Source organism: Escherichia sp. MAL-1, from assembly GCF_052948035.1.
Map to the genome: position 1 here is coordinate 173,014 of NZ_CM129609.1, position 57,671 is coordinate 230,684.

Sequence of the window (57,671 nt, forward strand, 5' to 3'; positions counted from 1 at the left end):
GCTGGAACATAGCGATGTCGTGGTGCTGTGGAGTGCTAATCCACTCAATACGCTGAAAATTGCGTGGAATGCATCCGATGAGCAGGGGCTTTCTTACTTTTCTGCACTGCGTGACAGTGGGAAAAAGCTGATCTGCATTGATCCAATGCGATCGGAAACCGTCGATTTCTTTGGCGATAAAATGGAGTGGGTGGCACCGCACATGGGCACCGATGTTGCGCTGATGCTGGGGATCGCCCATACGCTGGTGGAAAATGGTTGGCACGACGAAGCGTTTCTGGCGCGTTGCACCACAGGTTATGCCGTCTTCGCCTCTTATTTGCTGGGCGAGAGTGACGGAATAGCGAAAACCGCCGAATGGGCAGCAGAGATTTGTGGTGTTGGCGCAGCGAAAATCCGCGAGCTGGCGGCTATTTTCCACCAAAATACCACCATGCTGATGGCAGGCTGGGGAATGCAGCGCCAACAGTTTGGTGAGCAAAAACACTGGATGATCGTCACGCTGGCAGCAATGTTGGGGCAAATCGGCACACCCGGCGGCGGTTTTGGTCTTTCTTACCATTTTGCCAATGGTGGTAACCCCACGCGGCGTTCTGCGGTGCTCTCTTCCATGCAGGGCAGCTTGCCGGGTGGCTGCGATGCGGTAGATAAAATCCCTGTGGCCCGCATTGTTGAAGCACTGGAAAACCCTGGTGGCGCATATCAACACAACGGTATGGACCGACATTTTCCGGATATTCGTTTTATCTGGTGGGCGGGCGGTGCCAACTTTACTCATCATCAGGATACCAACCGCCTGATCCGTGCCTGGCAAAAACCGGAGCTGGTGGTGATCTCCGAATGTTTCTGGACGGCGGCGGCGAAACACGCGGATATCGTTCTGCCTGCGACCACCTCGTTTGAGCGTAATGATCTCACCATGACCGGCGATTACAGTAATCAGCATCTGGTGCCCATGAAGCAAGTGGTGCCGCCACGCTATGAAGCGCGTAATGATTTTGATGTTTTTGCCGAGTTAAGTGAACGCTGGGAGAAGGGCGGTTATGCACGTTTTACGGAAGGAAAAAGTGAGCTGCAATGGCTGGAAACGTTTTATAACGTTGCCCGACAGCGCGGGGCAAGCCAGCAGGTTGAATTGCCGCCATTTGCTGAGTTCTGGCAAGCCAACCAGTTAATTGAGATGCCGGAAAACCCGGACAGCGAGCGGTTTATTCGCTTCGCTGATTTTTGCCGCGATCCGCAGGCGCATCCATTAAAAACCGCCAGCGGTAAGATTGAAATCTTCTCGCAGCGTATTGCCGATTACGCTTATCCGGATTGCCCGGGGCATCCAATGTGGCTGGAGCCGGACGAATGGCAGGGCAATGCCGAACCAGAACAGTTGCAGGTACTTTCTGCCCATCCGGCGCACCGCCTGCACAGCCAGCTGAATTACAGTTCTCTGCGCGAATTGTACGCGGTAGCAAACCGTGAGCCTGTCACCATTCATTCTGACGATGCTCAGGCGCGCGGCATAACCGAAGGGGATATGGTGCGGGTGTGGAACTCCCGTGGGCAGATCCTTGCCGGAGCGGTCATTAGCGAGGGAATTAAACCTGGCGTGATTTGCATTCACGAAGGGGCATGGCCGGATCTGGATTTAACCGCTGACGGTATTTGTAAAAACGGCGCAGTGAACGTGCTGACCAAAGATCTCCCCAGCTCGCGGCTGGGGAATGGCTGTGCGGGTAATACGGCGCTGGCATGGCTGGAAAAATACAACGGTCCGGAACTGACACTTACAGCGTTTGAACCACCGGCCAGCTCATAATCCAGGTGGGTAGTTGGGTTTCATCCTGCCATGCGCAATCGACAATGTGAAAACCCTGCGCACGGTAAAAATCTATCGCCGGTTGATTTTTTTGATAAACCTCCAGCATCAGATGGGGATAGCGCTGCTGCACATACTGCATCAGCGCCTTACCAATACCGCGTCTGACGGCCTTCGGTGCGACAAACATTGCTGCCAGAAATCGGCCTTCCATAATGCTGACAAAACCGAGAAGCTTACCGTCCTCTTCCCAGACCCAGTTTTGCGCATTGGCAAGATAGGCATCCCGCACCAGCGGAATGCAGTCACGCCAGTAATTCGCTTTTATAAAGGGATGCCCCCAGGTTGTACTTTCCAGCCACAGTTCGAGGATCGCGGGGAGTTCTGAACGTTGCGCTTCCCGAATCATGGTTTATTTCCCGGATAGCAACAGCAGCCAACCACATGATCATTCACCAGCCCACATGCCTGCATAAAGGAGTAACAGATTGTGGTGCCGACAAACTTAAAACCACGTTTTTTCAGTACCTTAGATAGGGCGTCGGAGGCGGACGTAGATGTGGGAATTTCGCTCAACGTTGTGGCTTGTGTCACCTGTGGCTGATGATTTACAAACGACCAGACAAAGTCGGCAAACGGTTCGCCGTTCTGTTCCATTTGCAGGTACGCCCGCGCATTACCAATAATTGCCTGAATTTTCCCTCGATGGCGGATAATCCCGGCGTCCTGTACCAGTCTTTCGACATCCTCTTCCTGCATTGCGGCAACCTTCACCGGATCGAACTGATGAAAGCAGGCGCGATAGTTTTCGCGTTTTTTGAGGACGGTGATCCACGATAACCCAGCCTGCTGCCCTTCAAGGCAGATCATTTCGAACAGTTTTTTACTGTCAGTTTCAGGCACGCCCCACTCATTATCATGGTAGGCAATATAAAGCGGGTCCTGACTCACCCAGCCGCAACGTTCCATACTTTCCCTCGCTATGTACCCGATCGTAAAAATTTCAGCCGCTTTTCTTGACGCATCGGTGAAAAAGTCAATATTTAATACAGGGCTACTATGCCCGATATCCTTCATACAATGACAATAATATTGCCGAATTCGGCTCTTCCCTGGAGTCGTGTTAATGATCATAAAAAAAAGCGGTGGTCGCTGGCAGCTAAGCCTGCTGGCGAGCGTGGTAATCAGTGCCTTTTTTCTCAACACAGCTTACGCCTGGCAACAAGAATATATCGTTGATACGCAACCCGGACTTTCCACAGAGCGTTACACCTGGGATAGTGATCATCAACCTGATTACAACGATATTTTGTCGCAACGTATTCAAAGTAGCCAAAGGGCGCTGGGACTGGAAGTCAATCTGGCGGAAGAAACCCCTGTGGATGTGACCAGCAGTATGAGTATGGGCTGGAATTTTCCTTTATATGAACAGGTTACAACCGGCCCGGTCGCGGCATTACATTACGATGGCACAACCACCTCGATGTATAACGAGTTTGGCGACAGTACTACCACGCTGACCGATCCGTTATGGCATGCCAGCGTGAGTACCTTAGGCTGGCGTGTTGACTCCCGGCTTGGCGATCTCCGACCCTGGGCGCAAATCAGCTATAACCAGCAATTTGGCGAGAATATCTGGAAGGCGCAATCAGGCCTGAGCCGGATGACGGCGACAAACCAGAACGGCAACTGGCTGGATGTCACCGTAGGCGCTGATATGTTGCTCAATCAAAATATTGCCGCCTATGCCGCGCTAACTCAGGCAGAAAATACCACTAATAATAGCGACTATCTGTATACGATGGGGGTTAGCGCCAGATTTTAACGTAACAGTCACAATTGAAACCATTAAATAACAATAGTTGTGGCGATAGTGGGTGCTAACTTACCAAATAATAAATTTGGTGAATAATTGTCGCGTCATTCATTCCTGAACTAAGGCATTTCATTCCGTTCTGATGGCATTTCATGCCGTTTTTCCCCAGGCATAAAGTGCACTTCGTTATGGTTGTCGGCAGAGATTTTTCCTTTTTATTACTGCAGGAATACTGCCATGACACCTTCAAATTATCAGCGTACCCGCTGGCTGACACTCATCGGTACTATCATTACCCAGTTTGCGCTGGGGTCGGTTTATACCTGGAGCCTGTTTAATGGCGCGCTTTCCGCCAAGCTGGATGCGCCGGTAAGCCAGGTCGCTTTCTCTTTCGGCTTGTTAAGTCTGGGGCTGGCAATTTCGTCTTCTGTTGCGGGCAAATTACAGGAACGTTTTGGCGTTAAACGCGTCACCATGGCTTCCGGCATTTTGCTGGGATTAGGCTTCTTCCTGACAGCGCATTCTGACAACCTGATGATGCTGTGGTTAAGCGCCGGTGTGCTGGTGGGACTGGCAGATGGCGCGGGTTATCTGCTGACGCTCTCTAACTGTGTGAAGTGGTTCCCGGAGCGTAAAGGTCTGATCTCCGCGTTCGCTATCGGTTCTTATGGTCTGGGTAGCCTGGGTTTCAAATTTATCGACACGCAGCTGCTGGAAACGGTCGGTCTGGAAAAAACCTTTGTGATTTGGGGAGCGATTGCGCTGTTGATGATTGTTTTCGGCGCAACGTTAATGAAAGACGCACCAAAACAGGAAGTGAAAACCAGCAATGGTGTGGTGGAGAAAGATTACACGCTGGCAGAGTCGATGCGTAAACCGCAGTACTGGATGTTAGCGGTAATGTTCCTGACCGCCTGCATGAGCGGCCTGTACGTGATTGGGGTAGCGAAAGATATCGCCCAAAGTCTGGCACACCTTGATGTGGTTTCCGCAGCCAATGCAGTCACTGTTATTTCCATCGCCAACCTTTCAGGTCGTCTGGTGCTGGGTATTCTGTCTGACAAAATCGCCCGTATCCGTGTTATTACCATTGGTCAGGTGATATCGCTGGTGGGTATGGCGGTCCTGCTGTTTGCACCATTGAATGCAGTGACGTTCTTTGCAGCGATTGCCTGCGTGGCATTTAACTTTGGCGGCACTATTACCGTCTTTCCGTCACTGGTCAGTGAGTTCTTTGGCCTCAATAACCTGGCGAAAAACTACGGTGTGATTTATCTCGGTTTCGGTATCGGTAGCATTTGTGGTTCGATTATCGCCTCACTGTTTGGCGGCTTCTATGTGACCTTCTACGTGATTTTCGCCCTGCTGATTCTGTCATTGGCGCTTTCTACGACGATTCGTCAGCCAGAGCAGAAAATGTTGCGTGAGGCGCATGGCTCCCTTTAATGCTCAGCCGCGAGCTACTGGGCTTCAGCTTCCGTGTGCATCAAACGCATCAACGAAATGTATAAACAATGACTCGTAAAATTTGGGCCAATTAACTGGCCCTTTTTACTGCTTTTTGTAACGCTAAAGTCTCTTTTCAAACTTGCATTTTTGTAAATTTGTGCTTCATGCACACTCTTTCCCCACACTTTTTCCCTTTGCTGTGGTCTACTTATTCGCGCGTGTAGATTTTACTTATCTGACTACCTCCGCACTTTTTCCCTGCCGGGCCTGAAAAGCCACTAAGCAGGGTGTTATCACCTGTTTGTCCAGGGTTTGTTTGCATGAGATACATCAAATCGATTACACAGCAGAAGCTGAGCTTTTTGCTTGCAATCTATATTGGCCTTTTTATGAATGGCGCGGTTTTTTACCGCCGCTTCGGCAGCTATGCGCACGATTTTACCGTCTGGAAAGGCATTTCTGCTGTTGTTGAACTGGCCGCCACCGTACTGGTGACCTTCTTTTTACTACGTCTTCTTTCGCTGTTTGGCCGCCGCAGCTGGCGTATTCTGGCATCGCTGGTGGTGCTCTTTTCCGCAGGTGCCAGCTATTACATGACCTTCCTTAATGTGGTCATTGGTTATGGCATCATCGCTTCCGTCATGACCACCGATATCGACCTGTCAAAAGAAGTTGTTGGTCTGAACTTTATTCTCTGGTTAATCGCCGTTAGTGCATTGCCTCTTATCCTTATCTGGAATAACCGCTGTCGCTACACCTTGCTCCGACAACTGCGAACCCCAGGGCAGCGTATTCGCAGCCTGGCGGTCGTCGTACTGGCGGGTATTATGGTTTGGGCACCGATTCGTTTGCTGGATATCCAGCAGAAGAAAGTGGAGAGGGCGACCGGCGTTGATTTGCCGAGTTATGGCGGTGTCGTAGCGAACTCTTATCTGCCATCAAACTGGCTTTCTGCGTTGGGGCTGTATGCCTGGGCGCGGGTCGATGAATCTTCCGATAATAATTCATTGCTTAATCCGGCGAAGAAATTCACTTATCAGGCACCGCAAAACGTTGATGACACTTATGTCGTGTTTATCATCGGTGAAACCACGCGTTGGGACCATATGGGTATTTTCGGCTATGAGCGTAATACCACGCCGAAACTGGCCCAGGAGAAAAATCTGGCGGCGTTCCGTGGTTACTCCTGTGATACCGCAACCAAACTCTCACTGCGTTGCATGTTTGTACGTCAGGGGGGCGCGGAAGATAATCCGCAGCGCACATTAAAAGAACAGAACATTTTCGCGGTTCTGAAGCAGTTAGGATTCAGTTCTGACCTCTACGCTATGCAGAGCGAAATGTGGTTCTACAGCAACACGATGGCGGACAACATTGCTTATCGTGAGCAGATTGGTGCGGAGCCACGTAATCGTGGCAAGCCGGTAGATGATATGTTGCTGGTAGACGAAATGCAGCAATCGCTAGGGCGCAACCCGGATGGTAAGCATCTGATCATTCTGCATACCAAAGGTTCGCATTTTAACTACACCCAGCGTTATCCGCGTAGCTTCGCGCAGTGGAAGCCGGAATGTATTGGTGTTGATAGCGGCTGTACCAAAGCGCAGATGATCAACTCCTATGACAACTCGGTGACCTATGTGGATCACTTTATCTCCAGCGTGATTGATCAGGTTCGCGATAAGAAAGCGATTGTGTTCTACGCAGCTGACCACGGTGAGTCAATTAATGAACGCGAGCACCTGCACGGCACGCCGCGTGAACTGGCACCGCCGGAGCAGTTCCGCGTACCGATGATGGTCTGGATGTCAGATAAATATCTGGAAAATCCGGCCAATGCGCAGGCGTTTGCGCAGCTGAAAAAAGAAGCCGACATGAAAGTGCCACGCCGTCACGTAGAGCTGTACGATACCATCATGGGTTGTCTTGGCTATACTTCACCGGATGGTGGAATTAACGAAAACAACAACTGGTGTCACATCCCGCAGGCAAAAGAGGCAGCGGCTAACTAAGCGGCCTGCTGACTTTCTCGCCGATCAAAAGGCATTTTGCTATTAAGGGATTGACGAGGGCGTATCTGCGCAGTAAGATGCGCCCCGCATTCGGTGATTGGCGCAGCCTGGTAGCGCACTTCGTTCGGGACGAAGGGGTCGGAGGTTCGAATCCTCTATCACCGACCAAATTCGAAAAGCCTGCTCAACGAGCAGGCTTTTTTGCATCTGCAGCTCATGAGGATGAGAACCTCCGGGGGCAGGGAGGTTCGACTCGACGTAGGCCTGATAAGACGCGTCAGCGTCGCATCAGGCAAATGTGCCGGCCATTGTCGGATGCGGCGCGACCGCCTTATTCGACCTACACGACACACATTTCCCTGCCAAATTTGCGCCCCATATCTCACTATCCATTAACGGATTTGTGACAGAAACCATTGTCTTTTTTTATATTTGCTTAAATCTTTTTTTGCGTTACTTATGGCTGGCCCTGGCATTTTCCGCTGTGCGTTTTAGCGTTCATGGTATTAATCGCTCAGATATCCACCTTTTCCTCAGATTTTTTTCATTAAATGCATAAAACTTAATCACCAAATGTTGCTAAATATTAAGCTGATTGTTCTGGTCATGTTGGAGTAGCACAAATTTCTCTGCTGCAAATAGCTGTTTGAAGTTTTTTTAATCTTTGTTTGTGGATTCTCACCGTTGGTGTAAATCCCGGTTGGCTGTATTGACGTTTTCACATTCTGTTGACAGATTGTAGGTCACGAGGGGCATTTTATGGAGGATCCGCACTGTTACACTGATGTTAATTAGTACGGCATCCCCACCTCATAACGTTGACCCGACCGGGCAAAAAACAAAAAAGGTCAGGCAGCGACAACCCACTGCAAAGGGTTAAAACAACAAACATCACAATTGGAGCAGAATAATGCGTATTTCCTTGAAAAAGTCAGGGATGCTGAAGCTTGGTCTCAGCCTGGTGGCTATGACCGTCGCAGCAAGTGTTCAGGCTAAAACTCTGGTTTATTGCTCAGAAGGATCTCCGGAAGGGTTTAACCCGCAGCTGTTTACCTCCGGCACCACCTATGACGCCTCTTCCGTCCCGCTTTATAACCGTCTGGTTGAATTTAAAATCGGCACCACCGAAGTGATCCCGGGCCTCGCTGAAAAGTGGGAAGTCAGCGAAGACGGTAAAACCTATACCTTCCATCTGCGTAAAGGTGTGAAGTGGCACGACAATAAAGAATTCAAACCGACGCGTGAACTGAACGCCGATGATGTGGTGTTCTCGTTCGATCGTCAGAAAAACGCGCAAAACCCGTACCATAAAGTTTCTGGCGGCAGCTACGAATACTTCGAAGGCATGGGCTTGCCAGAGCTGATCAGTGAAGTGAAAAAGGTGGACGACAACACCGTTCAGTTTGTGCTGACTCGCCCGGAAGCGCCGTTCCTCGCTGACCTGGCAATGGACTTCGCCTCTATTCTGTCAAAAGAATATGCTGATGCGATGATGAAAGCCGGTACACCGGAAAAACTGGACCTCAACCCAATCGGAACCGGTCCGTTCCAGTTACAGCAGTATCAAAAAGATTCCCGTATCCGCTACAAAGCGTTTGATGGCTACTGGGGCACCAAACCGCAGATCGATACGCTGGTTTTCTCTATTACCCCTGACGCTTCCGTGCGTTACGCGAAATTGCAGAAGAATGAATGCCAGGTGATGCCGTACCCGAACCCGGCAGATATCGCTCGCATGAAGCAGGATAAATCCATCAATCTGATGGAAATGCCGGGGCTGAACGTCGGTTATCTCTCGTATAACGTGCAGAAAAAACCACTCGATGACGTGAAAGTTCGCCAGGCTCTGACCTACGCGGTGAACAAAGACGCGATCATCAAAGCGGTTTATCAGGGCGCGGGCGTATCAGCGAAAAACCTGATCCCGCCAACCATGTGGGGCTATAACGACGACGTTCAGGACTACACCTACGATCCTGAAAAAGCGAAAGCCTTGCTGAAAGAAGCGGGTCTGGAAAAAGGTTTCTCCATCGACCTGTGGGCGATGCCGGTACAACGTCCGTATAACCCGAACGCTCGCCGCATGGCGGAGATGATTCAGGCAGACTGGGCGAAAGTCGGCGTGCAGGCCAAAATTGTCACCTACGAATGGGGTGAGTACCTCAAGCGTGCGAAAGATGGCGAGCACCAGACGGTAATGATGGGCTGGACTGGCGATAACGGGGATCCGGATAACTTCTTCGCCACCCTGTTCAGCTGCGCCGCCTCTGAACAAGGCTCCAACTACTCAAAATGGTGCTACAAACCGTTTGAAGATCTGATTCAACCGGCGCGTGCTACCGACGACCACAATAAACGCGTTGAACTGTACAAACAAGCGCAGGTGGTGATGCACGATCAGGCTCCGGCACTGATCATCGCTCACTCCACCGTGTTTGAACCGGTACGTAAAGAAGTTAAAGGCTATGTGGTTGATCCATTAGGCAAACATCACTTCGAAAACGTCTCTATCGAATAATTAAAAGCCATACAAGACTGATGGCAAAGGCAAAAATGCCTGATGCGCTCCGCTTATCAGGCCTACGAAAATTCTGCAATGTATTGAATTTGCACGATTTTGTAGGCCGGATAAGGCGTTAACGCCGCATCCGGCATAAACAAAGCGCACTTTGTCAACAATCTGTATACCCGGTGGCGCTGTGCCTCTGCGTGCAGCGCCATCCGGCAGCAATACTTCATTCCCTGTCCGATAAGGGCGGGAATTGATTTGTGAGCAATACAGACACGCAGTTCCAGGCTGCGGGTCACTATAGAGAATCCGGGTTATGTTGCAGTTTATTCTCCGACGTTTGGGACTCGTCATCCCCACGTTTATCGGTATTACCCTTCTCACATTTGCCTTTGTCCACATGATCCCGGGCGATCCGGTGATGATCATGGCGGGCGAACGTGGGATCTCCCCAGAGCGTCACGCGCAGCTGCTGGCTGAACTCGGCTTAGATAAACCGATGTGGCAGCAGTATCTCCATTACATTTGGGGCGTTATGCATGGCGATCTAGGCATTTCAATGAAAAGCCGCATCCCGGTTTGGGAAGAGTTCGTGCCGCGCTTCCAGGCCACGCTGGAACTTGGCGTCTGCGCGATGATTTTTGCTACGGCAGTCGGTATTCCGGTCGGCGTGCTGGCTGCGGTTAAACGCGGTTCCATTTTCGATCACACAGCGGTTGGCCTGGCGCTGACAGGTTATTCAATGCCTATCTTCTGGTGGGGCATGATGCTGATCATGCTGGTTTCGGTGCACTGGAACCTGACGCCCGTCTCCGGTCGCGTGAGCGATATGGTGTTCCTCGATGACTCCAATCCGTTAACCGGTTTTATGCTAATCGACACCGCCATCTGGGGTGAAGACGGCAACTTTATCGATGCCGTCGCCCATATGATCTTGCCTGCCATTGTGCTGGGTACTATTCCGCTGGCGGTCATTGTGCGTATGACACGCTCCTCGATGCTGGAAGTGCTGGGCGAGGATTACATCCGCACCGCGCGCGCCAAAGGGCTAACCCGCATGCGGGTGATTATCGTCCATGCGCTGCGTAACGCGATGCTGCCGGTGGTGACCGTTATCGGCCTGCAGGTGGGAACATTGCTGGCGGGGGCGATTCTGACCGAAACCATCTTCTCGTGGCCCGGTCTGGGACGCTGGTTGATTGACGCACTGCAACGCCGCGACTATCCGGTAGTGCAGGGCGGCGTATTGCTGGTGGCGACGATGATTATCCTCGTCAACTTGCTGGTCGATCTGCTGTACGGCGTGGTGAACCCGCGTATTCGTCATAAGAAGTAAGGGGACATCATGTCACAGGTTACTGAAAATAAAGTGATTAGCGCACCGGTGCCGATGACCCCGTTACAGGAGTTCTGGCACTATTTTAAACGCAACAAAGGCGCGGTCGTCGGGCTGGTTTACGTCGTCATCGTGCTGTTCATCGCGATCTTTGCCAACTGGATTGCACCCTATAACCCGGCGGAACAGTTCCGCGATGCACTGCTCGCCCCGCCAGCCTGGCAGGAAGGCGGCAGCATGGCGCACTTGCTGGGCACCGATGACGTAGGCCGTGATGTGCTGTCGCGCCTGATGTACGGTGCGCGCCTGTCGCTGCTGGTTGGCTGTCTGGTAGTTGTGTTATCGCTGATTATGGGCGTTATTCTCGGCCTGATCGCCGGTTACTTTGGCGGCCTGGTCGATAACATCATTATGCGCGTGGTCGATATCATGCTGGCGCTGCCAAGTCTGCTGCTGGCGCTGGTGCTGGTGGCAATTTTCGGCCCGTCGATTGGTAACGCCGCGCTGGCACTGACCTTCGTTGCCTTGCCGCACTATGTGCGCTTAACCCGCGCCGCCGTGCTGGTGGAAGTTAACCGCGATTACGTCACCGCGTCTCGCGTGGCGGGTGCCGGGGCGATGCGTCAGATGTTTATTAACATCTTCCCGAACTGCCTTGCGCCGCTGATTGTTCAGGCGTCGCTCGGTTTCTCTAACGCCATTCTCGATATGGCTGCTCTTGGTTTCCTCGGCATGGGGGCACAGCCGCCAACGCCTGAGTGGGGCACCATGCTCTCCGACGTGTTGCAGTTCGCGCAAAGCGCCTGGTGGGTCGTGACCTTCCCGGGTCTGGCGATCCTGCTGACGGTGCTGGCATTTAACCTGATGGGTGACGGTCTGCGTGACGCGCTCGATCCCAAACTGAAGCAGTAAGAGGTTCGAGATGGCGTTATTAAATGTAGATAAATTATCGGTGCATTTCGGCGACGAAAGCGCGCCGTTCCGCGCCGTAGACCGCATCAGCTACAGCGTAAAACAGGGCGAAGTGGTCGGGATTGTGGGTGAGTCCGGCTCCGGTAAGTCGGTCAGTTCACTGGCGATTATGGGGCTGATTGATTATCCGGGCCGCGTAATGGCAGAAAAACTGGAGTTTAACGGCCAGGATTTGCAGCGTATCTCAGAAAAAGAGCGCCGCAACCTGGTGGGTGCCGAAGTGGCGATGATCTTCCAGGACCCGATGACCAGCCTTAACCCGTGCTACACCGTGGGTTTCCAGATTATGGAAGCGATTAAGGTGCATCAGGGCGGCAACAAAAGTACCCGCCGTCAGCGAGCGATTGACCTGCTGAATCAGGTCGGTATTCCCGATCCGGCATCGCGTCTGGATGTTTACCCGCATCAGCTTTCCGGCGGCATGAGCCAGCGCGTGATGATCGCCATGGCGATTGCCTGTCGGCCAAAACTGCTGATTGCCGATGAACCGACCACCGCGCTGGACGTGACCATTCAGGCGCAAATCATCGAACTACTGCTGGAGCTACAGCAGAAAGAGAACATGGCGCTGGTGTTAATTACCCATGACCTGGCGCTGGTGGCGGAAGCGGCACATAAAATCATCGTGATGTATGCAGGCCAGGTGGTGGAAACCGGTGATGCGCACGCCATCTTCCATGCGCCGCGTCACCCGTATACTCAGGCATTGCTGCGTGCGCTGCCAGAATTTGCTCAGGACAAAGAACGTCTGGCGTCGTTGCCAGGTGTCGTTCCCGGCAAGTACGACCGCCCGAACGGCTGCCTGCTTAACCCGCGCTGCCCCTATGCCACTGACAGATGTCGCGCTGAAGAACCGGCGCTGAATATGCTCGCTGACGGGCGTCAGTCCAAATGCCATTACCCACTTGATGATGCCGGGAGGCCGACACTATGAGTACGCAAGAGGCCACCCTGCAACAACCGCTGTTGCAGGCTATCGACCTGAAAAAACATTATCCGGTGAAGAAAGGCATGTTCGCGCCGGAACGTCTGGTTAAAGCGCTGGATGGCGTTTCGTTTAACCTTGAACGTGGCAAAACGCTGGCAGTAGTGGGCGAATCTGGCTGCGGTAAATCGACCCTCGGTCGGTTGCTGACGATGATTGAAATGCCCACCGGTGGCGAGCTGTATTACCAGGGGCAGGATCTGCTTAAGCACGATCCGCAGGCGCAGAAGCTGCGTCGGCAGAAAATCCAGATCGTCTTCCAGAACCCTTACGGTTCGCTGAATCCGCGTAAAAAAGTCGGGCAAATTCTTGAAGAGCCGCTGCTGATCAACACCAGCTTAAGCAAAGAACAGCGTCGGGAAAAAGCCCTGTCGATGATGGCGAAAGTCGGCCTGAAAACCGAGCACTATGACCGCTATCCGCATATGTTCTCCGGCGGTCAGCGTCAGCGTATCGCCATCGCCCGTGGTCTGATGCTCGACCCGGATGTGGTGATTGCCGATGAACCGGTTTCCGCGCTGGATGTTTCAGTGCGCGCGCAGGTGCTGAATCTGATGATGGATTTGCAGCAGGAGTTGGGGCTGTCTTATGTCTTTATCTCCCACGACCTGTCGGTGGTGGAGCACATTGCTGATGAAGTGATGGTGATGTACCTGGGCCGCTGCGTGGAGAAGGGAACGAAAGACCAAATCTTCAATAACCCGCGCCATCCGTACACTCAGGCGCTACTTTCCGCGACGCCGCGCCTGAACCCGGACGATCGCCGCGAGCGCATCAAGCTCAGCGGTGAACTACCAAGCCCACTGAATCCACCGCCGGGTTGCGCCTTCAACGCCCGCTGTCGTCGGCGCTTCGGCCCCTGCACCCAGTTGCAGCCGCAGCTAAAAGACTACGGCGGTCAACTGGTAGCTTGTTTTGCGGTTGATCAGGATGAAAATCCGCAGCGTTAACTCACAAAACCGGGGCCATGCGCTCCGGTTTACTCAATCAGCTTCAACAGTGGCGACAAGCATAGCAAAATGCCGTACAGCAGAATCAGCCAGGCTTTAAATCCGCGAAGTTTTTCCAGTTGTGCGACTTTATAGATCAGGAAAAACGGAATGAGGCACGACACAATACCATATAACGGGCTTCCCAACTGAAAGAACACCAGCACCGATACACGAAACGAAACCCAAATCGTCAACGTAATGACGATAAAAGCGCAGATCGCCAGAGTCAGCACGCGTGAGTTAATTTTCTTGGTATCAATAATTCGGCTTAACAGATTGAGAATAATGCCTTTAATGGCCTCGTGGAAACCGAGATAAATGCCAAAGAATGCGGTCAGTACGGCAAAGATATTAAGCACCGTAGAGGTGATATGAATGATATGCCCAGGGATCACCTGCGCGGCCAGCGCCAGTGCTGAGATATTTTGTTCAAAGGCAGAAACGGCTTCTTCGTGGCTAATTGAGAAGGTAAACGAAAAGGCAAAAAACAGGATCACCGCGATGAGCGTGATATAACTAATTCGGTGGGTACGCAGCGCGAGCCGGGTTGCCAGTACTTTATCCGCTTCCCGTTTACGATAGGCAATATTCATTGGGTTAAGTACCTGAATAAATACTGCAGAAAAGAAGCAAAATGGAATGGTAAGCAAGACATCGCGGAAAAAGACGGAGGCTTGCGGGAAGGCGGTTATATTGGCGAAATTCCAGTGCGGGATCATCGCAAAACCGAACACGACAATAATCCCTACTTTGACCACCACCATTGGCCCGGAAATCTTAAACAGTAATCGTTCACCACCAGACGCAATCGCCACCAGTACGGCGAAAATAGCGACTTTATAAAGTAGAGATTGTGAAAGATCGGCATCGGTTAAACCGAAGGTTTTCAGGTACGAGGCGCTGTCGAAAACCACGGAGAGAGAGTAGATAAAAATCCCGTGGATAATCATCAAAAAGTAGATAACCCCGAGGAAAATTCCCCAGTTCTTCCCCAGGTAATGACTGATAATATCGGTGTAGTCATTACAGGAATCGCTTTCAGAAAGGGTTTTTAAATAAATGTCCTGCACTACCCAGGTGGCAGGATAAGCAATGATCGCTGCGGTAATAAATACCCAAATTCCCTTCAAGCCAATTTGTACTGGCATCAGCACGGTTCCGGCACCAATCGCCATGCCTATGCATAATAAAACCCAGCCGAAGTCGTAGCGTGTAAACGGCAATTTCTGATTGTGTTTCGATAGTGTGTTGTGCTGCATAAAGTCCTGTCCAGAAAGAAGTCGGCCTCGCAAAAATGAATAAACCCAGTTTCTCTTGCGCAACAGGTGGAGAAGTCGAATACGCAGTATGTAAAAAATGAGGCAACAGATTCACTGGGGAGGTCGCGAGGAGGCGCAATTCTACAAAATTGCGCATTTCACTACCAGTCTGGAGTCAGCCCGGATATGAACTGCAACTATTGCAAATAAAGAAATTAAGCTGGAAGGCATCGCGCAATGAGGAAGATTGCCGGGTGCTGACAGTAAAAAGCAATCGTAGAATCAGCGGCAAGCCGGAAAGGTTCCGGTGAGGCGCAATGTTGCGGGGGCTTTATCCCTGGTGGCATTGGTTGCTGGAGAGAGAAAACCCCCGCACGTTGCAGGTATGCACCTGACAACATCACGGGGGCTAATCTTGAACCCAAACAACTCAAGAATAGCCGCGAAACGTTGGCATTACAACACAGGCGGCTATATGACGCTCGCAGAACTGGGCATGGCCTTCTGGCATGATTTAGCGGCTCCGGTCATTGCTGGCATTCTTGCCAGTATGATCGTGAACTGGCTGAATAAGCGGAAGTAACGTGTCATGCGGGCGTCAGGCTGCCGTAATGGCAATTTGCGCCCGGACCAGGCCGCAGGGGTGAAACTCTGCGGCCTTTTTCGTAAGAAAAATGCAACGGTTGCAAGCGGATAATATTCTGCGGAATGCGCAGCACAGAGTGAAGATGAGACGGATTCCGGAACAGAAAAACAGTCGTAGAATCAGCGTCAAGCCGGAAGGATTCCGGTGAGGCGCAATGTTGCGGGGGCTTAATCCCTGGTGGCATTGGTTGCTGGAGAGAGAAAACCCCCGCACGTTGCAGGTATGCACCTGACAACACCACGGGGGCCATTCTTGCATCCAAACAATACAAGAATAGCCGCGAAACGTTGTCATTACAATACAGGCGGCTATATGACGCTCGCAGAACTGGGCATGGCCTTCTGGCATGATTTAGCGGCTCCGGTCATTGCTGGTATTCTTGCCAGTATGATCGTGAACTGGCTGAACAAGCGGAAGTAACGTGCCATGCGGGCGTCAGGCTGCCGTAATGGCAATTTGCGCCCGGATCAGGCCGCAGGGGTGAAACTCTGCGGCCTTTTTCGTAAGAAAAATGCAACGGTTGCAAGCGGATAATATTCTGCGGAATGCGCAGCACAGAGTGAAGACGTGACGGATTCCGGAACAGAAAAACAGTCGTAGAATCAGCGTCAAGCCGGAAGGGTTCCGGTGAGGCGCAATGTTGCGGGGGCTTTATCCCTGGTGGCATTGGTTGCTGGAGAGAGAAAACCCCCGCACGTTGCAGGTATGCACCTGACAACATCACGGGGGCCATTCTTGAACCTGAACAACTCAAGAATAGCCGCGAAACGTTGTCATTACAACACAGGCGGCTATATGACGCTCGCAGAACTGGGCATGGCCTTCTGGCATGATTTAGCGGCTCCGGTCATTGCTGGCATTCTTGCCAGTATGATCGTGAACTGGCTGAACAAGCGGAAGTAACGTGTCATGCGGGCGTCAGGCTGCCGTAATGGCAATTTGCGCCCGAACCAGGCCGCAGGGGTGAAACTCTGCGGCCTTTTTCGTAAGAAAAATGCAACGGTTGCAAGCGGATAATATTCTGCGGAATGCGCAGCACAGAGTGAAGACGTGACGGATTCCGGAACAGAAAAACAGTCGTAGAATCAGCGGCAAGCCGGAAAGGTTCCGGTGAGGCGCAATGTTGCGGGGGCTTTATCCCTGGTGGCATTGGTTGCTGGAGAGAGAAAACCCCCGCACGTTGCAGGTATGCACCTGACAACACCACGGGGGCTAATCTTGACTCTAGACCACTCAAGAATAGCCGCGAAACGTTGTCATTACAACACAGGCGGCTATATGACGTTCGCAGAGCTGGGCATGGCCTTCTGGCATGATTTAGCGGCTCCGGTCATTGCTGGCATTCTTGCCAGTATGATCGTGAACTGGCTGAACAAGCGGAAGTAACGTGTCATGCGGGCGTCAGGCTGCCGTAATGGCAATTTGCGCCCGGACCAGGCCGCAGGGGGGAAACTCTGCGGCCTTTTTCGTTCTTACTGCGGGTAAGGCACCCAGTCGCCGCCGTTCAGGCGAACGTACGGTTTATCCTGGTATTGAATAACTACTGCATTTGAGTTCTCGGAGACCGGTGCTGTTTGTGGCAACCCACTGGTGAGTTTTTTCCAGTCAACATTGTCTTCGGTGAAAATCTTGCCATCGAGAACGCGAACCACCAGATCGGAGATAGCCAGGAAGCTGCTCGGTTGTTCGATGACAATCGGTGCCCCCTGATGCGGTGCCTTCATGCCGAAGAATTTCACCCCAACGGGGACGTCGGTGATAGACGGGCTAGGGATATCACGTAGGCCAGATACCTGCATTCTGTCGCCCTTCAGCGCGCCGCCGTGTTCCGGCACCACGACCACCATCACTTTACGACCCGATTTCTCAAGTTCAGTAAAGAAGGCGTCCAGTTCATCAAAGAATTTCTGCGCCCGCGCTTTGTAATCCGCTGTTTTGCTGACCCCCGGATAATGGTTGCCGTCATGCAGTGGAAGCGTGTTGTAGAACGTGGCACTACGGCTGTTTTTATCTTTTTCGGTAACGTCCAGCCAGCGGTTAAGCACAGCGGTATCGTCATAAACCGGCGAACCATCAAAGCCCAGCAAAATAACCGGCAGATTTGTTTGATCCATCAATTCGCTCTGCATGCCGCCATTTTCGCGAACTTCTTTCAAAAAACCGCCGAACTGGCCGTTATGTCCCATCATCAGGTGCTGGGTAAAGCCCAGTTTCGAAAGGTTATCAAACAGATAGCAGTCGTTATTTGCCGGTTGATACAGATTAGTGTGCGAAGTCTGCCCGCAGCTGGCGCGCAGTAAACGGATCGCCGCCGGGCCACTGTAGGAGGTGGCGGAGTTAAAGTTCTTGAACTCAATATCGAAATGCGACCACAGTGGATGCGACATCAACCCGGCGGCTTCTATATCCGACCAGGAAAGCGAACAGATGTTAATCACCAGTAGTTCAAATGGCTGAGCATCAGCGGGCAGCGAAGACGGGAAGGTCGATTTACGTTTCGCCTCCGCGTTATAGAAATTATTCAGCCAGGCGTTAAGGTTCGCCGTTGTTGGCGGTGCAGTTTGTGCGGGCATATCACCCACTACCGGTGCGCCACCCGTCGCCGCAACGGTTGCCGCTGCGTTACCACCCGTCGTTGTTACAGTGGTCGTCGGTTGTCCGGCTGGCCACAAGGAGAAACTTGGTCCCGCCAGGGTAAGTACGTTCAGCCATAGCAGTATGGCAACCACAAAAACGGTAATGCGAATCCATTGTGACAGGAATAACCAGGCCACTAATAAAACAAAAATGGCCCCAATCATCTGCCAGTTAATAAAGCGTGTGACAAGGTCGATTAAATAATCGGTACTGAACCCCGCCACCTGCGAACCCTGGCTCATTATGCTTTCCGGGCCAGGCAACCAGGTGTCATGCCAGAACAAAGCAAAGCCGATCGGCAGGGCAATCCAGTGGCGCAAGCGATGCAGGCTGTAGCGCGGAAGGGGCATCAGCAGAAACGCGGCAAACACCAAATTGAGGAGCGGATGGAAGTTAAGATATCCCGCCCACGGTGATGCTGCCAACTTACTGATTTAGTGTATGATGGTGTTTTTGAGGTGCTCCAGTGGCTTCTGTTTCTATCAGCTGTCCCTCCTGTTCAGCTACTGACGGGGTGGTGCGTAACGGCAAAAGCACCGCCGGACATCAGCGCTATCTCTGCTCTCACTGCCGTAAAACATGGCAACTGCAGTTCACTTACACCGCTTCTCAACCCGGTACGCACCAGAAAATCATTGATATGGCCATGAATGGCGTTGGATGCCGGGCAACAGCCCGCATTATGGGCGTTGGCCTCAACACGATTTTACGTCACTTAAAAAACTCAGGCCGCAGTCGGTAACCTCGCGCATACAGCCGGGCAGTGACGTCATCGTCTGCGCGGAAATGGACGAACAGTGGGGCTATGTCGGGGCTAAATCGCGCCAGCGCTGGCTGTTTTACGCGTATGACAGGCTCCGGAAGACGGTTGTTGCGCACGTATTCGGTGAACGCACTATGGCGACGCTGGGGCGTCTTATGAGCCTGCTGTCACCCTTTGACGTGGTGATATGGATGACGGATGGCTGGCCGCTGTATGAATCCCGCCTGAAGGGAAAGCTGCACGTAATCAGCAAGCGATATACGCAGCGAATTGAGCGGCATAACCTGAATCTGAGGCAGCACCTGGCACGGCTGGGACGGAAGTCGCTGTCGTTCTCAAAATCGGTGGAGCTGCATGACAAAGTCATCGGGCATTATCTGAACATAAAACACTATCAATAAGTTGGAGTCATTACCGACCTTGCGTATGGACAGCGGCAACACTAACGCCGTGCGCGGGCTGGCAAATATTTACCGCCAGCAATCGCCAGAAAAAGCTGAAGCGTTTATCGCCTCGCTCTCTGCCAGTCAGCGGCGTAGCATTGATGATATCGAACGCAGCCTGCAAAACGACCGTCTGGCACAGCAGGCAGAGGCACTGGAAAACCAGGGCAAATGGGCGCAGGCGGCAGCACTTCAGCGGCAACGACTGGCGCTGGACCCCGGCAGTGTATGGATTACTTACCGACTTTCGCAGGATCTCTGGCAGGCCGGACAACGCAGCCAGGCCGATACGTTAATGCGCAATCTGGCGCAGCAGAAGCCGAATGACCCGGAGCAGGTTTACGCTTACGGGCTGTATCTCTCTGGTCATGACCAGGACAGAGCGGCGCTGGCGCATATCAACAGCCTGCCGCGTGCGCAGTGGAACAGCAATATTCAGGAGCTGGTTAATCGACTGCAAAGCGATCAGGTGCTGGAAACCGCTAACCGCCTGCGAGAAAGCGGCAAAGAGGCAGAAGCGGAAGCGATGCTGCGCCAGCAACCACCTTCCACGCGTATTGACCTCACGCTGGCTGACTGGGCGCAACAACGACGTGATTACACCGCCGCCCGCGCTGCATATCAGAATGTCCTGACGCGGGAGCCAGCTAACGCCGACGCCATTCTTGGTCTGACGGAAGTGGATATTGCTGCCGGTGACAAAGCGGCGGCACGTAGCCAGCTGGCGAAACTGCCCGCTACCGATAACGCCTCGCTGAACACACAGCGGCGCGTGGCGCTGGCACAGGCGCAGCTTGGCGATACCGCAGCAGTGCAGCGGACGTTTAATAAGTTGATCCCGCAGGCAAAATCTCAGCCACCGTCGATGGAAAGCGCGATGGTGCTGCGTGATGGTGCGAAGTTTGAAGCGCAGGCGGGCGATCCAACGCAGGCGCTGGAAACCTACAAAGACGCCATGGTCGCATCCGGTGTGACTACGACGCGTCCGCAGGATAACGACACCTTTACCCGACTGACCCGTAACGACGAGAAAGATGACTGGCTGAAACGTGGCGTGCGCAGCGATGCGGCGGACCTCTATCGCCAGCAGGATCTTAACGTCACCCTTGAGCACGATTACTGGGGTTCGAGCGGCACCGGTGGTTACTCCGATCTGAAAGCGCACACTACCATGTTGCAGGTGGATGCGCCGTATTCTGACGGGCGGATGTTCTTTCGCAGTGATTTCGTCAATATGAACGTCGGCAGTTTCTCCACTAATGCCGATGGCAAATGGGATGACAACTGGGGCACCTGTACATTACAGGACTGTAGCGGCAACCGCAGCCAGTCGGACTCCGGTGCCAGCGTGGCGGTCGGCTGGCGAAATGACGTCTGGAGCTGGGATATCGGTACCACGCCGATGGGCTTCAACGTGGTGGATGTGGTCGGCGGCATCAGTTACAGCGATGATATCGGGCCGCTGGGTTACACCGTTAACGCCCACCGTCGGCCCATCTCCAGTTCTTTGCTGGCCTTTGGTGGGCAAAAAGACTCCCCGAGCAATACCGGGAAAAAATGGGGTGGCGTACGTGCCGACGGTGTGGGGCTAAGTCTGAGCTACGATAAAGGTGAAGCAAACGGCGTCTGGGCATCGCTTAGTGGCGACCAGTTAACCGGTAAAAATGTCGAAGATAACTGGCGCGTGCGCTGGATGACGGGCTATTACTATAAGGTCATTAACCAGAACAATCGCCGCGTCACAATCGGCCTGAACAACATGATCTGGCATTACGACAAAGATCTGAGTGGCTACTCACTCGGTCAGGGCGGTTACTACAGTCCGCAGGAATACCTGTCGTTTGCCATACCGGTGATGTGGCGGGAGCGCACGGAAAACTGGTCGTGGGAGCTGGGTGCGTCTGGCTCGTGGTCGCATTCACGCACCAAAACCATGCCGCGTTATCCGCTGATGAATCTGATCCCGACCGACTGGCAGGAAGAAGCTGCGCGGCAATCCAACGATGGCGGCAGCAGTCAGGGCTTCGGCTACACGGCGCGGGCATTACTTGAACGACGTGTTACTTCCAACTGGTTTGTTGGCACGGCAATTGATATCCAGCAGGCGAAAGATTACGCACCCAGCCATTTCCTGCTCTACGTACGTTATTCCGCCGCCGGATGGCAGGGTGACATGGATTTACCGCCGCAGCCGCTGATACCTTACGCCGACTGGTAAGTTTTCAGATAGCGCCTCTCTTAATGCCGCTGCGATCGGGTATACTCGGGCGGCAATCTGGGATTTCCGGGGGGAGACAATTTGCGCGTAAGTCGCTCGTTAACAATCAAGCAGATGGCAATGGTGGCAGCCGTTGTCCTGGTGTTCGTTTTTATTTTTTGCACCGTTTTGCTGTTCCATCTGGTCCAGCAGAATCGCTATAACACGGCTACGCAACTGGAAAGCATTGCTCGCTCTGTCCGCGAACCCTTATCTTCAGCTATTTTGAAAGGCGATATTCCCGAAGCGGAAGCTATTCTTGCCAGCATTAAACCGGCAGGCGTGGTCAGCCGTGCCGATGTAGTGCTGCCTAACCAGTTCCAGGCGCTGCGTAAAAGTTTTATTCCAGAGCGCCCGGTGCCGGTAATGGTTACTCGCCTGTTTGAGCTACCGGTTCAAATCTCGCTGGGCGTTTACTCGCTCGAACGTCCGGCAAACCCGCAGCCAATTGCCTATCTGGTACTACAGGCGGATTCCTTCCGTATGTATAAGTTCGTGATGAGCACCCTCTCAACGTTAGTGACCATTTACTTACTTTTGTCGCTTATCCTGACCGTCGCCATCAGCTGGTGCATTAACCGCCTGATTTTGCATCCGTTACGCAATATTGCTCGCGAACTTAACGCCATCCCAGCCAAGGAGCTTGTTGGTCACCAACTGGCATTACCGCGTCTGCATCAGGACGATGAAATCGGTATGTTGGTGCGCAGTTACAACCTCAACCAGCAATTGCTGCAGCGCCATTATGAAGAACAGAACGAAAATGCGATGCGCTTCCCGGTGTCGGATTTGCCGAACAAAGCCTTGCTGATGGAGATGCTGGAGCAGGTTGTCGCGCGTAAACAAACCACCGCGCTGATGATCATCACCTGTGAAACCCTGCGTGATACTGCGGGCGTGCTGAAAGAGGCGCAACGAGAAATTCTGCTGCTGACGCTGGTGGAAAAACTCAAATCGGTACTGTCGCCACGTATGATCCTCGCGCAGATTAGCGGTTATGACTTTGCTGTCATTGCCAACGGTGTACAGGAACCGTGGCACGCAATCACCTTAGGTCAGCAAGTGCTCACTATCATGAGCGAGCGCCTGCCGATTGAACGTATTCAACTCCGTCCGCACTGTAGCATTGGCGTGGCGATGTTCTACGGCGATCTCACCGCCGAACAGCTTTACAGTCGCGCTATTTCTGCGGCATTTACCGCTCGCCATAAAGGCAAGAATCAGATTCAGTTCTTTGATCCGCAGCAGATGGAAGCCGCCCAGAAGCGGTTGACGGAAGAGAGCGATATCCTTAATGCACTGGAAAATCATCAGTTTGCTATTTGGTTACAGCCACAGGTCGAGATGACCAGCGGTAAACTGGTCAGTGCGGAAGTGTTACTGCGTATCCAGCAACCGGATGGCAGTTGGGACCTGCCGGATGGCTTAATCGATCGCATTGAGTGCTGTGGGCTGATGGTTACCGTCGGTCACTGGGTGCTGGAAGAGTCCTGTCGATTGCTTGCAGCCTGGCAAGAGCGCGGCATTATGCTGCCCTTGTCGGTAAACCTCTCTGCGCTGCAACTGATGCACCCGAATATGGTGGCGGATATGCTGGAACTGTTAACCCGCTATCGCATTCAGCCGGGAACACTGATTCTGGAAGTGACAGAAAGCCGACGTATTGACGACCCTCATGCTGCGGTGGCAATCCTCCGTCCGCTGCGCAATGCCGGAGTTCGGGTGGCGCTGGATGATTTCGGCATGGGCTACGCAGGGCTGCGTCAGCTGCAGCATATGAAATCGTTGCCAATCGACGTACTGAAAATCGACAAAATGTTTGTTGAAGGCTTGCCGGGAGATAGCAGCATGATTGCTGCAATTATCATGCTGGCGCAGAGCCTGAACTTACAAATGATTGCCGAAGGCGTGGAGACTGAAGCACAACGCGACTGGCTGGCAAAAGCGGGCGTTGGTATTGCCCAGGGCTTCCTTTTTGCTCGCCCACTCCCTATTGAAATCTTCGAAGAGAGTTACCTGGAAGAAAAGTAGCTACCCCAAACTGATTACAAAACTTTAAAAAGTGCTGGTTTGTGCGAGCCAGCTCAAACTTTTTAACCTTTTTGTTTCAATTATGATCCAGGTACATTTCTGTGATGTTGTCTGGGTGTTATTTTAAGGCCGCAGGTACCCCATAACCTTACAAGACCTGTGGTTTTACTAAAGGACACCCTATGAAAACCTCTCTGTTTAAAAGCCTTTACTTTCAGGTCCTGACAGCGATAGCCATTGGTATTCTCCTTGGCCATTTCTATCCTGAAATAGGCGAGCAAATGAAACCGCTTGGCGACGGCTTCGTTAAGCTCATTAAGATGATCATCGCTCCTGTCATCTTTTGTACCGTCGTAACGGGCATTGCGGGCATGGAAAGCATGAAGGCGGTCGGTCGTACCGGCGCAGTCGCACTGCTTTACTTTGAAATTGTCAGTACCATCGCGCTGATTATTGGTCTTATCATCGTTAACGTCGTGCAGCCTGGTGCCGGAATGAACGTCGATCCGGCAACGCTTGATGCGAAAGCGGTAGCGGTTTACGCCGATCAGGCGAAAGACCAGGGCATTGTCGCCTTCATTATGGATGTCATCCCGGCGAGCGTCATTGGCGCATTTGCCAGCGGTAACATTCTGCAGGTGCTGCTGTTTGCCGTACTGTTTGGTTTTGCGCTCCACCGTCTGGGCAGCAAAGGCCAACTGATTTTTAACGTCATCGAAAGTTTCTCGCAGGTCATCTTCGGCATCATCAATATGATCATGCGTCTGGCACCTATTGGTGCGTTCGGGGCAATGGCGTTTACCATCGGTAAATACGGCGTCGGCACACTGGTGCAACTGGGGCAGCTGATTATCTGTTTCTACATTACCTGTATCCTGTTTGTGGTGCTGGTATTGGGTTCAATCGCTAAAGCGACTGGTTTCAGTATCTTCAAATTTATCCGCTACATCCGTGAAGAACTGCTGATTGTACTGGGGACTTCATCTTCCGAGTCGGCGCTGCCGCGTATGCTCGACAAGATGGAGAAACTCGGCTGCCGTAAATCGGTGGTGGGGCTGGTCATCCCGACAGGCTACTCGTTTAACCTTGATGGCACATCGATATACCTGACAATGGCGGCGGTGTTTATCGCCCAGGCCACTAACAGTCAGATGGATATCGTCCACCAAATCACGCTGTTAATCGTGTTGCTGCTTTCTTCTAAAGGGGCGGCAGGGGTAACGGGTAGTGGCTTTATCGTGCTGGCGGCGACGCTCTCTGCGGTGGGCCATTTGCCGGTAGCGGGTCTGGCGCTGATCCTCGGTATCGACCGCTTTATGTCAGAAGCTCGTGCGCTGACTAACCTGGTCGGTAACGGCGTAGCGACCATTGTCGTTGCTAAGTGGGTGAAAGAACTGGACCACAAAAAACTGGACGATGTGCTGAATAATCGTGCGACGGATGGCAAAACGCACGAATTATCCTCTTAATCTCATCACTTATGCCCGCACTCCCTTCCCCGAGTGCGGGTGTTTGCGCATAATTGACCCCTGTGCCTGAACTTACCACCTGGGTGAGTTCAGGTTTATTTCACTTCTTCCGTGACATTTTCATGTTCTTGCGGTCTAACACGAAGTGTTTTTAACGTCATTTAGACTGACCGACAACGGGCAGTTTTTTTATTACCAGGATAGTTGATCAGGGGTTCACATGCAGGGCACAAAAATTCGACTTTTAGCGGGCGGTTTGCTGATGATGGCCACTGCTGGCTATGTGCAGGCAGATGCGCTCCAGCCTGATCCAGCATGGCAACAGGGGACGCTTTCCAACGGTTTACAGTGGCAAGTGCTGACCACCCCCCAGCGTCCCAGCGATCGTGTTGAAATTCGCCTGCTGGTTAATACCGGTTCGCTCGCCGAAAGTACACAACAGAGCGGTTACAGTCACGCCATCCCTCGTATTGCGCTAACGCAAAGCGGTGGCCTTGACGCAGCACAGGCGCGTTCATTGTGGCAGCAGGGGATCGACCCTAAACGCCCGATGCCGCCGGTAATTGTCTCTTATGACACCACGCTGTTTAATCTGAGTTTGCCCAATAACCGTAACGATTTGCTGAAAGAAGCGCTCTCTTATCTGGCAAATGCCACTGGCAAATTGACCATCACACCAGAAACCATCAACCACGCGCTGCAAAGTCAGGACATGGTGGCAACCTGGCCTGCCGATACTAAAGAGGGCTGGTGGCGCTATCGTCTGAAAGGGTCAACCTTGTTAGGTCACGATCCTGCCGATCCGCTGAAACAACCCGTTGAAGCGGAAAAAATTAAAGATTTCTATCAGAAATGGTACACCCCGGATGCAATGACGCTACTGGTGGTGGGAAACGTGGATGCGCGCTCGGTTGTCGACCAAATAAACAAAACGTTTGGCGAACTGAAAGGCAAACGTGAAACGCCAGCTCCGGTGCCGACGCTTTCTCCGCTGCGTGCGGAAGCGGTGAGTATTATGACTGACGCGGTGCGTCAGGACCGGTTATCTATCATGTGGGATACGCCGTGGCAGCCGATTCGTGAATCAGCCGCACTGCTGCGCTACTGGCGTGCGGACCTGGCCCGCGAGGCGCTGTTCTGGCATGTTCAGCAAGCGTTAAGTGCCAGTAACAGCAAAGACATCGGTCTTGGATTTGACTGCCGTGTGCTGTATCTGCGTGCGCAGTGTGCCATCAACATCGAATCACCAAACGACAAGCTGAACAGCAACCTTAATCTGGTGGCGCGTGAACTGGCGAAGGTTCGCGATAAAGGTCTGCCGGAAGAAGAGTTCAATGCGTTAGTGGCGCAAAAGAAACTGGAGCTGCAGAAACTGTTTGCCGCCTATGCACGAGCTGATACCGATATTCTGATGGGTCAGCGGATGCGTTCGTTGCAAAATCAGGTTGTCGATATCGCGCCGGAGCAATATCAGAAACTGCGGCAGGATTTCCTTAATAGCCTGACGGTAGAGATGTTAAATCAGGATCTGCGTCAACAGTTGTCGAATGATATGGCGTTAATACTGCTGCAGCCGAAAGGCGAGCCGGAATTTAACATGAAAGCGTTGCAGGCGGTCTGGGATCAAATCATGGCCCCATCTACCGCCGCTGCGACCACCTCTGTCGCCACGGATGACGTACATCCTGAAGTGACGGATATTCCACCTGCACAGTAATGCCTGATGGTGATGAGTTAGCACAACCATCAGGTATTTATGGATGAGCTGGATAGAGGGGTAACACTTTATCCAGCCTTTTGCATATGCTGCGTTTACGCTGGCATCGCCTCACGCGGGATAATCGCGCCGCGATACTGAATAACGGTACTTGCGGTCAGGTGCCCACGTTTCGCCGCGTCTTCCGCGCTGCCGCCTGTCAGACGTACCGCCAGATAACCGGCACTGAAAGAGTCGCCAGCTGCGGTGGTATCGATCACTTTTTCTTTCGGCAGTTTCACCGCCGGAACATCCACTAACCCTTCGCCAGCAATGGACACCAGGCAAGAATCCGCCCCGCGTTTCACCACCACTTCTTTCACGCCCGCGTTATGGGTGCGCGCAATGACGTCTTCCACCGGCTGTTGACCCCACAGCGCGTCTTCGTCGTCCAGCGTCAGGAAGGCGATATCCGTGCATTCCAGCATTTGTTGGTACACCTGCTGTGTCTCTTCTTTGCTGGCCCACAGGCGCGGACGATAGTTATTGTCGAAAATCACTTTTCCGCCGTTGGCGCGGCATTCGCGCAGCAGGGAAAGCAGCTTTTCGCGGCTGGTCGGGCTTAAGATCGCCAGGCTAATCCCGCTCAGGTAGAGATAATCGAAATTCGCCAGCTCTTCGCAAATCGCCGCAGACTGCTCACTCTCCAGCCAGAATTTGGCGGCGGCTTCGTTCCGCCAGTAGTAGAACGTACGCTCGCCGGTGCTGTCGGTTTCAATGTAGTAAAGGCCCGGCAGACGGTTTTCCATCCGTTGGGTCAGGGAAGTATCAACGTTCTCGCCGTGCCAGGCGTCCAGCATCTGCTGGCTAAAACTGTCCGTTCCCAGCGCCGTTACGTAATGAACGGTTAATGCCGCAGGATCGACCTGACGGGCGATATAGACGGAAGTGTTCAGGGTATCGCCGCCGAAACCGCGCTTAACGTCCGCGCCTTTCTCGGAAAGCTCAATCATGCATTCGCCAATCACGGCAATCTTTTTGGACATAGTCGTGAACCTGATCTGTAAAAAATTAGCGTTAGTTTGCGCTGTGGTGGTTTGCTGGTCAACCATATTAAAACAGTGTTCCATTATTTTTTTGAGCCAGAACGTATTCCTGAAAGATTCCGTTGTGGAGTGAGGAAATTTACCCCGGCCAGGCGGTAAAGTTCTGCCCTTACGCGCCGATAATCTTTGTCGAGTCCGGGCAGCATCACTTTTAAACACAGGACATCTTTGATGATAAGGCAGGTTATCCAGCGAATAAGCAACCCTGAAGCAAGCATCGAGAGCTTGCAGGAACGGCGTTTTTGGTTGCAGTGTGAGCGTGCTTACACCTGGCAGCCGATCTATCAAACATGCGGGCGGTTAATGGCCGTGGAGCTATTAACGGTGGTCACGCATCCCTTGAACCCTTCGCAACGCCTGCCGCCGGATCGCTATTTTACTGAAATCACCGTCAGCCATCGGATGGAGGTTGTGAAAGAGCAGATTGATTTGCTGGCGCAAAAAGCCGACTTCTTTATAGAGCACGGCCTGCTGGCATCGGTCAATATTGATGGCCCTACGCTCATCGCCCTGCGTCAGCAACCAAAAATCCTGCGCCAGATTGAGCGTCTTCCCTGGCTGCGTTTCGAACTGGTGGAGCATATCCGTCTGCCGAAAGATTCAACCTTTGCCTCGATGTGTGAATTTGGCCCGCTGTGGCTGGATGATTTTGGTACCGGGATGGCAAATTTCTCTGCGCTAAGTGAAGTGCGTTATGACTACATCAAAATCGCGCGAGAACTGTTTGTGATGCTGCGTCAGTCGCCGGAAGGACGCACACTCTTTTCTCAGCTTTTACATCTAATGAATCGCTATTGTCGCGGGGTGATTGTCGAGGGCGTAGAAACGCCGGAAGAGTGGCGTGATGTTCAGAACTCGCCCGCATTCGCCGCACAAGGCTGGTTTCTTTCACGCCCGGCACCGATAGAAACGCTGAATACGGCGGTTCTGGCGCTATAAGCTGCCTCATTTTCCGCCTGGCTGGACTATCTTTAGGACTGGCACAGGAAGAATATGAGGAAGCGAACGATGAGCAAGGCAGGCAAAATAACCGCTGCGATTTCAGGGGCTTTCTTGTTGTTGATTGTCGTGGCGATCATTTTGATTGCAACTTTTGACTGGAATCGACTCAAACCGACTATCAACCAGAAAGTCTCTGCGGAGTTGAATCGTCCGTTCGCTATCCGTGGCGATCTGGGCGTGGTGTGGGAGCGGCAAAAACAAGAAACTGGCTGGCGCAGCTGGGTGCCGTGGCCCCATGTACACGCGGAAGACATCATTCTTGGCAATCCACCGGATATTCCCGAAGTCACGATGGTGCATTTGCCACGCGTAGAGGCAACGCTGGCCCCGCTGGCGCTGCTGACCAAAACGGTCTGGCTGCCGTGGATCAAGCTCGAAAAGCCCGACGCGCGCCTGATTCGCCTCTCTGAAAAGAACAATAACTGGACGTTTAATCTTGCCAACGATGATAACAAAGACGCGAATGCAAAGCCGTCGGCATGGTCGTTTCGGCTGGATAATATTCTTTTCGATCAAGGGCGGATCGCCATTGATGACAAAGTAAGCAAAGCGGATCTGGAGATTTTTGTTGATCCCTTAGGCAAGCCGCTGCCGTTCAGCGAAGTTACTGGATCGAAAGGTAAAGCGGATAAAGAAAAGGTGGGCGATTACGTTTTTGGCCTGAAGGCGCAGGGACGATATAACGGTGAACCGCTCACGGGTACGGGAAAAATAGGCGGTATGCTGGCGCTGCGTGGCGAAGGGACGCCGTTTCCGGTACAGGCTGATTTCCGCTCTGGTAACACCCGTGTTGCTTTTGATGGCGTCGTGAATGACCCAATGAAGATGGGCGGTGTCGATTTACGGCTTAAATTTTCTGGCGATTCACTGGGTGATCTCTATGAACTGACGGGCGTTCTGCTGCCCGATACCCCGCCGTTTGAAACGGATGGTCGGCTGGTAGCGAAAATCGACACTGAAAAATCGTCGGTCTTTGATTATCGCGGTTTTAATGGGCGAATTGGTGATAGCGATATCCACGGTTCTCTGGTCTACACCACCGGAAAGCCACGACCAAAACTGGAAGGTGATGTCGAGTCGCGGCAATTGCGGCTGGCGGACCTGGGACCGTTGATTGGCGTTGATTCCGGGAAAGGGGCAGAAAAGTCGAAACGGTCTGAACAGAAGAAGGGCGAAAAAAGCGTTCAGCCTGCGGGCAAAGTGCTGCCTTATGACCGCTTCGAAACCGATAAATGGGACGTTATGGATGCCGATGTTCGCTTCAAAGGGCGGCGCATTGAGCATGGCAGTAGCCTGCCGATTAGCGATCTTTCTACTCATATCATCCTCAAAAATGCTGACCTGCGCCTGCAACCGCTGAAATTTGGCATGGCGGGCGGCAGCATTGCGGCGAATATTCATCTGGAAGGCGATAAAAAGCCGATGCAGGGGCGGGCAGATATTCAGGCTCGTCGACTGAAACTGAAAGAACTGATGCCCGATGTGGAACTGATGCAGAAGACGCTGGGGGAAATGAACGGTGACGCGGAACTACGCGGTAGCGGTAACTCGGTGGCGGCACTTTTAGGCAACAGTAACGGCAACCTGAAACTGTTGATGAATGACGGGCTGGTGAGCCGCAACCTGATGGAGATTGTTGGGCTGAATGTCGGCAACTACATTGTCGGTGCGATATTTGGTGATGATGAGGTGCGGGTGAACTGCGCGGCGGCGAATCTGAATATTGCCAACGGCGTGGCGCGCCCGCAGATTTTTGCTTTCGATACTGAGAACGCGTTGATTAATGTTACCGGCACGGCAAGTTTTGCTTCGGAACAGCTGGATTTGACTATTGATCCGGAGAGTAAAGGAATTCGGATTATCACACTGCGTTCGCCGCTGTATGTGCGGGGGACGTTTAAAAATCCGCAGGCTGGGGTGAAAGCCGGACCGCTGATTGCCCGTGGTGCTGTTGCTGCGGCACTGGCAACGCTGGTAACACCGGCGGCGGCGTTACTGGCACTGATCTCACCTTCCGAAGGGGAGGCTAATCAGTGTCGGACGATTTTGTCGCAGATGAAGAAGTGATGATAATTGCCGGATGTCTGACATCCGGCAATTAAACAGATTTAGATTGTTGGCAAAGTGTGCTTTGTTCATGCCGGATGCGGCGTGAACGCCTTATCCGGCCTACAAATCCTTGCGAATTCAATATATTGTATGGAAATTCAGGCCTGATAAGCGTAGCGCATCAGGCTTTTCACTCTTATTACAACGACTGATGTCGCGTCTCATGGGTCAGCAGCAGGGCGATTAACGTCAAGCCAGCCATCGCCGCCAGATATAACCCCACCGCACCTAGCCCGTAGTTAGTCTGCAACCAGGCTGCGATATATGGCGCAACGGAAGCCCCGAGAATCGACGCTACGTTGTAAGAGAACGATGCTCCGGTGTAACGCACTTCTGTCGGAAACAGCTCTGGTAACAGCGCACCCATTGGCCCGAAGGTCAGACCCATCAGACTTAACCCCAGCAGCAGGAAGGCAAAAACCAGAATCGGGTTGCCAGAACCGAGCAGTGGGTTAAAGGCGAACAGCGCGAACAGGATGATCAGCGTGGTGATGATTACCATGCTTTTACGGCGACCAAAGGCATCAGCCAGTAATCCAGCGACTGGCACCATCACGCCAAAACCAATAACTGCCATCATCAACATCCACAACACTTCGTTACGCGGCAGGCCAAGCCCAACTGGCGCGGCGGCGGTACTAAAGGTCATAGAGTAGACCGTCATGATGTAAAACAGCGTATAGGTTGCCAGCATAATGAACGTACCCAGTACGGTTACGCGAACATGTTTGGTCAGCAGCGTACCCAGCGGGATCTTCACCTGTTTTTTCGCTTTAGCGACTTTCTCAAACACCGGCGACTCATGCAGCGACACGCGAACATACAGGCCGATAATGACCAGCACCGCCGAGAAGATAAATGGCACACGCCAGCCCCAGCTCATAAACTGCTCGTCGGTCAGTAGCCAGGAAAGCAGCAAGAAAGTGCCATTGGCAAAGAAGAAGCCAATCGGTGCGCCCAGCTGCGGAAAGGAGCCATACAGTGCACGTTTGCGCGGTGGGGCGTTTTCAGTCGCCAGCAGCGCCGCGCCGCCCCATTCACCGCCTAAGCCCAGACCCTGACCAAATCGAGCCAGCGCCAGCAGCAGCGGGGCGAAAATACCAATCGTGGCATAGCCCGGCAGCAGACCAATCACCACGGTCGAAATCCCCATCGTTAGCAACGAGGCGACCAGCGTCGCTTTACGCCCAACGCGATCGCCAAAATGACCAAAAACGGCAGAGCCAATGGGGCGCGCGACGAAGGCGATGGCGAAGGTGGCGAGCGACTGTAGCGTTGCTGCCGTAGGATCGCCCTGCGGGAAGAAGATATGCGGAAACACAATAACGGCCGCAGTGGCGTAAATGTAAAAGTCGAAGAACTCAATGGCTGTGCCAATGAGAGAGGCGACAAGGACTTTATTACGCGAGTTGATCGGCGTGTATTCTTGCTCGTGGTCGAGTGTTGTGGCTGTTGCTTGCATAATCTTTTCTTATTTTTTGGCTAACGAATAGCCATATTACGCACAGCAAAAGTGATATTTCAATGTGTAACAAATCGCGGAAATGGTCAAAAATCAGGCAAAAAGGGGATAATGTTTAGGCCAGTGATTTTTCTTCTATGAAATGCTTCACATAATTTTATAAATAGTGGATAAAACTGGTTTCAGGTTAAATAAAAGTTACCAACTGGATTTATATGCTGGGGTTATGAGTTGGAATGAAATTGTTTGCTCCCAAATAGATGGCTGAAGAGGCTCTGGGGACGAGTTTCAAGAGGTTATGTGCGCATTATAGCCGGATGCGATGCTGGCGCATCTTATCCGGCCTACGGGGAGCCAGGCCGAATAAAATCGTATGCCGGATAAGGCGTTTACGCCGCATCCGGCCTATTTTAAGGCTGCGTTTTCCCCGGCATTCGCGGGTCGTCTTTATATTCGGCGGTGGCAATCCACGCCGCGCAAAACAGCGTCAAACGGGCGAAGAAGTAGAAAAATGCCATCAGCCCCAGCACGGAACCAAATGCTGCGCCAGAGGGGGATTTCATCAACGATGGCAGGGTGTAGGTCATCACGATTTTAATCACTTCAAAACCAATAGCAGCCAGAAATGTTCCGCGAATCAGGGCTTTTTTGCGCGGACGGTGGCGCGGCAACCGCCAGAAGATCCAGAAGAAAAGCAGATAGTTGGCGAAGATGGAAATCGCCAGGCCAATCAATCGCCACGTCGGTTTCAGCCACTCAATGCTGTTCAGGTGCAGGGCGCTAATAATCATTTGCTGCGCCGAACCGGCAACCGAGGTGATCGAAAGCGTCACAATCAGCGCAATCAACAAACCAATCAGCGAAATAAAATCTCGCAGATATTTTACCCAGAACTTCTCCTGATCTTGCGGCGAGCGTTCCCAGACATCGCGCGACTGGGCACGAATCGCTTCACGCAGGTTACCCATCCAGTTGATGCCGGAATAAAGTGCCACCGCCAGGCCGACAAGCCCTACAGTTGTACGCTGCTGAACGGCGGTGTTGATGGTGTTTTTCAACGTGGCGGCTAGCGTCGGATCGCTGATGTTTTGCAGAATTTTGTCGAAGATATCCTGTAGCAACATCGGATGGGAGGCCAGCACAAAGCCCCCTGCGGCAAACGACACCATCAAAATTGGTATCATCGACAAAAATGAGAAATAGGTGATAGCCGCACCAAACTGGTTACCCAGCCGATCGTTAAAGCGTTCTGTCGCGCGAATCAGGTGCGCAATAACCGGTTGGCGTTGGACTTTTTCGGCAGTGGTGGTGACGGTTTCCAGCGCCTGGCTAACTTTGCTGCCTTTCTCGCTATTATCCAACGGCTTAATCGGCTCGTGCTCCAGATCCTGGATGGGACGTTTGATCTCGTTTTCCTGCGTCATCCGCTCTTTTGTCCTTCTGTCGTGGTCATTCTTAAAAAGTATAGTCGGTCAGTCCAGGTACTCTTTCATTACGCCAGCCAGCCACTGCATAAACAGGTTTACACGCCGGGAAAGCTCCCGACGCTGCGGATAAACCAGCGAAAGGGAGAGCGGCTCGGCACGGTAGCCAGGTAATACTTCAATAAGCCGCCCGGCACGCAGGGCTTCGCGCACGGCAATGCGCGGGATCTGAATAATCCCCAGACCGGCAAGACCGGCGGCGAGATAGTTTTCGCTACTGTTTACCGTCAACATGCCGCCAGACTTAAACCACTGGACGCCATTAACGCTGGCAACCTCAAAACCTAACGGATGTACACCCAGATGCGGTGTATAACGCACTATTGCGTGTGAAGTCAGATCATCGGGGCTTTGCGGATAACCAAAGCGCGTCAGATAGTGCGGACTGGCACAGTTGACCATGGTCAGTTTGCCGAGGGGACGGGCGATAACGCCATCTTCCGGTAACGCGCCAGTGCGTATCACGCAATCAAAACCATCATGAAGAATATCTACCGGACGGTTATGGCTACTCAGTTCCAGCTCAATTCCCGGATGCTGATAGAGAAATTCCGACAGACGCGGCAGTAACAGGTTTTTCGCGATTCCTGACGGGATGTCGATGCGTAATTTACCGCTGATACTGGTGGCATCCTGTTGAAACAGACCGTCCAGTTCGCTGAGATTACTCAACACATCTTTTGCCCGTTGATAATAGGTCATGCCTTCTGGCGTGAGTTTGACCCGTCGCGTAGTACGCTGGAGAAGCTGGGTGCCAAGTTGATGTTCCAGTGCCTGTATCTGGCGCGAAACACTTCCCTTTGGCAAAGCAAAGAAATCCGCCGCGCGGGAAAAACTTTCCAGCTCCGCGACTTTGATGAACAACTGCATTGCGTGAATTTTATCCATTTCTTTGACCGATTGTTGTTCACAGCGAAACAGTAACGCGCATATCGCATTGTTTATTGTTTTTTCTAACATCTAATGCCGGGTTTCACAATGTTGTCATGACGAATGTGGCGATTTCTCAGCAGGAAAAGGGCGGAATAGCTTTCTGAGAAAGGTGAATCCCCTTAAACAGAGCGTATTTTTCAGTGATTCCCTTTAAAGTGAATAGAGGACGTATTGGCTATTTGTGCTTATTTTTGTCTCATTGCCATTTGTTATTTTGGCTTGTAGTCGCGGAGTTTCATTTTTAATTGCATGCGTACTAACCACCAATATAAGGAAATCCTCAAAATTGTTTTAAATAGTGCCCTCGACATGTAATTTCAGGCGTTTAGCTGTAACTATTTATATCGGTAACTATTTTCTACGCGTCATCTCTGTAGAATGGCCACCGCCAAATGGCGAATTCTTATTTTTTCTCGCGGGTAATACCCTTCCACTACTTAAGTCTTTTTAACGTATTCAGGTGGAGATTCAGTTATGCAAATAGTCATGTTTGACAGGCAGTCAATATTTATTCATGGAATGAAAATCAGTTTACAGCAGCGTATTCCAGGAGTGAGTATTCAGGGGGCCAGTCAGGCAGACGAGTTATGGCAAAAGCTGGAAAGTTACCCTGAAGCCTTAGTTATGCTCGATGGCGATCAGGATGGTGAGTTTTGCTACTGGTTGCTGCAAAAAACCGTGGTGCAGTTTCCTGAGGTTAAGGTGTTAATCACGGCGACGGATTGCAATAAACGGTGGTTACAGGAAGTTATCCATTTTAATGTGCTGGCCATTGTGCCTCGTGATTCAACCGTCGAGACATTTGCGTTGGCGGTAAATAGTGCGGCGATGGGGATGATGTTTCTGCCTGGAGACTGGCGGACGACGCCGGAAAAGGACATTAAAGATCTCAAATCGTTAAGCGCCCGCCAGCGGGAGATTTTAACCATGTTAGCGGCGGGCGAATCAAATAAGGAGATCGGCAGAGCGCTGAATATCAGTACCGGAACGGTAAAAGCGCATCTGGAATCCCTGTATCGCCGTCTGGAAGTGAAAAATCGCACCCAGGCGGCAATGATGTTAAATATCTCCTCCTGAAGAGGATAATTTTACAGCCAGCAGGAAGTTAGCGGCTGGCTGTAAAAATATTATGGTTCGCCGTACAAACCAATTAAACGGCGTACCACACCGTTAGTCCAGCCAAACCCATCCTGCAACGGATACTCGCCACCGCCGCCTTCGCGGGGAACACCATCGGCAATATGGTATTTCTCGATCATTTTGTGCTGTTCCAGATAGAACTGATTCACCGTTTTCAGCCAGCTGCGCGCGATTTCATCACCCAGAAGGTCATCGCCATACATTTTAAATCCCTGAATTGCCATCCATTGTAACGGTGCCCAGCCATTGGGTTTATCCCACTGTTCACCGGTTTCGTACTCGCTTGCCAGAATCCCGCCAGGTGTCAGTAACCGGCTGCGTACGGCGTTTGCCAGACGATCGGCCTGTTCATGGTTCGCCATGCCGACATAGAGCGGCACAATGGCGGCAGCGGAAAACAGCGCCAGTTGTTCGCGTCGCCAGTCGTAATCGCGGTAGATGCCGTTTTCATCATCCCAGAGGTAACGGTTTACCGCATCGCGACGGGCACTGGCCTTCTGGCGGAACAGCGCTTCTGTCTCTTTCTCGCCTTTCAGCGCCGAGATGTTGGCGATGGCGCTCTCCAGTTTAAACAGGAAGGCATTCAGATCGATGGGGATGAACTGGGTGGTACGAATGCTCGCCAGACGACCAGTATCACGCAGCCAACGGGAAGAGTAATCCCAACCTGAGGCCGCTCCCGCGCGTAAATCGCGGTACACCTCGTTGGGCGGGCGACCAGAATGTTTCGCGGTTTCAACGTCCTCAAGCCAGGATTCGTCACGCGGCGTGTCGCGATCGTCCCAATAACGGTTGAGCAGCGATCCGTCCGGCATCCGCACAACATGGCGATAGGCCTGATTAGGGATCAACGATTCTGCACCGTCCATCCAGAAGGCATATTCCATTTTAAGGTGGTCGAGATAGCGGCGCGCACCGCGTACACCATCTTCTTCAAACAACTCCACCATCAGCGCAAAAACCGGTGGTTGCGATCGGCTCAAATAATAGGTGCGGTTGCCGTTGGGGATGTGACCATAGTTTTCGATCATCCAGGCGAAGTTATCGGCCATGCATTTCAGCAAATCTTCCCGACCACTTTCCGCCAGCCCCAGCATGGTGAAATAGGAGTCCCAATAGTAGGTTTCGCTAAAACGGCCGCCCGGGACAATATATGACTGCGGCAGCGCCAGTAGAGAAGACCACGGAATGTGATCCTGTGGTTCGCGGGTTAGCACCGGCCACAGCTGGTCGATATGCTCTTTCAGGGAATTTTGCGGGTCCGATACATACTCGCTGGAGTAGACCTCCGGCAGCCAGAAGTGATTTTCAACAAACTTGCGCAAGTCAAAATCACGATGACGGCGCACTTTACGGTAGCGGATTAAAATATCCAGCGGGTCCATTTTGGGTGCGCAGTCGGGAAAGGTTTTACTGTCGGGGAAAATTTTCGCCGACTGAACATGCTCGAACAGTTCGAGATAGCGATCGGCAGGCGTCAGCGCATCAGAGGCGGGCAGCCCTTCAATCATCTCGGGTTCCGGTTCTGCCTCGATCATCTCATCCAGTTTTAATTCATACGGGTCCAGCTCATAGCAGAGATCGACTTCGATCATCAGTTCGTCTGGATTAGGGTTTTGAATTTTCTGATTGAGCATAAGGATCCAACCTCCGAAATTCGTCGCTAATTATCGGGCTTTTCTTTAAGGGTAGTCATTCGCTCCGCCTGGTGGGCGACAAAGCGTGCGGTGGATCACGTTTATTAACCTGTCAAAAAATATAACGCACTAATATCCATGGAATTTATAAAAATACGGATTTCGTGTTGTTTTTCATTTTCAGAACATTCAATCCTGCTCTCGCCGCAATCATGATATGCCATTCCTGATCTGGGTAATAGGCACAGGCTATCTTATTGATAGTTTATATTCATGTAATTGATTGATTCCTATCAAAAAGCGTATCTCACTGTTTTTTATGATGGCTTTGTCTCGCAGAGACGTTTGCAGCATTCTGGAAAATTTTCTGGGTCACAATAACTCACCACCGTGAGGGAAGAATAATGAAAATGGTCTCACGTATTACCGCGATCGGCCTGGCTGGCGTCGCGATTTGCTATTTAGGGTTATCTGGTTATGTGTGGTACCACGATAATAAACGCAGTAAACAGGCCGATGTTCAGGCATCTGCTGTCAGTGAAAATAATAAGGTTTTAGGCTTTCTCCGCGAAAAAGGATGCGACTATTGCCACACGCCTTCGGCAGAATTACCCGCCTATTATTATATTCCTGGCGCGAAACAGTTGATGGATTACGACATTAAGCTTGGATATAAATCTTTTAACCTCGAGGCCGTGCGTGCGGCACTGCTGGCTGATAAACCCGTTTCGCAAAGCGATCTGAATAAGATTGAATGGGTGATGCAGTATGAAACTATGCCACCAACGCGTTATACCGCGCTACACTGGGCGGGTAAGGTGAGTGATGAAGAGCGGGCGGAAATACTGGCCTGGATTGCAAAACAGCGCGCGGAATATTACGCCAGCAATGATACTGCTCCGGAGCATCGCAATGAACCGGTGCAGCCCATCCCGCAAAAACTGCCTACCGATGCGCAAAAAGTGGCGTTGGGCTTTGCGCTGTATCACGATCCCCGTTTATCGGCTGATAGCACCATTTCATGCGCTCATTGCCATGCGTTGAATGCGGGGGGCGTCGATGGCAGAAAAACATCGATTGGTGTTGGTGGCGCAGTTGGGCCGATTAACGCGCCGACGGTATTTAACTCAGTATTTAACGTTGAGCAGTTCTGGGATGGTCGTGCGGCAACATTGCAGGATCAGGCTGGTGGACCGCCGTTGAACCCGATTGAAATGGCGTCGAAATCCTGGGACGAAATTATTGCTAAGCTGGAAAAAGATCCGCAGCTTAAAGCGCAGTTCCTCGGCGTCTATCCGCAAGGTTTCAGTGGCGAAAATATTACTGATGCCATTGCTGAATTTGAGAAAACATTAATTACGCCGGATTCCCCATTTGATAAATGGTTGCGTGGAGATGAAAATGCGCTGACGGCGCAACAGAAAAAAGGCTATCAATTATTTAAAGATAATAAATGTGCAACTTGTCATGGTGGTATTATTCTCGGTGGACGTTCCTTTGAACCGTTGGGGCTGAAAAAAGACTTTAACTTTGGGGAAATTACGGCGGCGGATATTGGTCGTATGAATGTGACTAAAGAAGAGCGTGATAAATTGCGTCAGAAAGTACCCGGTTTACGTAACGTTGCTTTAACGGCACCGTACTTCCATCGCGGTGACGTGCCGACGCTGGACGGGGCGGTGAAACTGATGCTGCGCTATCAGGTAGGCAAAGAGCTGCCGCAGGAGGATGTGGATGATATCGTAGCTTTCCTGCACAGTCTGAACGGGGTGTACACGCCGTATATGCAGGATAAACAATAATTAATTTGATCGCCCGAACAGGAATGTTTGGGCGATTTTTATTACGATAATAAAGTCTGTTTTTAATATTATCATGTTAAATGTTTATATTATAAAAAGTCGTTTTTCTGCTTAGGATTTTGTTATTTAAATTAAGCCTGTAATGCCTTGCTTCCATTGCGGATAAATCCTACTTTTTTATTGCCTTCAAATAAATTTAAGGAGTTCGAAATGGACCAGAAGCTGTTAACGGATTTCCGCTCAGAACTACTCGATTCACGTTTTGGCGCAAAGGCCATTTCTACTATCGCGGAGTCAAAACGATTTCCGCTGCACGAAATGCGCGATGATGTCGCATTCCAGATTATCAATGATGAATTATATCTTGATGGCAACGCTCGTCAGAACCTGGCCACTTTCTGCCAGACCTGGGACGACGAAAACGTCCATAAATTGATGGATTTGTCGATCAATAAAAACTGGATCGACAAAGAAGAATATCCGCAATCCGCAGCCATCGACCTGCGTTGCGTAAATATGGTTGCCGATCTGTGGCATGCGCCTGCGCCGAAAAATGGTCAGGCCGTTGGCACCAACACCATTGGTTCTTCCGAGGCCTGTATGCTCGGCGGGATGGCGATGAAATGGCGTTGGCGCAAGCGTATGGAAGCTGCAGGCAAACCAACGGATAAACCAAACCTGGTGTGCGGTCCGGTACAAATCTGCTGGCATAAATTCGCCCGCTACTGGGATGTGGAGCTGCGTGAGATCCCTATGCGCCCCGGTCAGTTGTTTATGGACCCGAAACGCATGATTGAAGCCTGTGACGAAAACACCATCGGCGTGGTGCCGACTTTCGGCGTGACCTACACCGGTAACTATGAGTTCCCACAACCGCTGCACGATGCGCTGGATAAATTCCAGGCCGACACCGGTATCGACATCGACATGCACATCGACGCTGCCAGCGGTGGCTTCCTGGCACCGTTCGTCGCCCCGGATATCGTCTGGGACTTCCGCCTGCCGCGTGTGAAATCGATCAGTGCTTCAGGCCATAAATTCGGTCTGGCTCCGCTGGGCTGCGGCTGGGTTATCTGGCGTGACGAAGAAGCGCTGCCGCAGGAACTGGTGTTCAACGTTGACTACCTGGGTGGTCAAATTGGTACTTTTGCCATCAACTTCTCCCGCCCGGCGGGTCAGGTAATTGCACAGTACTATGAATTCCTGCGCCTCGGTCGTGAAGGCTATACCAAAGTACAGAACGCCTCTTACCAGGTTGCCGCTTATCTGGCGGATGAAATCGCCAAACTGGGGCCGTATGAGTTCATCTGTACGGGTCGCCCGGACGAAGGCATCCCGGCGGTTTGCTTCAAACTGAAAGATGGTGAAGATCCGGGATACACCCTGTACGACCTCTCTGAACGTCTGCGTCTGCGCGGCTGGCAGGTTCCGGCCTTCACTCTCGGCGGTGAAGCCACCGACATCGTGGTGATGCGCATTATGTGTCGTCGCGGCTTCGAAATGGACTTTGCTGAACTGTTGCTGGAAGACTACAAAGCCTCCCTGAAATATCTCAGCGATCACCCGAAACTGCAGGGTATTGCCCAGCAGAACAGCTTTAAACACACCTGATAACATAACGTTGTAAAAACCGAATGCCCAGCCTTTAAAAAAACAGCTGGGCATTCGGTTGCTTATTAATCGCAATAATATATTGGCTGTCTATTCATCGTGTTGATAAGATATATGTTATATGAATGTTTATTAAATGTAGCGATTACCTTTAATGTCACGAAAAGGGATTATTTGCTTACTATTAATTTCCCTGCGTTCTTAAACACGTTTTTGTATTATAAATCCAGTCATCCTGCCCGTAGAACATCACACATTATCATCCTGTTCTCCCGCTTCGTTTAAATTTATTTATCAATCAATTTGACTTAAGAGGGCGGCGTGCTACATTAATAAACAGTAATATGTTTATGTAATATTAAGTCAACTATGCAATCACTACATGGGAATTGTCTAATTGCGTATGCAAGACATAAATATATTCTCACCATGGTTAATGGTGAATATCGCTATTTTAATGGCGGTGACCTGGTTTTTGCGGATGCAAGCCAAATTCGAGTAGATAAGTGTGTTGAAAATTTTGTATTCGTGTCAAGGGACACGCTTTCATTATTTCTCCCGATGCTCAAGGAGGAGGCATTAAATCTTCATGCACATAAAAAAGTTTCTTCATTACTCGTTCATCACTGTAGTAGAGATATTCCTGTTTTTCAGGAAGTTGCGCAACTATCGCAGAATAAGAATCTTCGCTATGCAGAAATGCTACGTAAAAGAGCATTAATCTTTGCGTTGTTATCTGTTTTTCTTGAGGATGAGCACTTTATACCGCTGCTTCTGAACGTTTTACAACCGAACATGCGAACACGAGTTTGTACGGTTATCAATAATAATATCGCCCATGAGTGGACACTAGCCCGAATCGCCAGCGAGCTGTTGATGAGTCCAAGTCTGTTAAAGAAAAAATTGCGCGAAGAAGAGACATCATATTCACAGTTGCTTACTGAGTGTAGAATGCAACGTGCTTTGCAACTTATTGTTATACATGGTTTTTCAATTAAGCGAGTTGCAGTATCCTGTGGATATCACAGCGTGTCGTATTTCATTTACGTCTTGGTGATGCTGCCAACTTACTGATTTAGTGTATGATGGTGTTTTTGAGGTGCTCCAGTGGCTTCTGTTTCTATCAGCTGTCCCTCCTGTTCAGCTACTGACGGGGTGGTGCGTAACGGCAAAAGCACCGCCGGACATCAGCGCTATCTCTGCTCTCACTGCCGTAAAACATGGCAACTGCAGTTCACTTACACCGCTTCTCAACCCGGTACGCACCAGAAAATCATTGATATGGCCATGAATGGCGTTGGATGCCGGGCAACAGCCCGCATTATGGGCGTTGGCCTCAACACGATTTTACGTCACTTAAAAAACTCAGGCCGCAGTCGGTAACCTCGCGCATACAGCCGGGCAGTGACGTCATCGTCTGCGCGGAAATGGACGAACAGTGGGGCTATGTCGGGGCTAAATCGCGCCAGCGCTGGCTGTTTTACGCGTATGACAGGCTCCGGAAGACGGTTGTTGCGCACGTATTCGGTGAACGCACTATGGCGACGCTGGGGCGTCTTATGAGCCTGCTGTCACCCTTTGACGTGGTGATATGGATGACGGATGGCTGGCCGCTGTATGAATCCCGCCTGAAGGGAAAGCTGCACGTAATCAGCAAGCGATATACGCAGCGAATTGAGCGGCATAACCTGAATCTGAGGCAGCACCTGGCACGGCTGGGACGGAAGTCGCTGTCGTTCTCAAAATCGGTGGAGCTGCATGACAAAGTCATCGGGCATTATCTGAACATAAAACACTATCAATAAGTTGGAGTCATTACCTACGTCTTTCGAAATTATTATGGGATGACGCCCACAGAGTATCAGGAGCGATCGGCGCAGGGATTGTCGAACCGTGACTCGGCGGCAAGTATTGTTGCGCAAGGGAATTTTTACGGCACTGACCGTTCTGCGGAAGGAATAAGATTATAGAGTTTTACTCAGACATAAAAAAAACCCGGCATAGGGGACCGGGAAGAGGATAGTCTGCCGTCTCCAGACTAATAAACCGTTATAACACTCCCTGTTGGCACGGGAAACTTTGTGCTCTCAGTAAGTTAAATATAACTTTTACTGGAAATAAGATCAGCCATTTTTTTATAAACATAAGCTATACGCTGTGCGAAAATATATTCGTGCTGCATTTACTTATTATCAATTAACTGTTATGCAAAACTACTTTGTGGATAAATTTTGGTCCTACCAAATCTGGCAGTTTTTGCGCTAAGAAACAGTCTGGCATCATTTCATTAGTATACTGAAATTGAAATAATCGCAGTATGAAATATAAGGGATAATCATGACTCATGTCTGCTCGGTGATCCTCATTCGTCGTTCATTCGATATTTATCATGAACAGCAAAAAATATCGCTGCATAACGAGAGTATTCTGCTGCTGGAGAAAAATTTGGCAGACGATTTTGCGTTTTGTTCACCGGATACGCGACGACTGGATATCGATGAGCTGACAGTTTGCCATTACTTACAAAATATTCGTCAGCTACCACGCAATTTAGGGTTACACAGCAAAGACCGTTTGTTAATTAACCAGTCACCCCCCATGCCGCTGGTGACGGCGATTTTTGATAGCTTCAATGAATCCGGGGTAAATTCACCGATACTGAGCAATATGCTCTACCTTTCCTGTTTATCGATGTTTTCTCATAAGAAAGAACTGATCCCCTTACTTTTCAATAGCATCAGCACTGTTTCAGGAAAAGTTGAACGCCTTATTAGCTTTGATATCGCCAAACGTTGGTATCTGCGCGATATCGCGGAAAGAATGTATACCAGCGAGAGTCTAATCAAAAAAAAGTTGCAGGATGAAAATACCTGTTTCAGTAAAATATTACTCGCCTCCAGGATGTCGATGGCCAGACGATTACTCGAGTTACGTCAAATTCCTCTGCATACTATTGCGGAAAAATGTGGCTATAGCAGTACATCGTACTTTATAAACACATTTCGACAATATTATGGTGTAACGCCACATCAGTTTGCGCAACATTCGCCAGGTACCTTTTCCTGACATATTTCGCATTTGAATATTGGTCAGGATCTCACACCTGCTTCATGTGAAACTCTTCCCTGATGATTTCTGCCGGGCTACCGGCTAGTTCTCTTTCGCAGTTTGCCAGGCGGTATCGGTATTTTCAGGAGGAAAAGACTCGGCATGTTTGGGATTATTAAGCTGACAATTCATACGATTACGGGAATGTGGGTCAGTATTGTGTTGTTCAAATTGATGACGAATGGCTGGAGTGGTTTCTACTTTCAGTGCTGTGTACTAAGCCTGGTATTCCTGACGGTTAGCTGGTTGTTGAGTGGTGAATGGTTAGCAGGAAAGAGTAAGGCTGAACCTTCACGTTCAACCTTACTCTCATTTACACGTTACGCTTTTTTAAAGCGGGCAAAGAGATGTTCCACTACAACGAAAAAGACCGGAACGAAGTAAATTGCCAGCACTGTTGCGGCAAACATCCCGCCCATCACGCCGGTACCTACCGCGTTTTGCGCGCCAGAACCGGCACCATGACTGATAACCAGCGGCAGCACGCCGAGAATAAAGGCCAGAGAGGTCATCAGGATTGGGCGTAAACGCATCCGCGCCGCTTCGATGATTGCCTCTATCGGCGTTTTCCCTTCTTTCTGCATCATCTCAACGGCAAATTCGACAATCAGGATGGCGTTTTTGGCGGAAAGCCCGATGGTGGTCAGCAAACCAACCTGGAAGTAGACGTCATTACTTAAGCCGCGCAGATCGGTGGCCAGTAATGCGCCAACGACGCCTAACGGAACAACCAACATCACCGAGAACGGAATTGACCAGCTCTCATAGAGTGCGGCGAGGGCGAGGAACACCACGACCAGTGAAATCGCATACAGCGCAGGAGCCTGATTTGAGGATAACGCTTCCTGATACGATAGTCCGGTCCATGAGTAGCCGACGCCTGCCGGAAGTTTAGCGACCAGGTCTGCCATAAATTTCATGGCGTCACCGGTACTTTTCCCGGCCGCCGCTTCACCTAAAATCTCCATTGACGGGATGCCGTTGTAGCGTTCCAGTCGCGGTGAACCATAGGTCCATTCGGTAGACGAGTAGGCAGAAAGCGGTGCCATCGTGCCAGAGGCGTTGCGTACATACCATTGGTTGATGTTATCCGGCAACATACGGAACGGCGTGCCTGCCTGGACATACACTTTTTTCACCCGCCCCTGGTTGAGGAAGTCGTTCACGTAGCTGCTGCCGAAGGCGGTGGAAATTGTCTGGTTGATATCAGACAGCGCCACGCCCATCGCTTCAGCTTTCGCAGCGTTGACGTTCACTTTGAACATCGGCGTATCTTCCAGGCCGTTCGGGCGTACCCCGGTGACCTGATTCGGTGATTGCGCTGCCAGTGATAACAGCTCGTTTCGCGCCTGGGTTAGTTTTTCGTGCCCCAGGTTACCGTTGTCCAGCAGTTCCATATCAAAACCTGACGCGGTACCCAGTTCAGCCACCGCGGGTAAGTTGAACGGGAAGACGACGGCTTTATTGATACTGCTTAACGCAATCATTGCCCGCTGAATGATCGCGGTAACCGAGTTTTCCTCACCGACACGTTCAGACCACGGCTTGAGACTGATAAACGCCAGGCCGTTGTTTTGCCCCTGACCGCTGAAGCCAAAGCCGCCAACGGTAAACACCGACTGGACATTATCTTTCTCTTTAGTCAGATAATAATCCGTCACCTGTTGCAGCACTTTCGTGGTGTTAACCATGGTGGCACCGGAAGGTAACTGCGCGGTGGTCATAAATACCCCCTGATCCTCTTCTGGTAAGAAAGAGGTCGGCGTGCGCAGGAACAGCACCGCCATCCCGGCGCAAATCAGCAGGTAGACCACCATGTAACGACCGGTACAACGCAACAGCGAGCGGGTGCTATCGGTATAGTGTTGAGTTGATTTTTCAAACAGCGTGTTGAAGCGTGCGAACAGGGCGTTAGGTTTGTGACCGCCTTCCGGCGCGGCTTTCAGAATGGTGGCGCACAGGGCAGGGGTCAGGCTCATTGCCACAAATACTGAAAGCAGCATGGAGGAGATCAGCGTGATGGAGAACTGGCGGTAGATCTCCCCGGTTGCACCGCTCATAAAGGCCATCGGCATAAACACTGCGGAAAGAACAACGGCAATACCGACCAGCGCACGTTGGATCTGCCCCATCGATTTATGCGTCGCTTCCTTCGGCGGTAGCTTATCTTCCGCAATGACACGCTCGACGTTCTCCACCACCACGATGGCGTCATCCACCAGTAACCCTATCGCCAGCACCATCCCGAACATAGTCAACGTGTTGATGGTGAAACCGACCGCCGACAAGATCGCAAACGTCCCGAGAATAACCACCGGTACGGCAATCGTCGGGATGATTGTGGCACGGAAATTCTGCAAAAACAGATACATGACCAGGAAGACTAGGATGATAGCCTCAACCAGTGTTTTGAAAACTTCCTGAATAGAAATTTCGATAAACGGCGTGGTGTCGTAAGGATAAACCGTCTTCAGACTTGCCGGGAAATAGGCTGATAAGCGGTTCAGTTCCTCTTTGACTGCCCGCGAGGTATCCAGGGCGTTTGCTCCGGCAGCCAGTTTGATGGCGATCCCGGCAGCAGGTTTGCCGTTATAGCGCGCCACGGTGGAATAATCTTCCGCCCCAAGTTCGACGCGAGCGACATCACGCAGCAGCACTTGCGAACCATCTTGCTGAACTTTCAACAGGATTTTGCCAAATTCTTCCGGCGTTTGCAGACGCGTCTGCACAATGATCGAGGCGTTTAGCTGCTGGTCTGCCGCCTGTGGCATGCCACCCAGTTGACCACCGGAAATCTGGTTGTTTTGCACCTTAATCTGGGAAATAACATCGGAAGGTACCAGGTTATATTTATTGAGTTTTTGCGGGTCCAGCCAGATACGCATGGCATACTCGGAACCAAAGAGTTGTACGCTACCAACGCCCGCGGTACGGCTTAGCGGGTCTTTGATATTAGACGCTACATAGTCCGCGATATCGTACTGGTTGAGGCTGCCGTTATCAGAAATAAACGCCGCTACCATCAGGATATTACTGCTCGACTTATCGACGCTAATCCCCTGCTGCTGCACTGCTTCAGGTAATGAAGGCATAGCGAGTTGCAGTTTATTTTGCACTTGAACCTGTGCGATATCAGGAGATGTCCCAGTCTCGAAGGTCAGAGTGATAGAGGCATTGCCCGCCGCATCACTGGTTGAAGACATGTACATCAGGCCATCAAGCCCATTCATATTTTGCTCAATCACCTGAGTGACCGAGTCTTCTACCGTTTGCGCATCGGCACCTGGATAGGTAGCGCTGACGGTAATGGTCGGTGGCGCAATCTGCGGATACTGCGCAACCGGTAAGTTCATGATCGCCAGACCACCTGCAAGCATCATAATAATGGCAAGTACCCAGGCAAAAACCGGGCGATCAATAAAATAGTTAGCCATGAAAGTCCCCTTAAGCCTGCAACGTTATTGTTTCGATTCGGTGCTGGCGTTTTCCTGGCTGGAGGAAATTGCTCGTGCTTTGATACCCGGACGAATGCGTTGCAAACCGGAAACGATCACCCGATCGCCAGCCTGCAAGCCAGAGGTGACGACCCACTGGTCGCCGATGGCTTTGCTGGCTTCAATTTCGCGTAGCTGCACGACATCGTCTTTATCCAGAATGAGCGCCGTTGCTTTACCCTGGGCGTTGTGGGTGACGCCTTCCTGCGGCACCAGTAATACATTCTGGCGGCTACCTTCATCCACTAATGCCGTGACGTACATGCCAGGCAGCAAGTCACCATTTGGGTTGGGGAAAATCGCCCGTAACGTCACGGAGCCCGTGGTTTCATCCACTGTCGGGTCGGAGAATTTCAGCGTGCCGGTCTGGCTGTAGCGTTTACCATTTTCCAGATTGAGCTGTACTGGCGTACTGCCCTGAACCTGTTTGATTTGCCCACTGGCGACCTCTTCTTTCATGCGTAAGAAATCTTGCACCGACTGCGTGAGATCGACATAAATCGGGTCCAGACGTTGTACGGTAACCAGCGAATCTGCCTGATTAGCGGTAACGAGTGCGCCGACGGTCACCGACGATTTCCCGCTGACGCCCGTAATCGGCGAGGTGACATTCGCGTATTGCAGATTGATCGTCGCCTGTTCAACAGCCGCTTTGGCGACGGTGACATTGGCTTCTGCTTCATTCAACTGGGTGCGCGCGGTGTCGTAATCCTGACGGCTAACGTAGTTGGTCTTCAGCAACGATGCCTGGCGGTTAAAGGTGATGCGGGCATTGCTGGCGGTAGAGAGCGCTTTCGCCAGCGAGCCTTTGGCGGAGTTTAGCTCGGCCTGTAAAGGTGCAGGATCAATCTGATACAGCGAATCGCCCTGGTTCACTTTATCGCCTTCGATAAAGTTGCGTTTAATGATAATACCGCCCACCTGGGGACGTATCTCGGCAACTTCATAAGGAACGGTTCTACCGGGCAATTCGCTCAACACATTGACCGAACCGGGGGAGAGTGTGACGACACCGACCTCAGGCGTCATGGCGGCGGCGTTTTCCGCCGATTTGTCATCGCAGGCGGTGAGCATCGCGCCGTAGAATAACAACGGTATTAACAGCTTTCTTCTTCTGTTCATTTTAGTCCCTGAAAATTCTTGAGAAATAACGGTTCTTTAAATTGCGCGCGAGGAGAGATATGAGGGATTTACAGACCAGCGGCATAGTGGGGTTGTCAGCCAGTAAGGTGGGATACAGGCACAGTGATCGACATGGTGAGGTCAACGACAAAAAAAATGTTGCCGTTCTGCCAACAGTTCCTGCCAGCATTCGGGCAACGAAGGGTTCTACTGGTGGATACACATACCAGGGGAATAAAGTCGTTTTAGCCTCTCCTTTAGTAATCACCGGGGGTAATGAAATCAGCATCTGCATCCCTCGTCATGCCAGCCATCAATTTCAGTTGCTTATGTCCTGACTAAAAATAAGATGTGATACCCAGGGTGACGATGTCGCTCATACGTCTTAGTTTCAGCTTGTACATAATGTTGAATTTCTGAATCTTTAATGTTTGTTGCGAAATATTGAGCGTCGACGTGATATTGCTTTCATTTTTATTTTTCAGAATCAGTTGCATAATTTTAAACTGATTATGTGAAAAACATAATTGTGAATTCTTATGGGGCAAGTGTTTACCATAAGTAATCTCAAGAAGATTTTTGATACTTTCTTTGCGGCTAACAAAATAAATAGGCGCTTTAGCTTTTAGTTTACTGATGTGATAAGGTGCCAAAACAATAATTCTCTCGGCATCTAATTTCTCCAGAAATTTAATCGCTTCTTCATCAAGGATATGATTGTGATAGGTATCAATGATAACCTTGAAGGGTTTATTGCCTACTTTTTTGATCTCTGACAGGGAATTGATTTTTATCATTTCGTGATTATCTTTCAACTGCCAAAAGCCCTGTAAAAGAAAAGAATCTTTCGTCATGAGAAAAATCATAACTTGCTCCTTAGCCGTTATCGTTTCGAACATGTCATCCTTTTCATTATTTACATCCTTGTCCGAATCGTTGTTCAATATAGTAAACGCCTATAAGAACTTTACCCTTCGTGAACTAATACGTCTATTAACACTAATCAATACTTCAGATTTATCCATCACGCACTCCATATATTGATCCTAAGTAAGATTCCTGGTTGTTATCAGCTTGTAAATAGCAAACAAAAAGTTAACGTTTGCGGATTACTGCCCAAGAATAAGTTATCAATAACCAGTTTGTGATCTCTGAAGAATATTACTAAAGTTAAAATGTAATCCGATTTAAATATCGAGTCTCCTTGTTTCGACTTAAGCTGGCAATTGGATTGCCAGCTTTCTTTTAACGCATTGAAATTACCTGAGTAAATAACGCATTCATGTCTTCAGGTTTTTATATAGCGTCTGGAGACACGGATATTTATGCAATGTAATCAACGCCAGTTGCAAAAAAATGAACCCGGATTACTTATTTAACCGCCCATAGCATCAACGCTTACGGAACTCTTTGTTCACTTTCCCACAGCACTTTTAAAACATTAAACCTGACTACGGAAAATATCAGCCATGATAATGTTTGAAATGGCTAATTTGCCATGGAGTGAAAAAAATTAGATGAAATTCAGTAGGTTGAAATAATCACTAGCAGGTTATTATTTCAATGATAGTGCGCAATTGATCTACAACACTGCGTAGCGGAGAGAGTATTAATCGGATCATAGTCACATAAAGTGACTATGATCCGGGTGACAACCGGGGTAATTATTGCTGCTTAACGAACAAACTGGCGAAGCTGAACAGGCTGGCGGCGCTAAATATCAGTTCAATTCCCACCAGTGTGGAAACCAGCGTTACAGACACCATCGGCGTTGCACCAAGGAATATCCAGGCAATGACGATATCCAGCACACCAATAACGAGCTGTAGCCAGCTGCCTTTCATTGAACGCTGACGATACCAACTCATCAGGCGAATAACCCCTGCAACACAGAACAAACCGGCAATAAATGCCGCAATGGCAAAAATGCCCAGCTCCGGTGCGCGGATGAAGAAATAGCCGATCAATAAATAGGCGACTGCGACGAGGAAACCGGATAATACCGGCCAGAAATTATGACTGCGGTTGCTGAATAACCCGACAATAAGCGCAATACCCGAGCAGATTAATAATGCACCCACTACTGTGCTTAAAATATCGCCAGAGACGAACGGGAAACTGATACACAGCAACCCGACGATAAACAGCAGCACGGCAATAAACTGGATTGCTCTGCGATGTTTTTTAAGCATCTCCAGATCAAACTTCAAAATTGTTGCCTTATCTATATATAACATAGAACCACCCTATAAAATTAAGAAGAAAATCCCCTGCTATCAATCTATGCCAAAAACGCGTCTAAGAATGCAGTCGATTTAATAAAAATTTCCTAATTGCAGTATCTGATGCATCTGTAACTCATTGTATTGAAATAAAAATATCTGATTTTGATATTTTCCATCAACATGACATATACAGAAAACCAGGTTATAACCTCAGTGTCGAAATTGATTCGTGACGGCTCTTTCACTTTATAGTTGAGGATATTACGATGAAAAAAGTATTAGGCGTTATTCTTGGTGGTCTGCTTCTTCTGCCAGTTGTGAGCAATGCAGCGGATGCGCAAAAAGCAGCTGATAACAAAAAACCGGTCAACTCCTGGACCTGTGAAGATTTCCTGGCTGTGGACGAATCCTTCCAGCCAACTGCAGTTGGTTTTGCTGAAGCGCTGAACAACAAAGATAAACCAGAAGATGCGGTTTTAGATGTTCAGGGTATTGCAACCGTAACCCCAGCTATCGTTCAGGCTTGTACTCAGGATAAACAAGCCAACTTTAAAGATAAAGTTAAAGGCGAATGGGACAAAATTAAGAAAGATATGTAATTCCGGGAATGCGTTACATCGTACTTCCTTGCATATTGAACAGGCCGGAATATCTTCTTTAAAAGCAGCTATTCCTCCTGTTCATATATAATCTCTATATTGAATGGGTTACAAAATGAATATTTCATCTCTCCGTAAAGCGTTTATTTTTATGGGCGCTGTAGCGGCTTTGTCACTGGTGAACGCACAATCTGCGCTGGCAGCCAATGAATCCGCTAAAGATATGACCTGCCAGGAATTTATTGATCTGAATCCAAAAGCAATGACCCCGGTTGCATGGTGGATGCTGCATGAAGAAACAGTATATAAAGGTGGCGATACCGTTACTTTAAATGAAACCGATCTCACTCAAATTCCTAAAGTGATCGAATACTGTAAGAAAAACCCGCAGAAAAATTTGTATACCTTCAAAAATCAAGCATCTAATGACTTGCCGAATTAATGAGGTACAAGTAAAAAGGAGTAGCAAGTTGAGCCATCTTGCTGCTCCTTTTTGCATTTTTATATGACAGCAGAATTTATTATACGTCTTATACTCGCGGCAATTGCCTGTGGCGCTATTGGCATGGAAAGGCAAATGCGCGGCAAAGGAGCAGGGTTACGCACACATGTATTAATTGGCATGGGAAGCGCCCTGTTTATGATTGTTTCGAAATATGGTTTTGCTGATGTGCTGTCTTTAGATCACGTCGGACTCGACCCCAGCCGTATTGCTGCTCAGGTGGTGACGGGCGTCGGGTTTATCGGTGCAGGTAACATTCTCGTTCGTAACCAAAATATTGTAGGTCTGACGACGGCAGCGGATATCTGGGTGACCGCCGCCATAGGTATGGTTATTGGCAGCGGTATGTACGAACTGGGTATTTATGGTTCAGTGATGACCTTGTTGGTGCTGGAAGTCTTCCATCAATTAACCTTCCGCCTGATGAACAAAAATTACCATTTACAGCTGACATTAGTGAACGGTAATACGGTATCAATGCTCGACTGGTTTAAGCAGCAAAAAATAAAAACTGATTTAGTTTCGTTGCAGGAAAATGAAGATCATGAAGTGGTCGCCATTGATATCCAGCTTCATGCCACAACGTCGATAGAAGACCTGTTGCGATTATTAAAAGGTATGGCAGGGGTGAAAGGCGTTTCAATTAGCTAATCTGTGTGGCAGCGTAGCCAGACTCACCGTAAACCTGAAATTCACACCAGATAATCAATATGCTGATGGCGTACCAGCTCATTGATCCGCTTAAGATTGAGGATCATCATGATATTGTGTTTATGGCAGTAGAACGTTTTTAGCGATATTTTCAGTTTCTCCAGAATATCTTCCGTTGTCATTTGATTCGCAATGCAGCTCAGAACCTGATGTTGCTTGCGCGAAAGTGACACAGCCGCTTCAGGCACAGAGCAGTAACTGCCATTGATGAGTGCGACAAAATCAATGATAGTGATAGTCCGCGGAACAAAGGTCACCGGCACTTTCCCCAGGCAGCGTTTAATATTAAAGGGGGAGAAAATAATGACATGGACAGGTTTTAATCGTTCAATTTGAGTGAGAAAATTAGAATGAAATACATTATTCATTAATGTATCAATAATGACGAAGGCATTCTGATGCAACATTACGTCGATCTCTTCTTCGTTCTGTATATGAACGACATTACCTTTACTCAGAATGTTTTTCATCGCGGTGAAGAACATCGTATCCCTGGTAATTATAAGAAACATAACCGACTCCTGGTGCGGACATTAACTTTATAATCAGTTTGCCAAAGGTAATTAACAGGACAGGGCTTATAATAATAATAGTTAGCTTACTGTGTATTAATTTGATGTAATGCATGATGCAGATGCTGAGAAAGCATCTGCATCTTTCGGTGGTGTTATTTGACCAGCTCAGGTGTTACCTGACTCACCGCATTGGTGTAGTAAGGCGCACCCCAGCCCGGTTCCGGCCAGAATGCACCATAGCCGTAATCCCACAGGTTATAGGTGGTATTAACCACTTCTCTCAAATGCCACACCTGGATGCCCTGCATATTCACTTCCAGGAAGTTATACGGGACTTTATTGATAAAGCCAGGTTGTTCACCCTGAATGGTGCCGAGGATGGTAACAAAGTGATTACGATAGTTCACTGGATCAAGGAAGCCGCTTTGTCTGGCGAGCAGTCGGCCCTGATAGTTGGCTTCAATATCAGGCTTCGCATAGCTATCCAACGGTAATACAGCGATTTCTAACAACGTATCCGTTTTGCCATTGATAACGTTGATAACCTTCCCACCAAAGCGCGCTTGTTGACCAACATATAACCCCGGCTGGTTATGAACAGCAACAAAACTTTTTTGAATATCAGGTTGGTTATTGCCTTTGATATTTTGCGGAATTGAACTACATGCGGCAAGCAAAAATGAAAGGCTGAGGATGAGTGCACCTTTTGTCATGTTCATGTTACTATCCTTATCAACAAATATTAAAACCATAATAGATATTTCTTTATAGTTTTCATCTGATTCTGAGGTGATATGCCTGATAGTAACGTAAACCTGTCTGATGTTTATATCCTTTCTGTTTAGGTGAACTCAGTTAATTTTGGGGCGTGACATGAATATCCATCACCCCATAATATAGTGCATTGTTTTAAAAGTACATAAAATCTATTTTTATTCAATGATTATAAAGTGCTAATAATCAATATTATGGTATTATATTCTGGTAATGATTTGATAAGCGAATTCTTTTACCAGATGGTATTTCTATTTCCACCCCATAATTTATATCTTTTTCATTAGGCAGTGGCCTCTTTAAATAAGGTGTGTGTGACATTTTTTTTGGGTTAAGCGTCTCGTATTGAAATACTTCGAATTGATATTCAGACATTTCTGCCCATGTTTGAATTTTATTGTATCGGGAGAGTGTCGTAAAGGCTTTAACTTGCTTATAACATTGTTTTTGGAATTCTTGCTGATATTTTAATATGTCATTGTATGAAAGATTGGTTATCCTGGCCTCTAAAAATTTAATTATTGTCGAAGCAATTTCCGCTTTTGCTCGTAAAAGGTTGTCATTAATGGTTAATAATGTTGAAAATAAACCTTCGATTTGTTTGTCAAGATATTGTCCATCTTTATATAATTTGGGGGTAGGGTGTTCTTTATGTAAAAAAATAGTGTCACCTAAATTTGCGTCAGTGAAATTTATATTAAGTAGATCTTCGAAATAAAACCTTGACAAGGTTAGAACGAACCCGGACAGGTTCTGTCCTGTCATATTGAAATCAATAAAGTTGGTTCCGGCAAAGACTTTCATCCTGTTTTTATTTTCACTGTGCTCAATATATAACTTCGTCATTTTTTGATACAGGCTTTGGGTGATGCTGCCAACTTACTGATTTAGTGTATGATGGTGTTTTTGAGGTGCTCCAGTGGCTTCTGTTTCTATCAGCTGTCCCTCCTGTTCAGCTACTGACGGGGTGGTGCGTAACGGCAAAAGCACCGCCGGACATCAGCGCTATCTCTGCTCTCACTGCCGTAAAACATGGCAACTGCAGTTCACTTACACCGCTTCTCAACCCGGTACGCACCAGAAAATCATTGATATGGCCATGAATGGCGTTGGATGCCGGGCAACAGCCCGCATTATGGGCGTTGGCCTCAACACGATTTTACGTCACTTAAAAAACTCAGGCCGCAGTCGGTAACCTCGCGCATACAGCCGGGCAGTGACGTCATCGTCTGCGCGGAAATGGACGAACAGTGGGGCTATGTCGGGGCTAAATCGCGCCAGCGCTGGCTGTTTTACGCGTATGACAGGCTCCGGAAGACGGTTGTTGCGCACGTATTCGGTGAACGCACTATGGCGACGCTGGGGCGTCTTATGAGCCTGCTGTCACCCTTTGACGTGGTGATATGGATGACGGATGGCTGGCCGCTGTATGAATCCCGCCTGAAGGGAAAGCTGCACGTAATCAGCAAGCGATATACGCAGCGAATTGAGCGGCATAACCTGAATCTGAGGCAGCACCTGGCACGGCTGGGACGGAAGTCGCTGTCGTTCTCAAAATCGGTGGAGCTGCATGACAAAGTCATCGGGCATTATCTGAACATAAAACACTATCAATAAGTTGGAGTCATTACCGTCAGCTCGTTGTTCAGCAATAAAATTAGTATCTGAAAACATGGTTTGGACACTGAATGTTATGGGTATTCCCTCTTCTACGCTAATTTTAGTTATGATTGCCTTGTCGGGTTTAGGATTAGCGACAACAATGATTCGACATTCAGCACTTTTGTTTTTTTCATATCTAATGTTATTAATCTGATTAAGTATTGATTGTGTCTGTTGCGTAAGTTGTGTCGAACTTATCGTTTCAATGTTAGTAATAAGACTTACAAGTTGAGCCACAACTTTTGAGTAGTCTGCATTTGTATATGTAGTGTTCGTGTGGCACGCATTAATTTGTTGAAGTTGGTGTTGCGCTAAATCATATTGATCAGAGATATATCCTTCTCCAGAGAATGTGGAATTAATGGGTTGTTGTTCTTCCCAATTATCGCAAGGCCACTTCGGTGTGTCTGGCGTTTTAGCATTATCGGTATTTGTTGTGCAGTTATAAATATCGCCGTGATATGTATTTATTATACCTGGGGTAAAGTCAATTGACATAAAATTCCTTATTCATCATTTGTTTTATGCTAAGATGTTTAAATTGGATAATTAGAACAGGAATGGATTTTCTTCTACACACAATAAATGTAATGCGTTATATCTTCCTGATATAATTACCTTTGATTTCCCTTTTATCTCCACCCGGTAATATTTGTGTGTAAAAAAAGGGTAGTGATAGTATCGTAAAGGAAATCGTTAACAACTATCAAAATGCGCTCATTTTAAAAAGTTATTATGTTCTCTGATAGTGTGTGAAGTGATTTTTTTTGTGATGTTTTAGATGTGTAATAATAAAATGGGTTAAGGTATCTTATAATTATTTAATAATTTGTTGTGTAAACCACTGATAAATCATAATCCAGTACGTCTTTAAACTACTGCGCTGTATCGCTGATAACTAAGCAGCTCACTGATACACCATGCTGGACGCGATAATTGGAATCTCACGCAGGGAGTACTGTGTAAATAGCAAAATCGCCTGATGCGCTACGCCTGTCAGGCCTACAAATAACATACTATTCATCGAATTTTCATAACTTTGTAGGTCGGATAAGACGCGCCAGCGTCGCATCCGACATAAATAAAGCGCACTTTTCTAACAACCTGTGGGGGGGATATCGCCGCTTTATTTCAGGCGCTTACCCGCTTCATCAACCACTTTCTCGCCATCTTCCTTGGAGAATGCGCCTTTTTGCGCATCTGGCAGAATTTCCAGCACCACTTCTGAAGGGCGGCACAGGCGAGTTCCCAGCGGCGTCACCACAATCGGGCGATTAATCAGAATCGGGTGCTGAAGCATAAAGTCGATTAACCGATCGTCAGTAAATTTATCTTCCGCAAGGCCCAGCTCCTCATACGGTTCGACGTTTTTACGCAGCAGCGCGCGTACGGAAATCCCCATATCGGCAATGAGTTTGACCAGTTCATCGCGCGTTGGCGGAGTTTCCAGATAATGGATAATGGTCGGTTCTGTGCCGCTGTTGCGGATCATCTCCAGCGTATTACGCGACGTGCCGCAGGCCGGGTTGTGATAAATGGTAATGTTGCTCATATCAGTATCTCATTACAAAGTGAAAGAGAGACGTAGCGC

46 protein-coding genes, 1 tRNA gene and 6 pseudogenes (2 of these 53 only partly in view) are annotated in these 57,671 nt (G+C 50.0%); 33 read left to right on the forward strand and 20 right to left on the reverse strand.

Going from position 1 to position 57,671, the window contains the following annotated elements; genetic code table 11:
* Positions 1-1,810, forward strand: the 3' portion of a protein-coding gene (gene bisC, locus ACU8XX_RS00830) for a biotin sulfoxide reductase (protein WP_240765329.1). Its footprint begins 524 nt before the window's first position; the window shows 1,810 of its 2,334 coding nt (coding positions 525-2,334); its start codon lies off the left edge, out of view; its stop codon occupies positions 1,808-1,810.
* On the opposite strand, the gene ACU8XX_RS00835 is transcribed toward bisC, so the two are convergent.
* A complete protein-coding gene (locus ACU8XX_RS00835) occupies positions 1,779-2,219 on the reverse strand; it encodes an N-acetyltransferase (RefSeq protein ID WP_000617478.1) in 441 nt (146 codons plus the stop codon). The genes bisC and ACU8XX_RS00835 overlap by 32 nt on opposite strands.
* Positions 2,216-2,779, reverse strand: a complete 564-nt coding sequence (gene tag / locus ACU8XX_RS00840; RefSeq protein WP_181029934.1) for a DNA-3-methyladenine glycosylase I — start codon at positions 2,777-2,779, stop codon at positions 2,216-2,218. The genes ACU8XX_RS00835 and tag overlap by 4 nt, the downstream gene beginning before the upstream one ends.
* 157 nt (positions 2,780-2,936) lie before the next feature.
* On the opposite strand from tag, the gene ACU8XX_RS00845 reads away from it, so the two are divergent.
* The 5 genes from ACU8XX_RS00845 (at position 2,937) to dppA (ending at position 9,605) form a co-directional block, all read left to right on the forward strand.
* The gene (locus ACU8XX_RS00845) at positions 2,937-3,635 is read left to right on the forward strand and encodes an autotransporter outer membrane beta-barrel domain-containing protein (RefSeq protein ID WP_001299523.1); all 699 of its coding nucleotides are present in this window, start codon (positions 2,937-2,939) and stop codon (positions 3,633-3,635) included.
* A 228-nt stretch (positions 3,636-3,863) separates the two neighbouring features.
* Positions 3,864-5,072: an L-lactate MFS transporter gene (locus ACU8XX_RS00850; RefSeq protein WP_016241697.1), complete on the forward strand. Its 1,209-nt coding sequence runs from the start codon at positions 3,864-3,866 to the stop codon at positions 5,070-5,072.
* A 323-nt stretch (positions 5,073-5,395) separates the two neighbouring features.
* Positions 5,396-7,087 carry a kdo(2)-lipid A phosphoethanolamine 7''-transferase gene (gene eptB, locus ACU8XX_RS00855; RefSeq protein WP_001269197.1) on the forward strand — a complete coding sequence of 564 codons (1,692 nt, stop codon included), beginning with the start codon at positions 5,396-5,398 and terminating at the stop codon, positions 7,085-7,087.
* Between the two features lie 91 nt (positions 7,088-7,178).
* Positions 7,179-7,255 (forward strand) — tRNA-Pro (locus tag ACU8XX_RS00860).
* A gap of 742 nt (positions 7,256-7,997) precedes the next feature.
* Entirely contained in the window at positions 7,998-9,605 is a 1,608-nt protein-coding gene (gene dppA / locus ACU8XX_RS00865; RefSeq protein WP_001222883.1) for a dipeptide ABC transporter substrate-binding protein DppA, read from the forward strand.
* Between the two features lie 62 nt (positions 9,606-9,667).
* On the opposite strand, the gene ACU8XX_RS00870 is transcribed toward dppA, so the two are convergent.
* Positions 9,668-9,895 (reverse strand): hypothetical protein, encoded by a 228-nt coding sequence (locus ACU8XX_RS00870; protein WP_001300936.1) that lies wholly within the window; start codon positions 9,893-9,895, stop codon positions 9,668-9,670.
* A 17-nt stretch (positions 9,896-9,912) separates the two neighbouring features.
* Here ACU8XX_RS00870 and dppB point away from each other — a divergent pair, with 17 nt between their 5' ends.
* Genes dppB through dppF form a run of 4 tightly spaced genes read left to right on the forward strand, consistent with a single transcriptional unit; the run spans position 9,913 to position 13,839 of the window.
* A complete protein-coding gene (dppB, locus tag ACU8XX_RS00875) occupies positions 9,913-10,932 on the forward strand; it encodes a dipeptide ABC transporter permease DppB (protein ID WP_000938855.1) in 1,020 nt (339 codons plus the stop codon).
* 9 nt (positions 10,933-10,941) lie between these two features.
* Complete coding sequence (gene dppC / locus ACU8XX_RS00880; protein WP_000084677.1) at positions 10,942-11,844, forward strand: dipeptide ABC transporter permease DppC; 903 nt, start codon at positions 10,942-10,944, stop codon at positions 11,842-11,844.
* Between the two features lie 10 nt (positions 11,845-11,854).
* Entirely contained in the window at positions 11,855-12,838 is a 984-nt protein-coding gene (gene dppD, locus ACU8XX_RS00885) for a dipeptide ABC transporter ATP-binding protein (protein WP_001196486.1), read from the forward strand.
* On the forward strand, positions 12,835-13,839 hold the full coding sequence (dppF, locus tag ACU8XX_RS00890; protein ID WP_000107012.1) for a dipeptide ABC transporter ATP-binding subunit DppF: 1,005 nt from the start codon (positions 12,835-12,837) through the stop codon (positions 13,837-13,839). The genes dppD and dppF overlap by 4 nt, the downstream gene beginning before the upstream one ends.
* A 29-nt stretch (positions 13,840-13,868) precedes the next feature.
* Here dppF and ACU8XX_RS00895 read toward each other — a convergent pair whose 3' ends face one another.
* Complete coding sequence (locus ACU8XX_RS00895; protein ID WP_001295225.1) at positions 13,869-15,140, reverse strand: aromatic amino acid transport family protein; 1,272 nt, start codon at positions 15,138-15,140, stop codon at positions 13,869-13,871.
* A 475-nt stretch (positions 15,141-15,615) separates the two neighbouring features.
* Between ACU8XX_RS00895 and ACU8XX_RS00900 the strand changes: the two genes are divergently transcribed.
* The 4 genes from ACU8XX_RS00900 (at position 15,616) to ldrD (ending at position 17,172) form a co-directional block, all read left to right on the forward strand.
* The gene (locus tag ACU8XX_RS00900) at positions 15,616-15,723 is read left to right on the forward strand and encodes a type I toxin-antitoxin system toxin Ldr family protein (RefSeq protein ID WP_001295224.1); all 108 of its coding nucleotides are present in this window, start codon (positions 15,616-15,618) and stop codon (positions 15,721-15,723) included.
* A gap of 375 nt (positions 15,724-16,098) precedes the next feature.
* Positions 16,099-16,206 (forward strand): type I toxin-antitoxin system toxin Ldr family protein, encoded by a 108-nt coding sequence (locus tag ACU8XX_RS00905; protein WP_001295224.1) that lies wholly within the window; start codon positions 16,099-16,101, stop codon positions 16,204-16,206.
* Between the two features lie 375 nt (positions 16,207-16,581).
* Positions 16,582-16,689 carry a type I toxin-antitoxin system toxin Ldr family protein gene (locus tag ACU8XX_RS00910; RefSeq protein ID WP_001295224.1) on the forward strand — a complete coding sequence of 36 codons (108 nt, stop codon included), beginning with the start codon at positions 16,582-16,584 and terminating at the stop codon, positions 16,687-16,689.
* A gap of 375 nt (positions 16,690-17,064) precedes the next feature.
* Entirely contained in the window at positions 17,065-17,172 is a 108-nt protein-coding gene (ldrD, locus tag ACU8XX_RS00915) for a type I toxin-antitoxin system toxic polypeptide LdrD (RefSeq protein WP_000141634.1), read from the forward strand.
* Positions 17,173-17,258: 86 nt separating this feature from the next.
* On the opposite strand, the pseudogene bcsG reads toward ldrD, so the two are convergent.
* Positions 17,259-18,833 (reverse strand): annotated as a pseudogene (bcsG, locus tag ACU8XX_RS00920) (cellulose biosynthesis protein BcsG); the annotation flags it as partial.
* A 56-nt stretch (positions 18,834-18,889) separates the two neighbouring features.
* Between bcsG and ACU8XX_RS00925 the strand changes: the two are divergent.
* The 5 genes and pseudogenes from ACU8XX_RS00925 to ACU8XX_RS00945 all read left to right on the forward strand — a co-directional run bounded on the left by ACU8XX_RS00925 (position 18,890) and on the right by ACU8XX_RS00945 (position 27,103).
* Positions 18,890-19,587, forward strand: a protein-coding gene (locus ACU8XX_RS00925) for an IS1-like element IS1A family transposase (protein ID WP_103215986.1) whose coding sequence is annotated in 2 segments (ribosomal slippage) — positions 18,890-19,139 and positions 19,139-19,587 — 699 coding nt in all. Because the reading frame shifts where the segments join, the coding sequence is not laid out codon by codon here.
* Positions 19,588-19,603: 16 nt separating this feature from the next.
* Positions 19,604-21,847: pseudogene (gene bcsC / locus ACU8XX_RS00930) on the forward strand (cellulose synthase complex outer membrane protein BcsC); the annotation flags it as partial.
* An 81-nt stretch (positions 21,848-21,928) separates the two neighbouring features.
* Positions 21,929-23,917, forward strand: coding sequence for a biofilm formation regulator HmsP (hmsP, locus tag ACU8XX_RS00935; RefSeq protein ID WP_001266293.1), 1,989 nt, complete (start codon positions 21,929-21,931; stop codon positions 23,915-23,917).
* Positions 23,918-24,099: 182 nt separating this feature from the next.
* Complete coding sequence (gene dctA, locus ACU8XX_RS00940; RefSeq protein WP_016241693.1) at positions 24,100-25,386, forward strand: C4-dicarboxylate transporter DctC; 1,287 nt, start codon at positions 24,100-24,102, stop codon at positions 25,384-25,386.
* Between the two features lie 220 nt (positions 25,387-25,606).
* Positions 25,607-27,103: a M16 family metallopeptidase gene (locus ACU8XX_RS00945; protein WP_001163141.1), complete on the forward strand. Its 1,497-nt coding sequence runs from the start codon at positions 25,607-25,609 to the stop codon at positions 27,101-27,103.
* A 95-nt stretch (positions 27,104-27,198) separates the two neighbouring features.
* Here the strand turns inward: ACU8XX_RS00945 and kdgK are convergent, their stop codons facing one another.
* A complete protein-coding gene (gene kdgK / locus ACU8XX_RS00950) occupies positions 27,199-28,128 on the reverse strand; it encodes a 2-dehydro-3-deoxygluconokinase (protein WP_000037562.1) in 930 nt (309 codons plus the stop codon).
* Between the two features lie 231 nt (positions 28,129-28,359).
* On the opposite strand from kdgK, the gene pdeH reads away from it, so the two are divergent.
* Together pdeH and ACU8XX_RS00960 are read left to right on the forward strand one after the other, a co-directional pair.
* A complete protein-coding gene (pdeH, locus tag ACU8XX_RS00955; protein WP_001295219.1) occupies positions 28,360-29,127 on the forward strand; it encodes a cyclic-guanylate-specific phosphodiesterase in 768 nt (255 codons plus the stop codon).
* A gap of 69 nt (positions 29,128-29,196) precedes the next feature.
* Complete coding sequence (locus tag ACU8XX_RS00960; RefSeq protein ID WP_001296794.1) at positions 29,197-31,257, forward strand: AsmA family protein; 2,061 nt, start codon at positions 29,197-29,199, stop codon at positions 31,255-31,257.
* 181 nt (positions 31,258-31,438) lie between these two features.
* Here the strand turns inward: ACU8XX_RS00960 and ACU8XX_RS00965 are convergent, their stop codons facing one another.
* The 3 genes from ACU8XX_RS00965 to ACU8XX_RS00975 all read right to left on the reverse strand — a co-directional run bounded on the left by ACU8XX_RS00965 (position 31,439) and on the right by ACU8XX_RS00975 (position 35,133).
* A complete protein-coding gene (locus ACU8XX_RS00965) occupies positions 31,439-32,761 on the reverse strand; it encodes an MFS transporter (protein WP_001149003.1) in 1,323 nt (440 codons plus the stop codon).
* Positions 32,762-33,171: 410 nt separating this feature from the next.
* Positions 33,172-34,185 (reverse strand): inner membrane protein YhjD, encoded by a 1,014-nt coding sequence (yhjD, locus tag ACU8XX_RS00970; RefSeq protein WP_000191237.1) that lies wholly within the window; start codon positions 34,183-34,185, stop codon positions 33,172-33,174.
* A 48-nt stretch (positions 34,186-34,233) separates the two neighbouring features.
* Positions 34,234-35,133, reverse strand: coding sequence for a LysR family transcriptional regulator (locus tag ACU8XX_RS00975; protein WP_001338712.1), 900 nt, complete (start codon positions 35,131-35,133; stop codon positions 34,234-34,236).
* A 519-nt stretch (positions 35,134-35,652) separates the two neighbouring features.
* Here ACU8XX_RS00975 and ACU8XX_RS00980 point away from each other — a divergent pair.
* Entirely contained in the window at positions 35,653-36,255 is a 603-nt protein-coding gene (locus ACU8XX_RS00980; protein WP_001167676.1) for a helix-turn-helix transcriptional regulator, read from the forward strand.
* A gap of 50 nt (positions 36,256-36,305) precedes the next feature.
* Here ACU8XX_RS00980 and ACU8XX_RS00985 read toward each other — a convergent pair whose 3' ends face one another.
* Complete coding sequence (locus tag ACU8XX_RS00985) at positions 36,306-37,955, reverse strand: alpha,alpha-trehalase (protein ID WP_000934218.1); 1,650 nt, start codon at positions 37,953-37,955, stop codon at positions 36,306-36,308.
* 404 nt (positions 37,956-38,359) lie between these two features.
* On the opposite strand from ACU8XX_RS00985, the gene ccp reads away from it, so the two are divergent.
* The 6 genes and pseudogenes from ccp (at position 38,360) to gadW (ending at position 44,434) form a co-directional block, all read left to right on the forward strand.
* On the forward strand, positions 38,360-39,757 hold the full coding sequence (ccp, locus tag ACU8XX_RS00990; RefSeq protein ID WP_000784825.1) for a cytochrome c peroxidase: 1,398 nt from the start codon (positions 38,360-38,362) through the stop codon (positions 39,755-39,757).
* Between the two features lie 210 nt (positions 39,758-39,967).
* On the forward strand, positions 39,968-41,368 hold the full coding sequence (locus tag ACU8XX_RS00995) for a glutamate decarboxylase (protein WP_000372240.1): 1,401 nt from the start codon (positions 39,968-39,970) through the stop codon (positions 41,366-41,368).
* A 369-nt stretch (positions 41,369-41,737) separates the two neighbouring features.
* Positions 41,738-42,418, forward strand: a pseudogene (gadX, locus tag ACU8XX_RS01000) (acid resistance transcriptional activator GadX); the annotation flags it as partial.
* 57 nt (positions 42,419-42,475) lie between these two features.
* Positions 42,476-43,173, forward strand: a protein-coding gene (locus ACU8XX_RS01005; protein WP_103215986.1) for an IS1-like element IS1A family transposase whose coding sequence is annotated in 2 segments (ribosomal slippage) — positions 42,476-42,725 and positions 42,725-43,173 — 699 coding nt in all. Because the reading frame shifts where the segments join, the coding sequence is not laid out codon by codon here.
* Positions 43,174-43,338 (forward strand): annotated as a pseudogene (locus ACU8XX_RS01010) (AraC family transcriptional regulator); the annotation flags it as partial. It lies immediately after the preceding gene.
* Positions 43,339-43,705: 367 nt separating this feature from the next.
* A complete protein-coding gene (gene gadW / locus ACU8XX_RS01015; protein WP_000149999.1) occupies positions 43,706-44,434 on the forward strand; it encodes an acid resistance transcriptional activator GadW in 729 nt (242 codons plus the stop codon).
* A gap of 362 nt (positions 44,435-44,796) precedes the next feature.
* On the opposite strand, the gene mdtF is transcribed toward gadW, so the two are convergent.
* A complete protein-coding gene (gene mdtF / locus ACU8XX_RS01020; RefSeq protein ID WP_000024872.1) occupies positions 44,797-47,910 on the reverse strand; it encodes a multidrug efflux pump RND permease MdtF in 3,114 nt (1,037 codons plus the stop codon).
* Between the two features lie 24 nt (positions 47,911-47,934).
* A complete protein-coding gene (gene mdtE / locus ACU8XX_RS01025; RefSeq protein ID WP_016241688.1) occupies positions 47,935-49,092 on the reverse strand; it encodes a multidrug transporter subunit MdtE in 1,158 nt (385 codons plus the stop codon).
* Positions 49,093-49,151: 59 nt separating this feature from the next.
* Here mdtE and ACU8XX_RS01030 point away from each other — a divergent pair, with 59 nt between their 5' ends.
* Positions 49,152-49,430, forward strand: coding sequence for a hypothetical protein (locus ACU8XX_RS01030; RefSeq protein ID WP_001205329.1), 279 nt, complete (start codon positions 49,152-49,154; stop codon positions 49,428-49,430).
* Here ACU8XX_RS01030 and gadE read toward each other — a convergent pair whose 3' ends face one another.
* Together gadE and hdeD are read right to left on the reverse strand one after the other, a co-directional pair.
* On the reverse strand, positions 49,431-49,958 hold the full coding sequence (gadE, locus tag ACU8XX_RS01035) for an acid resistance transcriptional activator GadE (protein WP_000576690.1): 528 nt from the start codon (positions 49,956-49,958) through the stop codon (positions 49,431-49,433).
* Between the two features lie 798 nt (positions 49,959-50,756).
* A complete protein-coding gene (gene hdeD / locus ACU8XX_RS01040; protein WP_000965672.1) occupies positions 50,757-51,329 on the reverse strand; it encodes an acid-resistance protein HdeD in 573 nt (190 codons plus the stop codon).
* Positions 51,330-51,583: 254 nt separating this feature from the next.
* On the opposite strand from hdeD, the gene hdeA reads away from it, so the two are divergent.
* The 3 genes from hdeA (at position 51,584) to ACU8XX_RS01055 (ending at position 53,069) form a co-directional block, all read left to right on the forward strand.
* The gene (hdeA, locus tag ACU8XX_RS01045) at positions 51,584-51,916 is read left to right on the forward strand and encodes an acid-activated periplasmic chaperone HdeA (RefSeq protein WP_000756550.1); all 333 of its coding nucleotides are present in this window, start codon (positions 51,584-51,586) and stop codon (positions 51,914-51,916) included.
* A gap of 115 nt (positions 51,917-52,031) precedes the next feature.
* Entirely contained in the window at positions 52,032-52,358 is a 327-nt protein-coding gene (gene hdeB / locus ACU8XX_RS01050) for an acid-activated periplasmic chaperone HdeB (protein WP_001298717.1), read from the forward strand.
* Positions 52,359-52,421: 63 nt separating this feature from the next.
* Entirely contained in the window at positions 52,422-53,069 is a 648-nt protein-coding gene (locus ACU8XX_RS01055; RefSeq protein WP_001296814.1) for an MgtC/SapB family protein, read from the forward strand.
* A 41-nt stretch (positions 53,070-53,110) separates the two neighbouring features.
* On the opposite strand, the gene ACU8XX_RS01060 is transcribed toward ACU8XX_RS01055, so the two are convergent.
* From ACU8XX_RS01060 to ACU8XX_RS01070, 3 genes and pseudogenes are all read right to left on the reverse strand, one after another.
* Positions 53,111-53,641 (reverse strand): helix-turn-helix transcriptional regulator, encoded by a 531-nt coding sequence (locus ACU8XX_RS01060; protein ID WP_000478619.1) that lies wholly within the window; start codon positions 53,639-53,641, stop codon positions 53,111-53,113.
* A 155-nt stretch (positions 53,642-53,796) separates the two neighbouring features.
* Complete coding sequence (slp, locus tag ACU8XX_RS01065) at positions 53,797-54,363, reverse strand: outer membrane lipoprotein Slp (RefSeq protein WP_001057453.1); 567 nt, start codon at positions 54,361-54,363, stop codon at positions 53,797-53,799.
* Positions 54,364-54,717: 354 nt separating this feature from the next.
* A pseudogene (locus ACU8XX_RS01070) lies at positions 54,718-55,282 on the reverse strand (hypothetical protein); the annotation flags it as partial.
* 55 nt (positions 55,283-55,337) lie between these two features.
* Between ACU8XX_RS01070 and ACU8XX_RS01075 the strand changes: the two are divergent.
* Positions 55,338-56,035, forward strand: a protein-coding gene (locus ACU8XX_RS01075; protein ID WP_103215986.1) for an IS1-like element IS1A family transposase whose coding sequence is annotated in 2 segments (ribosomal slippage) — positions 55,338-55,587 and positions 55,587-56,035 — 699 coding nt in all. Because the reading frame shifts where the segments join, the coding sequence is not laid out codon by codon here.
* Positions 56,036-56,050: 15 nt separating this feature from the next.
* Here the strand turns inward: ACU8XX_RS01075 and ACU8XX_RS01080 are convergent.
* The 3 genes and pseudogenes from ACU8XX_RS01080 to arsB form a co-directional block, all read right to left on the reverse strand.
* Positions 56,051-56,578, reverse strand: a pseudogene (locus ACU8XX_RS01080) (hypothetical protein); the annotation flags it as partial.
* Positions 56,579-57,206: 628 nt separating this feature from the next.
* On the reverse strand, positions 57,207-57,632 hold the full coding sequence (arsC, locus tag ACU8XX_RS01085; protein ID WP_000065769.1) for a glutaredoxin-dependent arsenate reductase: 426 nt from the start codon (positions 57,630-57,632) through the stop codon (positions 57,207-57,209).
* 12 nt (positions 57,633-57,644) lie between these two features.
* On the reverse strand, positions 57,645-57,671 hold the final stretch of the coding sequence (gene arsB, locus ACU8XX_RS01090; protein ID WP_000922639.1) for an arsenite/antimonite:H(+) antiporter ArsB. It continues 1,263 nt past the right edge of the window; the window shows 27 of its 1,290 coding nt (coding positions 1,264-1,290); its start codon lies off the right edge, out of view; the stop codon is at positions 57,645-57,647.

Coding starts and splice junctions, on each gene's coding strand:
- mdtE (WP_016241688.1), bottom strand. CDS start 49,092: ATGAACAGAAGAAGAAAGCTGTTAATACCGTTGTTATTCTACGGCGCG.
- gadW (WP_000149999.1), top strand. CDS start 43,706: ATGACTCATGTCTGCTCGGTGATCCTCATTCGTCGTTCATTCGATATT.
- kdgK (WP_000037562.1), bottom strand. CDS start 28,128: ATGTCCAAAAAGATTGCCGTGATTGGCGAATGCATGATTGAGCTTTCC.
- ACU8XX_RS01055 (WP_001296814.1), top strand. CDS start 52,422: ATGACAGCAGAATTTATTATACGTCTTATACTCGCGGCAATTGCCTGT.
- ccp (WP_000784825.1), top strand. CDS start 38,360: ATGAAAATGGTCTCACGTATTACCGCGATCGGCCTGGCTGGCGTCGCG.
- ACU8XX_RS00975 (WP_001338712.1), bottom strand. CDS start 35,133: ATGGATAAAATTCACGCAATGCAGTTGTTCATCAAAGTCGCGGAGCTG.
- arsC (WP_000065769.1), bottom strand. CDS start 57,632: ATGAGCAACATTACCATTTATCACAACCCGGCCTGCGGCACGTCGCGT.
- ACU8XX_RS00960 (WP_001296794.1), top strand. CDS start 29,197: ATGAGCAAGGCAGGCAAAATAACCGCTGCGATTTCAGGGGCTTTCTTG.
- dppA (WP_001222883.1), top strand. CDS start 7,998: ATGCGTATTTCCTTGAAAAAGTCAGGGATGCTGAAGCTTGGTCTCAGC.
- ACU8XX_RS00945 (WP_001163141.1), top strand. CDS start 25,607: ATGCAGGGCACAAAAATTCGACTTTTAGCGGGCGGTTTGCTGATGATG.
- ACU8XX_RS00980 (WP_001167676.1), top strand. CDS start 35,653: ATGCAAATAGTCATGTTTGACAGGCAGTCAATATTTATTCATGGAATG.
- ACU8XX_RS00995 (WP_000372240.1), top strand. CDS start 39,968: ATGGACCAGAAGCTGTTAACGGATTTCCGCTCAGAACTACTCGATTCA.
- ACU8XX_RS00965 (WP_001149003.1), bottom strand. CDS start 32,761: ATGCAAGCAACAGCCACAACACTCGACCACGAGCAAGAATACACGCCG.
- ACU8XX_RS00905 (WP_001295224.1), top strand. CDS start 16,099: ATGACGCTCGCAGAACTGGGCATGGCCTTCTGGCATGATTTAGCGGCT.
- dppC (WP_000084677.1), top strand. CDS start 10,942: ATGTCACAGGTTACTGAAAATAAAGTGATTAGCGCACCGGTGCCGATG.
- mdtF (WP_000024872.1), bottom strand. CDS start 47,910: ATGGCTAACTATTTTATTGATCGCCCGGTTTTTGCCTGGGTACTTGCC.
- ACU8XX_RS00910 (WP_001295224.1), top strand. CDS start 16,582: ATGACGCTCGCAGAACTGGGCATGGCCTTCTGGCATGATTTAGCGGCT.
- ACU8XX_RS01030 (WP_001205329.1), top strand. CDS start 49,152: ATGAGGGATTTACAGACCAGCGGCATAGTGGGGTTGTCAGCCAGTAAG.
- ACU8XX_RS00985 (WP_000934218.1), bottom strand. CDS start 37,955: ATGCTCAATCAGAAAATTCAAAACCCTAATCCAGACGAACTGATGATC.
- hdeA (WP_000756550.1), top strand. CDS start 51,584: ATGAAAAAAGTATTAGGCGTTATTCTTGGTGGTCTGCTTCTTCTGCCA.
- hdeD (WP_000965672.1), bottom strand. CDS start 51,329: ATGTTATATATAGATAAGGCAACAATTTTGAAGTTTGATCTGGAGATG.
- ACU8XX_RS00835 (WP_000617478.1), bottom strand. CDS start 2,219: ATGATTCGGGAAGCGCAACGTTCAGAACTCCCCGCGATCCTCGAACTG.
- hdeB (WP_001298717.1), top strand. CDS start 52,032: ATGAATATTTCATCTCTCCGTAAAGCGTTTATTTTTATGGGCGCTGTA.
- slp (WP_001057453.1), bottom strand. CDS start 54,363: ATGAACATGACAAAAGGTGCACTCATCCTCAGCCTTTCATTTTTGCTT.
- dppD (WP_001196486.1), top strand. CDS start 11,855: ATGGCGTTATTAAATGTAGATAAATTATCGGTGCATTTCGGCGACGAA.
- dctA (WP_016241693.1), top strand. CDS start 24,100: ATGAAAACCTCTCTGTTTAAAAGCCTTTACTTTCAGGTCCTGACAGCG.
- pdeH (WP_001295219.1), top strand. CDS start 28,360: ATGATAAGGCAGGTTATCCAGCGAATAAGCAACCCTGAAGCAAGCATC.
- ldrD (WP_000141634.1), top strand. CDS start 17,065: ATGACGTTCGCAGAGCTGGGCATGGCCTTCTGGCATGATTTAGCGGCT.
- ACU8XX_RS01060 (WP_000478619.1), bottom strand. CDS start 53,641: ATGTTTCTTATAATTACCAGGGATACGATGTTCTTCACCGCGATGAAA.
- eptB (WP_001269197.1), top strand. CDS start 5,396: ATGAGATACATCAAATCGATTACACAGCAGAAGCTGAGCTTTTTGCTT.
- yhjD (WP_000191237.1), bottom strand. CDS start 34,185: ATGACGCAGGAAAACGAGATCAAACGTCCCATCCAGGATCTGGAGCAC.
- ACU8XX_RS00900 (WP_001295224.1), top strand. CDS start 15,616: ATGACGCTCGCAGAACTGGGCATGGCCTTCTGGCATGATTTAGCGGCT.
- dppF (WP_000107012.1), top strand. CDS start 12,835: ATGAGTACGCAAGAGGCCACCCTGCAACAACCGCTGTTGCAGGCTATC.
- ACU8XX_RS00845 (WP_001299523.1), top strand. CDS start 2,937: ATGATCATAAAAAAAAGCGGTGGTCGCTGGCAGCTAAGCCTGCTGGCG.
- ACU8XX_RS00850 (WP_016241697.1), top strand. CDS start 3,864: ATGACACCTTCAAATTATCAGCGTACCCGCTGGCTGACACTCATCGGT.
- ACU8XX_RS00895 (WP_001295225.1), bottom strand. CDS start 15,140: ATGCAGCACAACACACTATCGAAACACAATCAGAAATTGCCGTTTACA.
- dppB (WP_000938855.1), top strand. CDS start 9,913: ATGTTGCAGTTTATTCTCCGACGTTTGGGACTCGTCATCCCCACGTTT.
- tag (WP_181029934.1), bottom strand. CDS start 2,779: ATGGAACGTTGCGGCTGGGTGAGTCAGGACCCGCTTTATATTGCCTAC.
- gadE (WP_000576690.1), bottom strand. CDS start 49,958: ATGATTTTTCTCATGACGAAAGATTCTTTTCTTTTACAGGGCTTTTGG.